At 52.5% G+C, this 57,671-nt stretch carries 48 protein-coding genes, 1 rRNA gene, 1 pseudogene and 1 riboswitch (1 of these 51 running past the window's edge); of the genes and pseudogenes, 27 read left to right on the top strand and 23 right to left on the bottom strand.

The window, feature by feature from the left end; all coding sequences use genetic code 11:
• Both OGY37_RS21565 and OGY37_RS21560 read left to right on the top strand, forming a co-directional pair.
• Positions 1 to 96: the 3' portion of an SLC13 family permease gene (locus OGY37_RS21565; protein ID WP_148362600.1), read on the top strand. 1,209 nt of this gene lie to the left of the window's left edge; the window shows 96 of its 1,305 coding nt (coding positions 1,210-1,305); the start codon falls outside the window, past its left edge; its stop codon occupies positions 94 to 96.
• A 113-nt stretch (positions 97 to 209) separates the two neighbouring features.
• Positions 210 to 1,681 (top strand): annotated as a pseudogene (locus tag OGY37_RS21560) (DASS family sodium-coupled anion symporter).
• A 35-nt stretch (positions 1,682 to 1,716) separates the two neighbouring features.
• Here OGY37_RS21560 and tpiA read toward each other — a convergent pair.
• Both tpiA and OGY37_RS21550 read right to left on the bottom strand, forming a co-directional pair.
• Complete coding sequence (tpiA, locus tag OGY37_RS21555; RefSeq protein WP_003028783.1) at positions 1,717 to 2,484, bottom strand: triose-phosphate isomerase; 768 nt, start codon at positions 2,482 to 2,484, stop codon at positions 1,717 to 1,719.
• Positions 2,485 to 2,712: 228 nt separating this feature from the next.
• On the bottom strand, positions 2,713 to 3,315 hold the full coding sequence (locus OGY37_RS21550) for a YiiQ family protein (protein ID WP_003825203.1): 603 nt from the start codon (positions 3,313 to 3,315) through the stop codon (positions 2,713 to 2,715).
• Positions 3,316 to 3,415: 100 nt separating this feature from the next.
• On the opposite strand from OGY37_RS21550, the gene OGY37_RS21545 reads away from it, so the two are divergent.
• Entirely contained in the window at positions 3,416 to 3,844 is a 429-nt protein-coding gene (locus OGY37_RS21545; protein ID WP_003825201.1) for a DUF805 domain-containing protein, read from the top strand.
• A 63-nt stretch (positions 3,845 to 3,907) separates the two neighbouring features.
• Here OGY37_RS21545 and fpr read toward each other — a convergent pair whose 3' ends face one another.
• The 4 genes from fpr to OGY37_RS21525 form a co-directional block, all read right to left on the bottom strand.
• Complete coding sequence (gene fpr / locus OGY37_RS21540; RefSeq protein WP_126319619.1) at positions 3,908 to 4,654, bottom strand: ferredoxin--NADP(+) reductase; 747 nt, start codon at positions 4,652 to 4,654, stop codon at positions 3,908 to 3,910.
• Between the two features lie 95 nt (positions 4,655 to 4,749).
• Positions 4,750 to 5,760, bottom strand: coding sequence for a class II fructose-bisphosphatase (glpX, locus tag OGY37_RS21535; protein WP_003840506.1), 1,011 nt, complete (start codon positions 5,758 to 5,760; stop codon positions 4,750 to 4,752).
• A gap of 135 nt (positions 5,761 to 5,895) precedes the next feature.
• Positions 5,896 to 7,404, bottom strand: a complete 1,509-nt coding sequence (glpK, locus tag OGY37_RS21530; RefSeq protein ID WP_003028792.1) for a glycerol kinase GlpK — start codon at positions 7,402 to 7,404, stop codon at positions 5,896 to 5,898.
• Between the two features lie 22 nt (positions 7,405 to 7,426).
• Positions 7,427 to 8,272, bottom strand: coding sequence for an MIP/aquaporin family protein (locus OGY37_RS21525; RefSeq protein ID WP_008787032.1), 846 nt, complete (start codon positions 8,270 to 8,272; stop codon positions 7,427 to 7,429).
• A 428-nt stretch (positions 8,273 to 8,700) separates the two neighbouring features.
• Here OGY37_RS21525 and zapB point away from each other — a divergent pair, with 428 nt between their 5' ends.
• The 3 genes from zapB to OGY37_RS21510 all read left to right on the top strand — a co-directional run bounded on the left by zapB (position 8,701) and on the right by OGY37_RS21510 (position 10,093).
• Positions 8,701 to 8,946 carry a septal ring assembly protein ZapB gene (gene zapB / locus OGY37_RS21520; RefSeq protein WP_095533156.1) on the top strand — a complete coding sequence of 82 codons (246 nt, stop codon included), beginning with the start codon at positions 8,701 to 8,703 and terminating at the stop codon, positions 8,944 to 8,946.
• 92 nt (positions 8,947 to 9,038) lie between these two features.
• A complete protein-coding gene (locus OGY37_RS21515; RefSeq protein WP_032934070.1) occupies positions 9,039 to 9,707 on the top strand; it encodes a hypothetical protein in 669 nt (222 codons plus the stop codon).
• Entirely contained in the window at positions 9,704 to 10,093 is a 390-nt protein-coding gene (locus OGY37_RS21510; RefSeq protein WP_003825190.1) for a hypothetical protein, read from the top strand. Before OGY37_RS21515 ends, OGY37_RS21510 begins: the two co-directional genes overlap by 4 nt.
• A gap of 37 nt (positions 10,094 to 10,130) precedes the next feature.
• On the opposite strand, the gene rraA is transcribed toward OGY37_RS21510, so the two are convergent.
• The 7 genes from rraA to priA all read right to left on the bottom strand — a co-directional run bounded on the left by rraA (position 10,131) and on the right by priA (position 18,117).
• Positions 10,131 to 10,616, bottom strand: coding sequence for a ribonuclease E activity regulator RraA (gene rraA / locus OGY37_RS21505; protein ID WP_079939327.1), 486 nt, complete (start codon positions 10,614 to 10,616; stop codon positions 10,131 to 10,133).
• Positions 10,617 to 10,708: 92 nt separating this feature from the next.
• Positions 10,709 to 11,638, bottom strand: a complete 930-nt coding sequence (menA, locus tag OGY37_RS21500) for a 1,4-dihydroxy-2-naphthoate polyprenyltransferase (protein ID WP_149384907.1) — start codon at positions 11,636 to 11,638, stop codon at positions 10,709 to 10,711.
• Positions 11,639 to 11,705: 67 nt separating this feature from the next.
• Complete coding sequence (hslU, locus tag OGY37_RS21495) at positions 11,706 to 13,037, bottom strand: ATP-dependent protease ATPase subunit HslU (protein WP_003028803.1); 1,332 nt, start codon at positions 13,035 to 13,037, stop codon at positions 11,706 to 11,708.
• A gap of 9 nt (positions 13,038 to 13,046) precedes the next feature.
• Positions 13,047 to 13,577, bottom strand: a complete 531-nt coding sequence (gene hslV, locus OGY37_RS21490; RefSeq protein ID WP_003028805.1) for an ATP-dependent protease subunit HslV — start codon at positions 13,575 to 13,577, stop codon at positions 13,047 to 13,049.
• A 91-nt stretch (positions 13,578 to 13,668) separates the two neighbouring features.
• Positions 13,669 to 14,643 (bottom strand): cell division protein FtsN, encoded by a 975-nt coding sequence (gene ftsN / locus OGY37_RS21485; RefSeq protein WP_072025521.1) that lies wholly within the window; start codon positions 14,641 to 14,643, stop codon positions 13,669 to 13,671.
• Positions 14,644 to 14,736: 93 nt separating this feature from the next.
• Positions 14,737 to 15,762, bottom strand: coding sequence for a DNA-binding transcriptional regulator CytR (gene cytR / locus OGY37_RS21480; protein ID WP_003825179.1), 1,026 nt, complete (start codon positions 15,760 to 15,762; stop codon positions 14,737 to 14,739).
• Positions 15,763 to 15,918: 156 nt separating this feature from the next.
• Entirely contained in the window at positions 15,919 to 18,117 is a 2,199-nt protein-coding gene (gene priA / locus OGY37_RS21475; protein ID WP_048215183.1) for a primosomal protein N', read from the bottom strand.
• A gap of 332 nt (positions 18,118 to 18,449) precedes the next feature.
• Here priA and rpmE point away from each other — a divergent pair, with 332 nt between their 5' ends.
• The 3 genes from rpmE (at position 18,450) to OGY37_RS21460 (ending at position 21,184) form a co-directional block, all read left to right on the top strand.
• Entirely contained in the window at positions 18,450 to 18,662 is a 213-nt protein-coding gene (rpmE, locus tag OGY37_RS21470) for a 50S ribosomal protein L31 (RefSeq protein WP_008787040.1), read from the top strand.
• 338 nt (positions 18,663 to 19,000) lie between these two features.
• Positions 19,001 to 19,681, top strand: coding sequence for an oligogalacturonate-specific porin KdgM family protein (locus OGY37_RS21465; protein WP_003825173.1), 681 nt, complete (start codon positions 19,001 to 19,003; stop codon positions 19,679 to 19,681).
• Between the two features lie 78 nt (positions 19,682 to 19,759).
• A complete protein-coding gene (locus OGY37_RS21460; protein WP_003825170.1) occupies positions 19,760 to 21,184 on the top strand; it encodes an MFS transporter in 1,425 nt (474 codons plus the stop codon).
• Positions 21,185 to 21,242: 58 nt separating this feature from the next.
• Here the strand turns inward: OGY37_RS21460 and metJ are convergent, their stop codons facing one another.
• The gene (gene metJ / locus OGY37_RS21455; protein WP_003825168.1) at positions 21,243 to 21,560 is read right to left on the bottom strand and encodes a met regulon transcriptional regulator MetJ; all 318 of its coding nucleotides are present in this window, start codon (positions 21,558 to 21,560) and stop codon (positions 21,243 to 21,245) included.
• A gap of 265 nt (positions 21,561 to 21,825) precedes the next feature.
• On the opposite strand from metJ, the gene metB reads away from it, so the two are divergent.
• The 4 genes from metB to katG all read left to right on the top strand — a co-directional run bounded on the left by metB (position 21,826) and on the right by katG (position 29,030).
• Positions 21,826 to 22,986: a cystathionine gamma-synthase gene (gene metB / locus OGY37_RS21450; RefSeq protein WP_003028818.1), complete on the top strand. Its 1,161-nt coding sequence runs from the start codon at positions 21,826 to 21,828 to the stop codon at positions 22,984 to 22,986.
• Between the two features lie 2 nt (positions 22,987 to 22,988).
• Positions 22,989 to 25,421 carry a bifunctional aspartate kinase/homoserine dehydrogenase II gene (locus OGY37_RS21445; protein WP_003825164.1) on the top strand — a complete coding sequence of 811 codons (2,433 nt, stop codon included), beginning with the start codon at positions 22,989 to 22,991 and terminating at the stop codon, positions 25,419 to 25,421.
• Positions 25,422 to 25,793: 372 nt separating this feature from the next.
• Entirely contained in the window at positions 25,794 to 26,681 is an 888-nt protein-coding gene (gene metF, locus OGY37_RS21440; protein WP_003825161.1) for a methylenetetrahydrofolate reductase, read from the top strand.
• A gap of 168 nt (positions 26,682 to 26,849) precedes the next feature.
• The gene (gene katG / locus OGY37_RS21435; RefSeq protein WP_003825159.1) at positions 26,850 to 29,030 is read left to right on the top strand and encodes a catalase/peroxidase HPI; all 2,181 of its coding nucleotides are present in this window, start codon (positions 26,850 to 26,852) and stop codon (positions 29,028 to 29,030) included.
• A gap of 86 nt (positions 29,031 to 29,116) precedes the next feature.
• Here katG and gldA read toward each other — a convergent pair whose 3' ends face one another.
• The 3 genes from gldA to ptsP are packed head-to-tail and all read right to left on the bottom strand — an operon-like array spanning position 29,117 to position 33,412.
• Positions 29,117 to 30,220 carry a bifunctional L-1,2-propanediol dehydrogenase/glycerol dehydrogenase gene (gene gldA / locus OGY37_RS21430; protein ID WP_003825158.1) on the bottom strand — a complete coding sequence of 368 codons (1,104 nt, stop codon included), beginning with the start codon at positions 30,218 to 30,220 and terminating at the stop codon, positions 29,117 to 29,119.
• A gap of 12 nt (positions 30,221 to 30,232) precedes the next feature.
• On the bottom strand, positions 30,233 to 30,895 hold the full coding sequence (gene fsa / locus OGY37_RS21425) for a fructose-6-phosphate aldolase (protein WP_126319610.1): 663 nt from the start codon (positions 30,893 to 30,895) through the stop codon (positions 30,233 to 30,235).
• 15 nt (positions 30,896 to 30,910) lie between these two features.
• Positions 30,911 to 33,412 carry a phosphoenolpyruvate--protein phosphotransferase gene (gene ptsP, locus OGY37_RS21420; RefSeq protein WP_149384915.1) on the bottom strand — a complete coding sequence of 834 codons (2,502 nt, stop codon included), beginning with the start codon at positions 33,410 to 33,412 and terminating at the stop codon, positions 30,911 to 30,913.
• Between the two features lie 308 nt (positions 33,413 to 33,720).
• On the opposite strand from ptsP, the gene OGY37_RS21415 reads away from it, so the two are divergent.
• The 5 genes from OGY37_RS21415 (at position 33,721) to OGY37_RS21395 (ending at position 38,736) form a co-directional block, all read left to right on the top strand.
• On the top strand, positions 33,721 to 34,800 hold the full coding sequence (locus OGY37_RS21415) for a PTS fructose transporter subunit EIIC (protein WP_003825153.1): 1,080 nt from the start codon (positions 33,721 to 33,723) through the stop codon (positions 34,798 to 34,800).
• Between the two features lie 14 nt (positions 34,801 to 34,814).
• Complete coding sequence (locus OGY37_RS21410) at positions 34,815 to 35,135, top strand: PTS fructose-like transporter subunit IIB (RefSeq protein ID WP_003825151.1); 321 nt, start codon at positions 34,815 to 34,817, stop codon at positions 35,133 to 35,135.
• Between the two features lie 101 nt (positions 35,136 to 35,236).
• Complete coding sequence (locus tag OGY37_RS21405) at positions 35,237 to 37,534, top strand: formate C-acetyltransferase (RefSeq protein WP_191235877.1); 2,298 nt, start codon at positions 35,237 to 35,239, stop codon at positions 37,532 to 37,534.
• A complete protein-coding gene (locus OGY37_RS21400; protein ID WP_198579043.1) occupies positions 37,500 to 38,378 on the top strand; it encodes a [formate-C-acetyltransferase]-activating enzyme in 879 nt (292 codons plus the stop codon). Before OGY37_RS21405 ends, OGY37_RS21400 begins: the two co-directional genes overlap by 35 nt.
• A 1-nt stretch (position 38,379) precedes the next feature.
• Complete coding sequence (locus OGY37_RS21395; RefSeq protein WP_126319602.1) at positions 38,380 to 38,736, top strand: PTS fructose-like transporter subunit IIB; 357 nt, start codon at positions 38,380 to 38,382, stop codon at positions 38,734 to 38,736.
• On the opposite strand, the gene OGY37_RS21390 is transcribed toward OGY37_RS21395, so the two are convergent.
• The 4 genes from OGY37_RS21390 to argE form a co-directional block, all read right to left on the bottom strand.
• Positions 38,723 to 39,583, bottom strand: a complete 861-nt coding sequence (locus OGY37_RS21390) for a helix-turn-helix transcriptional regulator (protein WP_198579042.1) — start codon at positions 39,581 to 39,583, stop codon at positions 38,723 to 38,725. The genes OGY37_RS21395 and OGY37_RS21390 overlap by 14 nt on opposite strands.
• A gap of 151 nt (positions 39,584 to 39,734) precedes the next feature.
• Positions 39,735 to 41,468, bottom strand: a complete 1,734-nt coding sequence (locus tag OGY37_RS21385) for a phosphoethanolamine transferase CptA (RefSeq protein WP_286621847.1) — start codon at positions 41,466 to 41,468, stop codon at positions 39,735 to 39,737.
• Positions 41,469 to 41,678: 210 nt separating this feature from the next.
• Positions 41,679 to 44,330 carry a phosphoenolpyruvate carboxylase gene (gene ppc / locus OGY37_RS21380; RefSeq protein ID WP_003825139.1) on the bottom strand — a complete coding sequence of 884 codons (2,652 nt, stop codon included), beginning with the start codon at positions 44,328 to 44,330 and terminating at the stop codon, positions 41,679 to 41,681.
• Positions 44,331 to 44,599: 269 nt separating this feature from the next.
• Entirely contained in the window at positions 44,600 to 45,751 is a 1,152-nt protein-coding gene (gene argE / locus OGY37_RS21375; protein WP_003028848.1) for an acetylornithine deacetylase, read from the bottom strand.
• 155 nt (positions 45,752 to 45,906) lie between these two features.
• Between argE and argC the strand changes: the two genes are divergently transcribed.
• The 4 genes from argC to oxyR all read left to right on the top strand — a co-directional run bounded on the left by argC (position 45,907) and on the right by oxyR (position 50,425).
• Positions 45,907 to 46,911: an N-acetyl-gamma-glutamyl-phosphate reductase gene (gene argC, locus OGY37_RS21370; RefSeq protein ID WP_286621845.1), complete on the top strand. Its 1,005-nt coding sequence runs from the start codon at positions 45,907 to 45,909 to the stop codon at positions 46,909 to 46,911.
• A 10-nt stretch (positions 46,912 to 46,921) separates the two neighbouring features.
• Positions 46,922 to 47,695, top strand: a complete 774-nt coding sequence (gene argB, locus OGY37_RS21365; RefSeq protein WP_286621843.1) for an acetylglutamate kinase — start codon at positions 46,922 to 46,924, stop codon at positions 47,693 to 47,695.
• Positions 47,696 to 47,803: 108 nt separating this feature from the next.
• A complete protein-coding gene (gene argH, locus OGY37_RS21360; RefSeq protein WP_032945646.1) occupies positions 47,804 to 49,174 on the top strand; it encodes an argininosuccinate lyase in 1,371 nt (456 codons plus the stop codon).
• A 333-nt stretch (positions 49,175 to 49,507) separates the two neighbouring features.
• A complete protein-coding gene (oxyR, locus tag OGY37_RS21355; protein ID WP_003028858.1) occupies positions 49,508 to 50,425 on the top strand; it encodes a DNA-binding transcriptional regulator OxyR in 918 nt (305 codons plus the stop codon).
• Here oxyR and sthA read toward each other — a convergent pair.
• Positions 50,408 to 51,808, bottom strand: coding sequence for a Si-specific NAD(P)(+) transhydrogenase (gene sthA / locus OGY37_RS21350; protein ID WP_003028860.1), 1,401 nt, complete (start codon positions 51,806 to 51,808; stop codon positions 50,408 to 50,410). The genes oxyR and sthA overlap by 18 nt on opposite strands.
• A gap of 191 nt (positions 51,809 to 51,999) precedes the next feature.
• On the opposite strand from sthA, the gene fabR reads away from it, so the two are divergent.
• On the top strand, positions 52,000 to 52,635 hold the full coding sequence (gene fabR, locus OGY37_RS21345; protein WP_003028862.1) for an HTH-type transcriptional repressor FabR: 636 nt from the start codon (positions 52,000 to 52,002) through the stop codon (positions 52,633 to 52,635).
• 15 nt (positions 52,636 to 52,650) lie between these two features.
• On the top strand, positions 52,651 to 53,010 hold the full coding sequence (locus OGY37_RS21340; RefSeq protein ID WP_003825114.1) for a YijD family membrane protein: 360 nt from the start codon (positions 52,651 to 52,653) through the stop codon (positions 53,008 to 53,010).
• Between the two features lie 82 nt (positions 53,011 to 53,092).
• Here OGY37_RS21340 and trmA read toward each other — a convergent pair whose 3' ends face one another.
• Complete coding sequence (gene trmA, locus OGY37_RS21335; RefSeq protein ID WP_286621841.1) at positions 53,093 to 54,193, bottom strand: tRNA (uridine(54)-C5)-methyltransferase TrmA; 1,101 nt, start codon at positions 54,191 to 54,193, stop codon at positions 53,093 to 53,095.
• Positions 54,194 to 54,308: 115 nt separating this feature from the next.
• A riboswitch (cobalamin riboswitch) is annotated at positions 54,309 to 54,495 on the top strand.
• 65 nt (positions 54,496 to 54,560) lie between these two features.
• Here trmA and btuB point away from each other — a divergent pair.
• The 3 genes from btuB to OGY37_RS21320 all read left to right on the top strand — a co-directional run.
• Entirely contained in the window at positions 54,561 to 56,417 is a 1,857-nt protein-coding gene (btuB, locus tag OGY37_RS21330; RefSeq protein WP_286621839.1) for a TonB-dependent vitamin B12 receptor BtuB, read from the top strand.
• Positions 56,362 to 57,213, top strand: coding sequence for a glutamate racemase (gene murI, locus OGY37_RS21325; RefSeq protein WP_003847829.1), 852 nt, complete (start codon positions 56,362 to 56,364; stop codon positions 57,211 to 57,213). The genes btuB and murI overlap by 56 nt, the downstream gene beginning before the upstream one ends.
• Before the next feature lie 380 nt (positions 57,214 to 57,593).
• Positions 57,594 to 57,671, top strand: a 16S ribosomal RNA gene (locus OGY37_RS21320); the annotation flags it as partial.

The following is a 57,671-nucleotide window of genomic DNA, read 5'->3' as shown; positions in this document are numbered from 1 at the left end:
GCGGGGATGCTGCTGTGTATCGCACTGGCGGCGGCAACATATCTGATTCTTCTGCCGCTGGATTACGCCTGGTTTACGGTGTTGGGAAAACTGTAGCTGTATCAAAATGTTAATTTTTTGTTTTGTGAGTGAGTGAATTGTATTATGCGCGGCAATATTGGTTAATGCCTGAGCGCAGATTTGCGCACTGGAAATTCAAGGATTGATTCATGGACAGTTTAACCCCCATCCGCTGTTGGCCTGCCATCATCTCGCTCGTGATTACGCTGACCATCTGGTTTGTTATCCCGTGTCCACCGACGTAACCCCGCAAGCGTGGCACCTGCTGGCACTGTTTATTGGTACGATCGCTGCGATTATCGGTAAAGCCATGCCGATTGGCGCAATTGCGATTGTGGCGATTATGCTGGTGGCGATGACTGGCGTTACTAACCCCGGCAAACCCTCCGCGGCGTTGAACGATGCGTTGAGTGGTTTTTCTAACCAGCTAATCTGGCTGATCGGTTTATCCATTATGCTGTCGCAAAGTCTGTTAAAGACTGGCCTGGGAGCGCGTATTGGCTACGGGTTTATTGCGCTATTTGGTAAAAGAACGCTGGGCATTGCGTGGGCATTAACCCTTGCGGAAACGCTAATTGCACCCGTAACGCCAAGCAATACCGCGCGTGGCGGCGGCATTATCCACCCGGTAATGCGGGCGATTGCGGAGAGCCTCGGCTCGCAGCCAGGCCATGCCGAGAATGGCTCAACGGGCCGTTATCTCGCGCTGGTGAACTACAACATTAACCCGATCAGCTCGGCAATGTTCATCACCGCGACCGCACCTAACCCGTTAATCGTCAGCTTTTTGACGAAGGGGACGGATGGCGTGCTGAACATGACCTGGGGAATGTGGGCTATGGCGGCGCTTCTTCCTGCTCTGGTATCACTGGTTGTCATGCCGATTGTAATCTGGTGGCTCTATCCGCCAGCTATCACGCGCACGCCAAATGCGCCGCAGTTCGCGCGGCAAAAACTGGATGCGCTGGGTCCACTATCACTGGCAGAAAAAATCACCCTGGCAGTATTCATTTTGCTGCTCTGCCTGTGGGCGGGTGTTCCAGCGATGCTGATGGGCAGTGCCTGGAGCGTAAACCCTACCAGCGCCGCGTTAATTGGATTGTCGATTCTATTGATGGCGGGCGTATTGAGCTGGGATGACATTCTTAAATGCCGCGGGGCATGGGATACGATAGTCTGGTTTGCCGCGCTGGTGATGATGGCAGATTTTCTCAGCAAACTGGGGTTGGTGGGATGGCTGGCAACCAGCGTTGGTAGTGCAATCGACCATCTTGGCGTGCACTGGAGTGTTGCAACGCTGCTGTTGATTCTGCTTTACGTCTACTCGCACTACTTTTTCGCCAGCACAACTGCGCATATTACGGCTATGTTCGCTGCGTTCTTCGCCGCAGGATTAGGCCTCGGCGCGCCACCAGCATTGCTTGGTTTAATGCTCGGTTTCTCCTCCTCCTTGATGATGTCGCTCACGCACTATGGCACGGGTACTGCGCCGATCATCTTTGGTTCGGGCTATGTCACGCTGGCGGAGTGGTGGAAAACGGGCCTGGTGATGAGTGTGGTCAACCTGACCATTTGGGGGGTGACCGGCGCCTTCTGGTGGCACTGGTTGGGATACTGGTAATACAGCGGGAGGAGTGTTCCTCCCGCCTTAACAACTTAAGCCTGTTTAGCGGCTTCTGCTGCTTTAACGATGACTGCGAAGGCGTCTGCTTTCAGAGAAGCACCACCAACCAGCGCACCGTCGATGTCCGGCTGAGCAAACAGTTCTGCCGCGTTAGCTGCGTTTACAGAACCGCCGTACTGGATGATAACTTGTTCAGCGATTTTCGCGTCAGCTTTAGCAATGTGGTCACGAATAAATTTGTGAACAGCCTGAGCCTGAGCAGGAGTTGCAGACTTACCGGTACCGATAGCCCATACTGGTTCGTAAGCGATAACGACGCCTTCGAATGCTGCTGCGCCCTGAGTTTTCAGAACCGCGTCGATCTGACGTGCGCAAACTTCTTCAGTTTTGCCTGCTTCGTTTTCTGCTTCGGTTTCACCGATGCACAGAACCGGAGTCAGACCTTGCTCTTTCAGCACAGCGAATTTTTTAGCGATCAGCTCGTCAGATTCTTTGTGGTAAGTACGACGCTCAGAGTGACCGATAATGATGTACTGCGCGCCGATATCTTTCAGCATTTCAGCACTTGTTTCACCGGTGAATGCGCCAGACAGGTTCAGATCAACGTTCTGCGCGCCCAGAATGATGTGGCTACCGGCAGCGGCGTGTTTCGCCAGGTCGATATACATTTCCGGCGGAGCAATTGCTACTGCACAGCCAGCAACGCCAGCCAGTTCTTTACGCAGATTAGCAACCAGTTCGTTTACCATGTGGCGGCTGCCGTTCAGTTTCCAGTTACCCATCACTAAAGGATGTCGCATTTCATTTCTCCACGCTTGTCAGCGAATTAAGGAATATGGCCGCCCCTCAGGGCAGCATGGTCTGTGAAACAGTATAGAGATTGATCATCCCGAAGGCTTTGCTTTTTGTCATTTCCCCGTCATTCTCCACGTTGCAGGTGCGTTGGCTGTACTCTCTCACCCCAGTCACTTACTGATGTAAGCTCCTGGGGATTCGTTGCGTCGCCGCCTTCCTGAAACGTGAATAATTTAGGGGGAATTCGACCCTTCGAGGTTTTCAGATAGTGCCAGCTTAATCGGTTCAACAGCGAAGGTCAGCCCCTTTTCACCGTTATCTGCTACGACATAGCGAATTGCGCCTTCTGTTTCGGCGTAATAGTGCTTACCTTTGCCTGCGGCGAGCAGTTTTTGCAGCTTTTTCTGGCTCTGTTCCTTCGTCAGTAGTGGTGCGACAGTGCGGATGACGGCGGTCATGTATTCCAGCGCTTTCGCTTTAGCTGCCTTTTGCTCAGGCCCCTGAATCGGTAACCAGGTAATCTGCATGCTTTTGATTTTTAGGGTGCCGCGCTCAAGAGCGGAAGATGCATACAGGTTTTCATTGATTTTACTGGCCGCGCGGGTGAGATTTGCCCGATCGCGACTGCTGTCGATGGCGCGGAACTCATTCAGGATCAGCTTCGGATTCTGTGTATTAAAGTTTTCGCGAAACTGGCTAATCGACAGGTCAAAGGTCGGCGCGCCCGCCAGTAAATAGGGGGCTGTGGTTGCCGTCGATGGCTCTTTCGCCAGTGCCGCAGTGCTCGCGGTTAAGGCTGAAAACAATAATAAAAACAGTGTAAATCCGTGCTTCATCAATCGTACCTTTCATTCTCACTGCTCACGATTAAAACGGTAACCGTCGAGCTTGTCAAAAGGGTAAACTGTTCTGGAAGGTAATAATAAAGGAACTTACATGACCATACAGCAGTGGTTATTCTCATTTAAAGGGCGCATCGGGCGCCGTGATTTCTGGATTTGGATTGGCCTATGGATCGTCGGCATGCTGGTTCTGTTTTCGCTGGCGAGCAAACAATTACTCGATATTCAGACCGCGGCTTTTTGTCTGGTGTGTCTGCTATGGCCAACGGCGGCAGTGACGGTAAAACGTCTGCATGACCGGGGGCGTTCCGGAGCGTGGGCGCTGTTGATGATTCTGGCGTGGATGCTGCTGGCCGGAAATTGGGCGATGTTACCCGGCGTCTGGCAATGGGCGGTAGGCCGCTTTGTTCCAACGTTGATTCTGGTCGGTATGCTTATCGATCTGGGTGCGTTCATTGGCACCCAGGACGCAAATAAATATGGTAAGGATACGCAGGACGTAAAGTACAGAGCTGGCTCGTAGGCCGGATAAGCGCAAGCGCCATCCGGCAAAATGCCCGGGTGTTTACCGGGCAGTAAAACGTTCTTACCAGTAGTGCTCTGCAGTCATATGGCCCGGTCGGCGGCGCAGGTGTTTGGTCATCTGCCGGGTCTCTTTCAGCAACTGCTGCGTGTCGCGTACCATCTGCGGGTTTCCACACAGCATCACATGGCAGGTTTCTTTATCCAATGGCAGCCCGACTGCTTTTTCCAGCTCACCGCTTTCAATCAGCGCCGGTACACGCCCGGTCAGCGAATCTGCCACGGTTTCACGGCTGACAACCGTCTGGATACGTAATTTACCTTCGTAGCGCTTTTCCAGCGCCTGCATCAACGGTAGATAGCTCAAATCGGCGGCATAACGCGCGGCGTGGACCAGCACCAGGTTTTTGAAGCGATCCAGGTCCTTGCCTAACTGCAGAATCGACAAATATGGGCCGATAGCCGTGCCGGTTGCCAGCATCCACAGCGTGTCGCAATCGGGGACTTCATCCAGCACGAAGAAACCAGCCGCTTCACTCACCACCTGGACTTCATCGCCAGGCTTCAGTGCTGCCAGACGAGGGCTGAGTTTGCCGTCGGGAACCGTCACCAGATAAAACTCTAAATCGGGGTTATCAGGGGCATTGACGTAAGAATAGGCACGCTGGACGCGTTCGCCGTCGATCTCAAGGCCAAGCTTGGTGAATTGACCTGCAGTGAAAGGAAGAACCGGAGCTCGCACGGTCAAACTAAACAGGGCATCGGTCCAGTTCTGTACCTTCGTGACTTTGCCTGTTACCCAATCTGCCATGGTTTTCTCCTGTCTGCTTTGATTGCCTTATCTTCGTTCGTTGGACGAAAGATTTCCAGCCCATATGGGCTGGAAGGCTCTATTGATCAAATCAATTACAGGATGTGCGCCTGCACATCGGGATCTTTACGATCGAGGTAGTGAATCGACTGAATGCGGCGGATCGTACGTGATTTGCCGCGGATCAGCAGCGTTTCGGTGGTCGCGATATTACCTTTACGGCTAATCCCTTCCAGCAAATCGCCTTTGGTGATGCCGGTGGCGGAGAAAATGACGTTGTCGCTACGCGCCATTTCATCGAGGCGCAGCGCTTTGCCCGCTTCAATGCCCATGGCGGCGCAACGAGCCAGTTCTTGTTCGCCAATGCGACGGTTCTCTTCGCTGTCGCCTTTGACGTCATGACGTGCCAGCAAACGGCCCTGCATGTCGCCGTCCAGCGCGCGGATGACGGCGGCAGAAACCACGCCTTCCGGTGCGCCGCCAATGCCGTACAGCACGTCAACTTCACTGTCTGGCATGCAGGTCAGAATGGAGGCTGCAACGTCACCGTCTGGAATAGCAAAGACGCGCACGCCCAGTTTTTGCATTTCGGCGATCGTTTCATCATGGCGTGGCTTGGCCAGAATGGTGACGGTCAGTTCACTCAGCGGCTTATTGAGTGCAGCGGCAACGTTATGCAGGTTGGCTTCCAGCGACAGGTTCAGGTCGATAGACCCTTTTGCGCCTGGGCCGACAATCAGCTTCTCCATGTACATGTCTGGCGCGTTCAGGAAGCAACCTTTATCGCCAACAGCCAGTACGGCCAGCGCGTTTGCCTGACCCATTGCCGTCATGCGTGTGCCTTCGATAGGATCGACGGCGATGTCGACCGCATCACCAAGACCGGTCCCGACTTTCTCACCGATAAACAGCATCGGCGCTTCATCGATCTCGCCCTCGCCAATCACGATGGTGCCGTCAATGTTGACCTGGTTGAGCATAATACGCATGGCGTTTACCGCCGCGCCGTCAGCGGTATTTTTATCGCCGCGGCCCAGCCATTTATAGCCAGCCAGCGCGGCCGCTTCGGTCACGCGTGAAAATTCAATGGCAAGTTCTCGTCTCATTGCAAACTCGTAGCTGAAAGGAATGGCGCGAAGTGTAGCACAGGGGAGGGGGCGAGATTATTGATGTGTGTGCGGGGTTGCCCCCGCACGAAGATATTGCCGGATAAGGCACAGTTGCCATCCGGCTATGACGTATTACTCGTCGTGATCTTCCCACGCCATGGCGCGTTTGACCGCTTTTTTCCAGCCGCTGTAACGGAAGTTACGTTCGGTGGTTTCGATGCCTGGGCGGAATTCACGCTCGATGACTGCTTTTTCCTGCAGCTCATCCAGATTCTGCCAGAAGCCTACTGCCAGACCAGCCAGGTATGCCGCACCCAATGCGGTGACTTCGCGGACTTCCGGGCGCTCAACGCGCGTGCCGAGAATGTCGGACTGGAACTGCATCAGGAAGTTGTTGGCGACCGCACCGCCATCAACACGCAGGGCGTGCAGGCGAATACCGGAGTCAGCCTGCATCGCTTCCAGAACATCACGAGTCTGGTAAGCGATAGACTCAAGCGTGGCGCGGATGATGTGGTTGGAGTTTACCCCACGGGTCAGACCAAAGATGGCGCCGCGAGCATACGGGTCCCAGTACGGTGCGCCCAGGCCAGTAAATGCCGGAACGACGTACACACCGTTGGTATCTTTCACTTTGGTGGCGAAATATTCGGAGTCGAATGCATCGCTGATGAGTTTCATTTCATCGCGCAGCCACTGGATGGAGGCGCCAGCCATAAATACCGCACCTTCCAGCGCGTAGTTCACTTCCCCGGTCGGTCCGCAGGCGATGGTGGTGAGCAGTCCGTTTTCGGACTTAACGGCTTTCTCGCCGGTGTTCATCAGCATGAAGCAGCCGGTACCGTAAGTATTTTTCGCCATCCCTTCCTTCACGCACAGCTGGCCAAACAGCGCCGCCTGCTGATCACCGGCGATACCGGAGATAGGAATACGAATACCGCCTTTACCACCGATGTTGGTCTGGCCGTACACTTCAGAAGAGCGACGCACTTCAGGCAGCATTGCACGCGGAATATCCAGCGCATCCAGCATCGTGTCATCCCAGTCCAGGGAGTGGATGTTGAACAGCATGGTACGCGAGGCGTTGGTGTAATCTGTGACGTGTACGCGCCCCTGCGTCATTTTCCAGATAAGCCAGGTGTCTACGGTACCAAACAGCAGTTCGCCGCGACGAGCGCGCTCACGCGAGCCTTCTACGTGGTCGAGGATCCACTTCACCTTGGTACCGGAGAAGTACGGGTCAATAACCAGACCGGTGTTGTTACGGATGTACTCTTCCATGCCGTCACGTTTGAGCTTTTCGCAGATATCCGCGGTACGACGGCACTGCCACACAATGGCGTTATAGATTGGTTTACCGGTTTCGCGTTCCCAGACGATGGTGGTTTCACGCTGGTTGGTAATACCGATCGCTGCAATTTCATCGGAACTGATATCGGCTTTCGCCAGAACTTCTACCAGCGTGGAGCTTTGGGTCGCCCAAATTTCCATTGGGTCATGTTCTACCCAACCGGCTTTCGGGTAGATTTGTTCGAATTCGCGCTGTGAAACGGCAACGATATTCGCATCGTGGTCCATTACGACCGCGCGGGAGCTGGTGGTGCCCTGGTCGAGCGCAACGATATATTTTTTTTCAGTCATAATTTTTTGTCCCGTAGTCACATTACTGCGAAGCTTTTTGTTGAGTGTTGGCCGCAACGTCTTTTTCTTCAATCGCGCAGACATCGCACGGTAAATGACGACCAATCAGTTTGCGATATGCCCATGCGCCCAAAATCGCGCCGGTAATCGGGCCAAACACCGGAACCAGGAAGTAAGGGATATCGCGACCACCCGTGAAGGCAATCTCACCCCATCCGGCCATCCAGGCGAAGAGTTTCGGTCCGAAGTCACGTGCCGGGTTCATTGCAAAACCTGTCAGCGGACCCATGGAAGCACCAATAACGGCAATCAACAAGCCGATCAGCAGTGGTGCCAGCGGACCACGAGGTACACCGTTACCATCGTCGGTCAGAGCCAGAATCAGCCCCATTAGAATAGCGGTAATGACCATTTCAACCGCGAAGGCCTGCACAAAATTGATATGCGGGTTCGGATAGGTGGAGAAAGTACCTGCCAGACCCAGGCTCTCGGTACTGCCGCGTACGATATGGTTAGTTTGTTCGAAATCGAGGAAAAGATTGTAATAAAGCCCGTAAACCAGTGCCGCTGCGCAAAAGGCGCCGGCAATTTGCGAAATAATAAAAGGAACAACTTTGCGTTTATCAAAACAGGCGAACAGCCAGAGTGCGATGGTTACCGCGGGATTCAGGTGTGCACCAGAAACGCCTGCGGTCAGATAGATAGCCATCGCTACCCCCAGACCCCAGATGACACTGATTTCCCACTGACCGAAAGTAGCCCCAGCCACTTTAAGTGCAGCGACACAGCCCACACCGAAGAAAATCAACAACCCGGTACCGAGGAATTCAGCAATGCACTGGCCTTTTAAGGTTGATGTTTGACTCATAATCGGATCCTGAAGAGAGTTTAATGTTTATTGTGTGCGAGAAGGTCACTGACATCCCCGGAGCCGGTAGGCACACTGTTAATTTATCGTTAACGCGCAAAAACGAGAAATATCGAAATTAAAATGTGTGTACTGCATCAACAAAATGAGCGTTTTCGCGCCATTGTGAGGTATTTGTTATACAAAAATAGTGTGAGCTGAATCATTTCACTGATCAACCTGTTAACACTTAAGAGTTATGACAGTAATGTCACCAGGAGAAAGACTAAAAGTGTTGCAAACCGCAATCTGCGCGGGATGCCGCTGGACAGGGATGACGCGGCTTCATACAATCGGTGTTAAGTAGAGTGCGCTCGTTTTTATTAAGGCGTCGCCGGTTATCGGGACGAGGATTTTTATCCATCAACGCCTTGCAATTCAGGAGAGGTATGACGATGTCATTAGAAGTGTTTGAGAAACTGGAAGCAAAAGTACAGCAGGCGATTGATACCATCACGCTGTTGCAGATGGAAATCGAAGAGCTGAAAGAAAAGAACAACTCACTGTCGCAGGAAGTTCAGACTGCACAGCAGCAGCGTGAAGAACTGGAGCGTGAGAACAACAGCCTGAAAGAACAGCAGAGCGGCTGGCAGGATCGTCTGCATGCCCTGCTGGGTCGTATGGAAGAAGTCTAATTCTGATTTCTTGAAAAAGGCATCCATAATGGATGCCTTTTTGCTATGTAGAGATTAGGATATCGTATTTTTTAAATATCAAAGAATACGATATGACAAAAAGAAACGATATTATTGATGATTCGGATCGACTTATCACCAGAGATATTAGATATGGTCTTATCTATACAGATAATTTAGGATGGATTGATTTAGGCCATGCTAATCCGGCAGGGGCTGAAAAATTATGGTTTGAAATGACAAGGCCTCGTGGTGGTGATAGTGAGTTTTATGAAGTGAATTATCATCAAAGTATGTCCAAAAACATTCATGGCATAAATATCAATACTGGTATATATCGTAGATTTATGGTGCGCCGAGGATTGCAGGAGCGAACCTTACAAGGTATTGCTTTATCAATATTCTTAGGTACGTCACATCGCTTTGAGTCCTTACAGGACTTTTGGCCTTATGTTTATTTAACGGATAGTGGTTATAGTGCTGAAGATTTGGTCTCAAATCTATTTGGTTTTTACCAAGCGGTAAATTATGCAGATTACACCTCTTACCTTCAGATATGCTCGAAAGAAAAGGCTTATCGAATCTGGGACTTCTATGGCCCAGTTGGTGAGTTTAAGAATAAAAGTGTTATTCCGTTACTGTTTCCTGACCCTATCAATAAAGATAAGAGACATGAACCCTATTCGGGTGAATTACCTTTATTTATGGATGTAATAAGACCTATTGCTAATCCTGATTATGTTCGGGAACTTCACATATGAAATCCAGGAGATCAGGATTTATTATTGTGTTTATGCTTTTTATTGCGCTATTTTATTGTCATTTTATGGTGAGCATCTATACAGAAAAAATCTACACTCAGCAGAATTTATTGTTTTATCATCTGCTAACACCGAAACCTCTTAAACAGGCTCCAAGGATATCTAACGACTGGTTTTTTGTAAGCTATGCAGATGATGGTAGTCATCTTCAACGCAGTGAGATAATTTTTACCGGGATACAAAAGAGTGGCATTCAGATAGCTGAGGATAAATTAAATGCTTATATCGAAACTTATCCTGTCAGTCGTGAGACGATGAGTATCGTTGTCGAAGAAAAATATAAAAAGTATGATATTAAAGTCATTCATTACGAATCAAATGAATGAAAAAAAGGCCATCAAATTTGCTGATGGCCTTTTTCGCTTACTCGATATCGAGCGGGTCTTCGGAGAGGATTATCCCGGTGTTATCGGCGTACAGGTGGTCGCCGGAGAAGAACGTCACGCCACCGAAGTTGACGCGTACATCGCTTTCCCCAATGCCTTCACCTGAGGCGCCTACCGGAATCGCGGCAATCGCCTGAATGCCGATGTCCAGCTCTCCCAGATCGTCTACCTGGCGGACTGAGCCGTAGATGACCAGACCTTCCCATTCATTCTGTACTGCCAGGCGCGCCAGTTCGGCATCGACCAGCGCACGACGAACAGAACCGCCGCCATCGACCAGCAGAACACGACCACGGCCATTTTGTTCGAGCAGATCGTACAGCAACCCGTTGTCCTCGAAACATTTTACCGTGATGATTTGTCCGCCAAACGACGCCCGTCCTCCAAAGTTAGAGAACAGCGGTTCCACGACGTTGACATCTTCCTGATAGATGTCACAAAGCTCGGATGTATCGTATTTCATAGGCTTAACGTTCAGTTGCTGCGAGAATTTTTAGTATATCGCGCTATGTGTACTGTTGGCAAAATCATCAATTGTTAATTGATATTTGTCAGTTAAAGAGACCACTGACTTAAGAAAATTCCAACGACAAACAGCAGGTTAGTTAACAATGCCGCTTTTACAGTACGTTCCAGCATTGGGCGCATTGCCGCCGGATCCATCTCATGCATCACGTAACGCGCCTGTTTGATTAGCAACGGAGCGGCGAGAATAAACAGCCATCCCCACAGGCTTTGCAGTGAGAACAGGTTAAACAGCGCCAGGCAGACCAGCGTCCCCATCAGCAGGCAGGCGTGGTAGCGGCGGGCATTAACAGCGCCTAAACGTACGACCAGCGTGTTCTTGCCGTTCTCTCTGTCGCTGTTGATATCGCGCAGGTTGTTGACGTTGAGCACGGCGGTTGCCAGCAGGCCGCAGGCGGTGGCAGGCAGAATCAGCGCTGGAATCAACGTATGCGCCTGCAGATACCAACTTCCCATTACGCTGAGCCAGCCGAAGAATACCAGCACAGAAATATCGCCCAGGCCGATATATCCGTAAGGGCGATTACCCACGGTGTAAGTGATCGCGGCGATAATCGACAGGCCGCCGAGCACCAGGAAACCGACAAAATCCGCCAGCGTGTGACAGGCTACAGCAACCAGGGCCAGCCCGGACAGACAGATCAGCACCACGGTGACGATCAGCGCGCGCTTCATCTGCTGTTGGGTGATGACCCCTTTTTGCATACCGCGCAGCGGTCCAATACGGTCGGGCTTGTCGCTGCCTTTGACGGCATCGCCATAGTCGTTAGCGAGATTGGACAGAATTTGCAGCAGTCCTGCCGTAATCAATGCCAGCAGAGCAACCAGCGGATCGAAGTATCCTTGCCACCATGCTAATGCCGTACCGACGATGATCGCCGCGAAGGCGAGCGGTAAGGTCTTAGGTCGTAAACTTTCCAGCCAGGCTTGTGAGCGGCTAATTTGTTGTTGTTCAGTCATATTTAGCGCCAATAAAAATGGGGCTTTATCAGCCCCATCAACAGTGATGAAAATGCATTGAACGCGATTATAGGATAAAACGGCTCAGATCTTCATCTGCGACCAGCGCATCCAGATGTTTGCTCACATATTCGGCATCAATTGTGATGCTTTGGCCGTTCAAATCGCTCGCATCATAGGAAATATCTTCCATCAGACGTTCCAGAACGGTATGCAGACGACGTGCACCGATGTTTTCGGTGGTTTCGTTGACCTGCCAGGCCGCTTCGGCAATGCGTTTAATACCGGATTCAGTGAAGTTGATGTCCACACCTTCAGTCGCCATCAGCGCTTTGTACTGGACGGTGATGGAGGCATTCGGTTCGGTAAGGATACGCTCAAAATCGCTGGTGGTCAGCGCCTGCAGCTCGACACGAATCGGCAGACGACCCTGCAGTTCCGGGATCAGGTCGGACGGTTTGGCTACCTGGAATGCGCCAGAAGCGATAAACAGAATGTGATCTGTTTTCACCATGCCGTGCTTGGTGGAGACCGTACAGCCTTCAACCAGCGGCAGCAGGTCGCGCTGTACGCCTTCACGGGACACGTCCGGGCCGGAGGATTCACCGCGCTTACAGATTTTGTCGATTTCGTCGATAAACACGATCCCGTGCTGTTCAACGGCATCGATAGCTTCCTGTTTGAGCTCTTCCGGGTTCACCAGTTTGGCCGCTTCTTCTTCAATCAGCAGCTTCATCGCGTCTTTGATTTTCAGCTTACGCGGTTTTTGTTTCTGACCGCCCAGGTTCTGGAACATGGACTGCAGCTGGCTGGTCATTTCTTCCATTCCCGGAGGCGCCATAATTTCAACGCCCATCGGTGCGGCTGCGAGATCGATTTCAATCTCTTTATCATCCAGCTGGCCTTCACGCAGTTTTTTACGGAATGCCTGACGTGCTGCAGAAGGTTCCTGCGGCTGCTCTGACTGTCCCCAGTTATTTTTAGCCGGTGGGATCAGCACGTCGAGAATGCGCTCTTCCGCCATCTCTTCGGCACGGAAGCGGTTTTTCTCGATTGCCTGCACGCGGACCATTTTAATGGCAGCATCGGTCAGGTCGCGGATGATGGAGTCAACTTCTTTACCAACATAGCCGACTTCGGTGAATTTTGTTGCTTCAACTTTGATGAACGGCGCGTTGGCCAGTTTTGCCAGACGACGGGCAATTTCGGTTTTACCGACGCCGGTCGGGCCAATCATCAGAATGTTTTTCGGCGTGACTTCATGGCGCAACTCTTCGTTGAGCTGCATACGACGCCAGCGGTTACGCAGGGCGATCGCCACGGAACGCTTCGCGTTATCCTGGCCGATGATGTGTTTGTTCAGTTCGCTGACAATTTCGCGTGGGGTCATTTCAGACATGGGGGATCCTTACGCTTTGGAGTTCAATTCTTCGATGGTATGGAAGTGGTTGGTATAAATGCAGATATCCCCTGCAATATCCAACGCTTTTTCAGCAATCTCGCGTGCGCCAAGCTCGGTGTTTTCAAGCAGAGCGCGTGCAGCAGCCTGGGCGTAGGGACCGCCGGAGCCGATAGCAATCAGATCGTTTTCTGGCTGGATGACATCGCCGTTACCGGTGATGATGAGCGATGCAGTTTCATCTGCGACGGCCAGCAGCGCTTCGAGTTTGCGCAGCATACGGTCGGTACGCCAGTCTTTTGCCAGTTCAACGGCAGCTTTCACCAGGTGACCCTGGTGCATTTCCAGCTTGCGTTCAAACAGTTCAAACAGCGTGAATGCATCCGCAGTACCGCCCGCAAAGCCCGCGATGACTTTATCGTTGTACAGACGGCGGACTTTCTTCACGTTGCCTTTCATTACGGTGTTACCCAGTGTGGCCTGACCATCACCGGCGATTACCACATGGCCGTTACGGCGTACGCTTACTATTGTTGTCACGAGCAGACCCCTTGGTTACAAATGCAATGTACAGGCCCCGCACAGTGTACGGGGCGTAATGCAAGTATAGATGGGGGAGATTTTGGGGGTTTCAACCCCCAGTGGAGAGTCGAATGCAGTTTGTGTGACCAGCAACCTTCAGGCGGCTGATGGTGTTGTCGGCATTCTCTTTGCCTTTGACCGGACCAATGACCACACGATTCCAGCCGTTATTGGTGGTTATACGGGAGTTAAAGCCTTCAAAGGCCAGCTGTGCACGCACAGTTTCTGCCTGCTCAGCGCCTTTAAATGATCCGCACTGAACCATCCAGCGGCGTTCATCTTTTTTCTCAGCCGTCTGTTTTGGCGGCTGCGTTTCATTGGTTATTGGCGCGGCCGGCTGCGGTTTTGGCTGAGCAGCGGTGGTATGCGCTGGCGTTTGCAGCAGATCCTGATACGGCTGTTGCGCCGCCGGTTTTGGCTGCGCTTTCGGCTGCTGTACCGGCGCGGCTTGTGCTGTACGCGTTTGCTGCTGCTGATACGGCTGTTCTGTTGCCCGTGGACGCGGCTGCTGAGCCTGCTGCTGGGCATTGTTCCACTGCTGCTGTTGCACCTGACGCTGACGCTGCAGCGTTTGCTGGCGCTGTTCAGCCGTTTGCTCGTTCCACGGTACTTCGTTGAGCTGTGTCGGCTGTTGACGCATATCAGCCTGCATTTGCGCCAATAGCTGACGCTGCTCATTGGTTAGCTGATCGGCATTCAGCACCTCGCCGCCCGCAGACGGTTCGGTAGGCGCACGTACGCCTGGCTGACGGCTTTCCAGCTCTTTGATGTATCGCCAGCGCTCTTCCGGTTTTGGCGGGATGCCATTACCGGTGACTTTCTGGTTTTGCAGCGTTTCGGACTCTTCTTTCTTGTGATGCGTAATGAAGTACAGACCACCGATAAAGGTCACGAGTACGGCTGCAGCAATAGCAACCATTGCGGGCGATACCGCAGGCGTATTGCGTTGTTTTTTCCGTGATGTGCTCTTCTTGCGCCGCGAAGGTGCCGGTTGGCCGCGACGTACATAATCTCGTTGTGCCACTATCGTTTCGCTGTATTTATTCGTTCGTCAGCCCGCCATGTTACTTAAGCGGCGGGCCTTTGACCAGACAGGGGAGTCCGAAAGCACTTTACTTTACGTCAGTGCCCGGGTAGTACCCCGAATAATAAGCTCGCAGTCCAGTAAACGTGAGCCACTGCTGACGCTCTGCCCTTGTAATTGATCGAGCAGTAACAGCATAGCTTCACGTCCGATATCGAAACGCGGCTGTGCGACGGTTGTCAGGGGTGGATCACAAAATTCCGTGAGCGAAATGTTATCAAAGCCAATAATGGATAAATCATCAGGGACTTTCAGACCCTGGCGTTTGGCGTAAGAGAGTGCGCCCAGCGCCATGACGTCGCTGTGACAAAAGACCGCGGTAGGCGGCTGCGGTAGTTCAAGGAGCTGCTTCAGCGCATTGGCTCCCGCTTCATAGGTAAAGTCACCGCGCGCGATAAAATGCGGATCGACCGTAATTCCGCTGCGGCGTAATGCCTGAACGTAGCCTTGCAGACGGTAATGGCACAGCGGCATATCTTCGGGGCCGGCGATACAGCCAATGCGTTTATGCCCCAGTTCCAGCAGATAATTCATCGCGTTAAAGGCGGCGGTGAGGTTATCAATGTGCACGGTGGGGAGTTCCAGCTCTGGCGCGAACTCGTTGGACATGACCATTGGCGGTAAATTGCGCTGCTCTTCCACGCTTGCATCAAACGGCAGGCGCGAGCTGAGCAGTACCATGCCATCGATCTGCTTGGTGATAATGAGGTTAAGAAACGTCTTTTCCTGCTGGTTCTGATGCGCGCAGTCGCCAATAAGCACCAGGTATCCCTGTTCTGCGGCAGTTACTTCAATGCCACGAATCACTTCGCTAAAAAACGGATCGCAGATATCCGGCACAATCACCAGAATGGTACGCGACTCATTACGCTTAACGTTACGTCCCATTGATTGGGGTAGATATCCCACTTCCAGCGCTGCCTGCTCAACCTTGTTACGGGTTGACTGCGAGACTTTGTCCGGGTTCATTAATGCGCGGGATACGGTTGCCGTTGAGACTTTCGCCTTCAGAGCAACATCTTTCATCGTAGCGGCGGCAACCTGCTTATTCGGTTTCACTCTTTCTCCTCGCCAGAGAGCTGCTGGCACAGACTCGTCCCTGGATAACCTTCATCTGAAACATTTTTATCAGATAGTGAATGGAAGCGGTTACAGAATTTTCATAAAAAGTGTGATGGATCTTTAATTTTACGATCCGCCTCGCATCGTGAGGGGTTATCCCTCGATGGGATCGACATCCAGCACCCATTTAACCTTGCGTGCATCGGGTAGCGTATTGATCAGTGCCAGCGTGCCGCTGACGATATGTTGCAGGCGAATTCGTGATGGATGTTGCAACAATATTTGCCAACGATAACGACCACCGCGTTTGGGCGCCAGTGCGGGAACCGGGCCGAGCACCCAGAGTTTGTCATCGGCCAACGGGCTGGCTTGAATGAGATTCCGTAGTTGCTGCAAGAACATTGGTGCATGCTGGTTGTTATGATCTTCTGCCCGCACGATCACATGGCTGGTCCACGGTGGAAGCTGGAGCGTTTGTCGCTCGGCCAGCGCCTGTTCGGCAAACGCGTCATAGCCTTTATACAGCAAGGTTTGCAGCAGAGGATGTTCAGGATGGTGCGTTTGCAGCACCACTTCGCCTTGCTTCCCGGCGCGTCCGGCACGGCCAGAGACCTGCGTATAGAGCTGGGCGAAGCGTTCTGCTGACCGGAAATCTGCGGAGAATAGCGCGCCGTCAACGTCCAGCAGCGCCACCAGAGTGACGTCCGGGAAGTGGTGGCCTTTGGCCAGCATTTGCGTGCCTATAAGTATTCGTGCGCCGCCGCGATGCACTTCCGCCAGATGCTGCTCCAGCGACCCTTTACGGCTGGTGGTGTCGCGATCTATACGTGAAATTGGCACACCGGGGAAAAAAGGTGCCAGAGCCTGCTCAAGCTGTTCGGTGCCGAGTCCTACCGGAACCATATGCGTCGAACCGCAGGAAGGGCACTGACGCGGTATTGGGCGCTGGCTGTCGCAGTGGTGGCAACGCAGGTGGTGCTGCGCCTGATGTAGCGTGTAGTAATGATCGCAACGCGGACATTCGGCAATCCAACCACAGTCGTGGCACAGCAGCGCAGGCGCAAAACCACGACGGTTCAAAAACAGGATCACCTGGTTATCCGCCTGCAGGTGCTGACGCATACGGGCGATCAGCGCAGGGGCTAGACCGGCCTGCACCTGCTGACCTTTGAGATCCAGCACGTGCTGAGTGGCTGGGCGCGCATTTCCGGCGCGGCGCGTCAGGCGCAGCATGCGGTATTTGTTCTGCCGCACGTTACACAGCGTTTCCAGTGCCGGAGTGGCTGAGCCGAGAATAATCGGGATTTGCTCGCTATGGGCGCGGTAAACCGCGAGGTCGCGCGCATGATAGCGCCAGCCTTCCTGCTGTTTATAAGAGCTGTCGTGCTCTTCGTCGATGACAATCACGCCGAGATTTTTAAACGGCGTAAACAGCGAAGAACGCGTGCCGATAACAATCGCCGCCTCGCCATTTTTTGCTTTCAGCCAGGCTGAAAGACGTTCACTGTCGTTTAAACCGGAGTGCAGGACTTCGACCGGCGCATTAAAACGTTCGCGAAAACGGGCAATAGTTTGCGGCGTCAGGCCAATCTCCGGCACCATCACCAGCGCCTGCTTGCCCTGGGCAAGGACGTTTTCCAGAACGCTGAGATAGACTTCTGTTTTGCCTGATCCCGTTACGCCCGCTAATAGCCAGGCGCTAAAACTGTCTGAGGCGCTGTGAATCGCCCCGACGGCGGTGGCCTGCTCGGTGTTCAGCCGCAGACGCTCACCGGAAACCGCGTAGTGCGTACGCCAGTCGCTAAAGCCTGGTGTTTCGCTCGCCAGATCGCACAGCCCTTTTTTCCGCAGTGCCTGTAATGCGGCATCATTAAATTCCAGTTCAGCCACCTGGTCGCGCCAGATTTTCCCCTGGCGTAGCGCAGCCAGCGCCTGTTGCTGCTTGGGAGAACGCTTTAGGCTGTTGAGGTCAATAACCTGGCCTTCTTCAGTGGCAAACCAGTACCACATGGGCGCGTTTGTCGCCGGGCGTCCCTGGCGCAGTAAAATTGGCAGAGCGTGAAACAGTACGTCACCGATGGGATGATGATAATAATCAGCCGCCCACAACAGCAGACGCCAGACAGAGGTCGAGTAGACCGGTTCGCTGTCCAGCACTTCTAGAACGGCTTTCAATTCGCTCCGCGGCAGTTCACTGTGCTCGCTGACGGAAAGGACGATACCCACGCGCTCCTGCTGCTTGCCAAAGGGCACGCGTACACGACACCCGGCTTTGGCACTCAAGCCTTCCGGCAGGAGGTAGTCAAAGGTGCGAGGTAGCGGAACAGGTAAGGCAACGTGCGCAACGGGCATTGAATCATCCTGACTTGAAATCTGGCGGGTTAGTATACACATTAGTGGAGGGTAGAATGCGGATCAGTTTGCATGAGCAGGTTAATTTCTGTATGATTCGCCGCCTTTGATGCAAATTGATTGCGTCAAATACTGACCATTACCCGAGAGTTTCGCGCTGCTGGAAGGCGGCAAGCGAGCGAATCTCTGGGAGCATAGTGAACTATGTGACCAGAGTGAGTGAACGCAGGCAACGCATCAGCAGTGTGAAAGGTGACGGGGAATAATTAACATCGCGTGGTGTCTGGCGTTAGGGCTGGAAGAGCGACGCGGCCTTAAACCGAGGTTTTCCCATGAAAAAAGATATTCACCCGAAATACGAAGAAATTACTGCAAACTGCTCTTGCGGTAACGTCATGAAAATCCGCTCTACCGTCGGTCACGATCTGAACCTGGACGTGTGCGGTCAGTGCCACCCGTTCTATACTGGCAAGCAGCGTGATGTTGCTACCGGTGGCCGTGTTGATCGCTTCAACAAGCGTTTCAGCATCCCAGGCAGCAAGTAAGTTTCAGCTGTCAGAAAAAAGCGCCTTATGGCGCTTTTTTTGTTTCTGCGCTTCAGAACTGAAATATATATTGATGTATTGAATAATCTATTTTATTCAATAAATAAAACGGTGTTTTATTTTTTCGATAAAATATTGCAACTGGTGATCTGCGTCCTTTTTATCTTCTGTCTTTTGCCACTTTTACCAGCTCCTGGCAAAATACCAAAGGTTTCTGCTTTCTTTCTAAAATACACTTTCGTGGAAATATAAAATTAATCTAAAAGCCTTTTTGTTTTCCCATTTTATGGACAAACGAGATGGGTTATTTCCGTTGTTGAGTGTGAAGAGGGATTGTCATGAAATTTAAATCTGCGTTATTACTGATTCCATTATTCTCTGCGGCCGCACAGGCGGGTTATGTTGATTACCGACATGAATATTATGACGATGGACGTAATTACGATCGTGTTTATATGTCTCACCGTTTTGCCACGGGTTTTGGTGTCGCAGTCGAAGCCATTTCTCGTTCCGAAAACACGCAGTCAAATGATGCGTGGAATAATATGGAAAGTAACGGTAACGAGTATACCGCAAGCTACCAGTTCACATGGCAGGGTCTTGTCTGGCAGCCCGGCATTGCGATCGAAACGGGCGATAATATCGCGATTTATAAGCCTTATATCCGCGTGCAGTACAACATCAACGACAACTGGTGGACCGCGTTCCGCTATCGTCAGGAGTACATGCGCAGAAACACTGACGGCAAAGATGACCGCATGGTCTATCGTCCGGAAGCCTGGCTTGGTTATAACGTCAATGACTGGATGTTTGAGCTAAATGGTATTTATAAAATTGCCGATAGCGAAGATTTATATAACAACCGGAAAGATGATTATGAATATAACTTCCGCGTGGCGTATAAACTAGGCTCATGGGTTCCATTTGTTGAAGTTGGCAACGTTTCCTCGGGTTATAACACTACCACTACAGACGATCGTCAGACCCGTTATCGTGTCGGTCTTGGTTATAACTTCTAATCGGTAATAGTTTTCGTATTGGCTGATTACGTCGATAAGCATAGTTTGTGTGAATAATATGTCTAAGGAGTTGACATCATGTCTAATGATGGAACTATTATCGGAAATAATGAAACCACTGCCGTCAGGCCTTTCGGAATTAGAGATAAAATCGGTTATTTATGTGGTGACCTCGGAACCTGTTTTATTCTTGGCTTAGTTAATAGTTTTTTAATGATTTATTACACTAACGTCCTCGGTATTTCCGGCGTTATTGTTGGCTCACTCTATTTTGTGACCAAACTCTTTGATGCGTTCGTTGATGTTGGTGTAGGGCGCTTATGCGATACCTCTAAACTGACGGTACATGGACGTTTCAACCCGTGGGTGCGTCGCATGAAGTATCCATTTTGCATCATTGCGGTTGTCCTGTTCCTGCCGTTTGTGAATGATTTTTCTTATACGGCGAAAATCATCTACATCTGTTGCTCCTATTTCATTTACGGTTCGCTGTTATCGACCGTGAGTATTCCGTACGGTGCTATGTCTGCGGCGATTAGCTCGAATCCGGATGATCGTGTATCGCTTTCAACCTGGCGTAGCGTTGGGTCAGCAATTGGCGGTGGGGCAACTGGCTTTTTCATTCCGATCCTGATGTACACCACCCTGGTGGACGGAAGCCAGGTGATTTCCGGGCAACACTTCTTCTGGATTTCCATTGGTTGCGCAGTGCTGGGCTTGATCTTTTTATCCTTGACCTGTCATTTAACAACGGAGCGCGTGCGCGTGGAGAGAAAAGAGAGCATGCCCGTTTCGGTGTTGCTGAAGGGACTGGCACGCAATAAGGCGCTGATTGTTTTAGTGGTTGTGGATTTGCTGATTGTAATTAATCAGGGGTTGTCCGGTACCAACATGACTTACCTGTTTAATGACTATTTCCACAATAAAGAGGCGATGTCAGTCGCGTTGCTGTTTACCTTTGGTTCCCTGGTTTTGCTGGCGCCATCGGCATCCTGGCTCACGAAGCGGTTTGGTAAAAAAGAAGCCAGCGTAGGCGCGTTGCTTTTTGCCGTGGTCATGTATGTGATTATGTACTTTGTCCACATTACGGATGCAAAGGTCTATCTGGTTTTCTTGTTCCTGGCGACGCTGGGTGCAGGGTTATTCAACCTGATGATTTGGGCGTTTATGACTGATGTTTGTGACTACCATCAGTATGTCACTGGCGATCGCGAGGATGGCACGGTTTATGGTGTGAACTTCTTTGCGCGCAAGGTTGGTCAGGCATGCGCAGGGGCGATTGGTGGCTTTATGTTGGCTATCATTGGCTATCAATCATCGTCAACAGGTGGTGCAGTGCAAACCAGCATTGTGCAGGAAAATATTTATACGATGGCGAATCTCTTGCCGGCGCTATGCCTGTTTTTGGCGGCGGTCATTCTGATTTATTTCTATCCATTGAACCGTACGGAAACGCTCAAAATGGAAGAAACATTGAATAAACTCAATGGTATTAGTAAGTAACACAGTGAGAAAAGGCGGGAGCATTCCCGCCTCTACACGCCCATTGCTGTTCTAACTATCAGTATTCCCACGTTTCCGGGTTGATACCCAGTTCACGCATGATTACCTTTGCTTCTTCCGGGATTTCATCACTGCGTTCTTTACGCAGGTCGTCATCGTTGGGTAAGGGTTGCCCAGTAAAAGCATGCAGAAACGCTTCACACAGCAGTTCACTGTTGGTGGCGTGGCGCAGGTTGTTCACCTGACGACGCGTGCGTTCATCGGTAAGGATTTTTAACACCTTCAGAGGAATGGAAACCGTAATTTTTTTGACTTGCTCACTCTTCTTACCGTGCTCAGCGTATGGGCTGATATATTCGCCGCTCCATTCAGCCATGAGATACCTAATCCTCTTCGTCATTAATATTGAGGCCAGAACCTGAGCCCGGACCATAATTGCGCGTAGTTTATCGTAGTGGCGTGGCCCTGACACGAAGTAAGCCGACGCAGATGTACGCTAATGCATATAATTTTAACGGCTATTTCCAGTTTGCTCAATCTATACGCAAAGAAGTTTAGATGTCCAGATGTATTGACGGCTATCGTAACTATGATTACTCTGGTGTCTGACTTTTCACCGACTCAGCCAGGATCTCCTCAATATGACGCGTAAACAGGCCACCATCGCAGTGCGTAGCGGGTTAAATGACGACGAACAGTACGGTTGCGTTGTCCCGCCGATTCACCTCTCCAGCACCTATAACTTTACCGGATTTAATGAACCTCGCGCCCATGACTATTCGCGTCGCGGCAACCCAACGCGCGATGTTGTTCAGCGTGCGCTGGCGGAACTGGAAGGCGGTGCTGGTGCTGTGCTGACCAATACTGGCATGTCGGCGATTCATCTGGTGACCACGGTCTTCCTCAAGCCAGGCGATCTGCTGGTCGCACCGCATGACTGCTACGGCGGGAGCTATCGACTGTTTGACAGTCTGGCAAAACGTGGCTGTTACCGCGTCCTGTTTGTCGATCAAGGAGATGAGCAGGCATTGCAGGCCGCATTGGCGGAAAAACCGAAGCTGGTGCTGGTAGAAAGCCCAAGCAACCCGCTGCTGCGCGTGGTGGATATTGCGAAAATCTGCCAGCTGGCGCGTGAAGCAGGCGCGGTCAGCGTGGTCGACAACACTTTTTTAAGCCCGGCACTGCAAAATCCACTGGCATTGGGCGCCGATCTGGTGTTGCATTCATGCACGAAATATTTAAACGGTCACTCAGACGTGGTGGCTGGTGTTGTGATAGCGAAAGATCCGGAAACGGTCACTGAACTGGCATGGTGGGCGAATAATATTGGTGTGACCGGCGGCGCGTTTGATAGTTATCTGCTGTTGCGCGGCCTGCGTACTCTGTCTCCTCGAATGGAGGTGGCGCAACGTAATGCTCAGGCGATAGTCGATTATCTGCAAACTCAGCCGCTGGTGAAAAAATTGTATCACCCGTCATTGCCGGATAATCAGGGCCATGAGATTGCTGCGCGTCAGCAAAAAGGCTTTGGCGCGATGTTAAGTTTTGAACTGGATGGCGATGAGCAAACGCTGCGCCGTTTCCTCGGCGGGTTGTCATTGTTTACGCTGGCGGAATCGTTAGGGGGCGTTGAAAGTTTGATCTCCCACGCCGCAACCATGACACACGCGGGCATGGCACCAGAAGCGCGTGCTGCTGCCGGGATTTCCGAAACGCTGCTGCGTATCTCCACCGGTATTGAAGATGGCGAAGATTTAATTGCCGACCTGGAAAATGGCTTCCGGGCTGCAAACAAGGGGTAAACATGAGTGTGATTGCGCAGGCAGGGGCGAAGGGTCGTCAACTGCACAAATTTGGTGGTAGTAGTCTGGCAGACGTGAAATGTTATCTGCGTGTCGCAGGCATTATGGCGGATTACTCGCAGCCTGATGACATGATGGTTGTTTCAGCCGCAGGCAGTACCACTAACCAGTTGATTAGCTGGCTGAAATTAAGCCAGACCGATCGCCTTTCTGCGCATCAGGTTCAACAGGCGTTACGTCGCTATCAAAGTGAGCTTATCAGCGGTTTGTTACCTCCTGAGGTAGCGGATGGACTGATTGGCGCGTTTATTCACGATCTGGAGCGTCTGGCCGGATTACTCGACAGCGGTGTGAACGATGCCGTCTATGCTGAGGTTGTTGGGCATGGTGAGGTATGGTCCGCGCGTTTGATGTCTGCGGTCCTTAACCAACAGGGGCTGGAGTCAGCCTGGCTGGATGCGCGCGATTTTTTACGTGCTGAACGCGGTGCCCAGCCGCAGGTAGATGAAGGTCTTTCTTACCCGCTGCTACAGCAACTGCTGGCGCAGCATCCGGGTAAACGGCTGGTGGTTACCGGCTTTATTAGCCGCAGCAATTCCGGTGAAACGGTCCTGCTGGGGCGTAACGGCTCCGACTACTCGGCGACGCAGGTTGGCGCGCTGGCGGGCGTTTCTCGCGTAACTATCTGGAGCGATGTCGCCGGGGTTTACAGCGCGGATCCGCGTAAAGTAAAAGACGCCTGTTTGCTGCCGCTGCTGCGTCTGGATGAAGCCAGCGAACTGGCGCGTCTGGCGGCACCGGTTCTCCATGCCCGTACCTTACAGCCGGTTTCCGGTAGCGATATCGATCTCCAGCTGCGTTGTAGCTATACGCCGGAGCAGGGTTCAACGCGCATTGAACGCGTACTAGCCTCCGGTACCGGGGCGCGTATTGTGACCAGTCATGATGACGTCTGCCTGATTGAGTTTTTGGTTCCGACTGGCCAAGACTTTAAGCTGGCTTATAAAGAGATTGATCAGGTTTTAAAACGTACCCAGGTGCGTCCGCTGGCAGTGGGTGTGCATCCTGACCGCCAACTGCTGCAATTTTGCTATACCTCCGAAGTCGCTGACGGCGCACTGAAAATTCTTGATGAAGCTGGTCTGCCAGGCGAGCTGCGTCTGCGCCAGGGGCTGGCTCTGGTGGCGATGGTCGGGGCGGGCGTCACCCGTAATCCGCTGCATTGCCACCGTTTCTGGCAACAGTTGAAAGGTCAGCCGGTTGAATTCACCTGGCAATCGGAAGAGGGTATCAGCCTGGTCGCGGTACTGCGTACTGGGCCAACAGAGAGCCTGATTCAGGGTCTGCATCAGTCAATTTTCCGTGCGGAAAAACGCATTGGTCTGGTGTTGTTCGGCAAAGGCAACATTGGTTCGCGCTGGCTGGAGCTGTTCGCTCGCGAGCAGAGCACGCTCTCGGCGCGCACCGGATTAGAGTTTGTGCTGGCGGGTGTGGTTGATAGCCGTCGTAGTCTGCTGAATTACGAAGGGCTGGATGCCAGCCGCGCGTTAGCTTTCTTTGATGACGAGGCAGTAGAGCAGGATGAAGAGTCTCTATTCCTGTGGATGCGTGCTCACCCGTATGATGATTTAGTGGTGCTGGACGTTACTGCCAGCGAGCAACTGGCGGATCAGTATCTGGATTTTGCCAGCCATGGTTTCCACGTTATCAGCGCCAACAAACTGGCGGGGGCGAGCAGCAGTCATAATTATCGCCAAATTCATGACGCTTTTGAAAAAACCGGTCGCCACTGGTTGTATAACGCCACCGTGGGTGCAGGCTTGCCGATCAACCATACCGTGCGCGATCTGATTGATAGCGGAGATACCATTCTGTCGATCAGCGGGATCTTCTCAGGCACGTTGTCGTGGTTGTTCCTGCAATTTGATGGCACGGTCCCGTTCACCGATCTGGTGGATCAGGCGTGGCAACAGGGTCTGACTGAACCCGATCCGCGCGTAGATCTTTCCGGCAAAGATGTGATGCGCAAGCTAGTGATTCTGGCGCGTGAAGCAGGTTACGACATCGAACCGGACCAGGTTCGCGTGGAATCGCTGGTGCCTGCGCACTGTGAAGAAGGCTCTATTGACCATTTCTTTGAGAATGGTGATGAGCTGAACGAACAGATGGTGCAGCGTCTGGAAGCGGCGCGTGAAATGGGGCTGGTGCTACGCTATGTGGCGCGTTTTGATGCTAACGGTAAAGCGCGCGTTGGTGTTGAAGCGGTTCGTCCTGAACACCCGCTGGCGGCGCTGTTGCCGTGCGATAACGTATTTGCCATTGAAAGCCGCTGGTATCGCGATAACCCGCTGGTGATCCGTGGACCGGGCGCAGGTCGTGACGTCACCGCCGGCGCTATTCAGTCAGACATCAACCGTCTGGCGCAGCTGCTGTAGTTTTTGTTGCCGGATGATCCGGCCGACGGTTCGTTTGTGACCCTGGCCGGATAAAATACGTCAACAGCCTTCTGCATAATCACTTCAACTCTCATCCTGGGTTAAACCTACCCGTATTGCGTCTTACCCGCGCTCTGGCCAGAGGCGAGGCTGTCACCGCTCTCGTTAACGGCTTGCAGACGGTCGTGCCGCAATCCCCCATCATTTCAGGCTGATGTGAATTTTTTTCACGTTGGCTGAGTATTCCTCACCTTTAACGATGATTTTTGTGTTGACGCCAGCGTGCTTTTCCGTCATTTTTACATCTAGACGTCTAAACGTATAGCAGTTCACAACACAACATATAACGACAAAAGATTGATGAGGTAAGGTATGAGCTTTTTTCACGCCAACCAGCGGGAAGCGCTGAATCAGAGTCTGGCCGAAGTGCAGGGGCAGATTAACGTTTCTTTCGAATTTTTCCCGCCGCGCACCAGTGAAATGGAGCAAACCCTGTGGAACTCTATCGATCGCCTGAGCAGCCTGAAGCCGAAATTTGTTTCAGTCACTTACGGTGCAAACTCTGGTGAGCGCGACCGCACGCACAGCATTATTAAAGGCATTAAGGATCGCACGGGTCTTGAAGCGGCTCCGCACCTGACCTGTATTGATGCGACCCGCGATGAGCTGCGCACCATTGCTCAGGACTACTGGAATAACGGTATTCGTCATATTGTTGCTCTGCGCGGTGACCTGCCGCCGGGAAGCGGTAAACCGGATATGTATGCCTCTGACCTGGTGACTCTGCTGAAAGACGTTGCTGACTTTGATATCTCCGTTGCGGCTTATCCGGAAGTACACCCGGAAGCGAAGAGCGCTCAGGCCGATTTGCTGAACCTGAAACGCAAGGTAGATGCCGGTGCAAACCGCGCGATTACCCAGTTTTTCTTCGATGTAGAAAGCTATCTGCGTTTTCGCGATCGCTGCGTGTCTGCGGGTATCGATGTGGAAATTATTCCGGGCATCTTGCCGGTATCTAACTTTAAGCAGGCGAAAAAATTTGCCGATATGACCAATGTTCGTATCCCTTCCTGGATGTCGACCATGTTTGATGGTCTGGATGATGACGCCGAAACCCGCAAGCTGGTGGGAGCGAATATCGCCATGGACATGGTGAAGATCCTCAGTCGCGAAGGGGTGAAAGATTTTCACTTCTATACGCTCAACCGCGCCGAGATGAGCTACGCAATTTGTCACACACTGGGTGTAAGACCGAATTAAACAGATGCCCCAGCCCTCTACGGAGGGCTTTTTTTTGATCATTTTGATCTACATCTCTGTAACTTAAAATATAAAAGGAATTAGCTATCGAATCTGTGGGTTATTTCGACTATATCTTATCTCTGGTGGTGTATATCGTAGTCAGAACACTGTAAAGGGAGCATATAGATGAGCATGTCCGACGATAGCCAGAACGCATCAACTGCCGGTAAGTGTCCTTTTCATCAGGGCGGTCACGATCAGAGCGCGGGAGCAGGAACGAATAACCGCGACTGGTGGCCTAATCAACTCCGCGTTGATCTTTTAAACCAACATTCCAATCGTTCGAACCCGCTGGGTGAGGACTTCGACTACCGCAAAGAATTTAGCAAACTCGACTATTCTGCCCTGAAAGGGGATCTCAGAGCCCTTCTGTCCGAATCTCAACCGTGGTGGCCCGCTGACTGGGGAACCTATGCCGGTTTGTTTATCCGCATGGCATGGCACGGTGCAGGGACCTATCGCTCCATCGATGGACGCGGTGGCGCGGGTCGCGGACAGCAGCGTTTTGCACCACTGAACTCCTGGCCGGACAACGTCAGCCTGGATAAAGCGCGTCGTCTGCTGTGGCCAATCAAGCAGAAATATGGTCAGAAAATTTCCTGGGCTGACCTGTTTATCCTCGCGGGCAACGTGGCGCTGGAAAACTCCGGCTTCCGTACCTTCGGCTTTGGTGCCGGTCGTGAAGATGTCTGGGAACCGGATCTCGACGTAAACTGGGGTGATGAAAAAGCCTGGCTGACCCACCGTCATCCGGAAGAACTGGCAAAAGCGCCTTTGGGCGCGACCGAAATGGGTCTTATCTATGTAAACCCAGAAGGGCCGGACCATAGCGGCGAACCGCTCTCAGCGGCAGCGGCGATTCGTGCGACCTTCGGCAACATGGGCATGAACGACGAAGAAACCGTGGCGCTGATTGGCGGCGGTCATACGTTGGGCAAAACCCACGGCGCAGCACCGGCTTCGCATGTTGGGGCCGATCCAGAATCCGCGCCGATTGAAGCGCAGGGCCTGGGCTGGGCCAGCAGCTACGGCAGCGGCGCGGGTGCAGACGCAATTACTTCCGGTCTGGAAGTTGTGTGGACGCAGACGCCGACCCAATGGAGCAACTATTTCTTCGAGAACCTGTTCAAATACGAGTGGGTACAAACTCGCAGTCCGGCAGGCGCGATTCAGTTTGAAGCCGTTGACGCACCAGAAATTATTCCCGATCCGTTTGATCCATCGAAAAAACGTAAGCCGACGATGCTGGTTACCGACCTGACGCTGCGTTTTGATCCTGAGTTCGAAAAGATCTCCCGCCGTTTCCTGAACGATCCGCAGGCGTTTAACGAAGCGTTTGCCCGTGCATGGTTTAAGCTGACGCACCGTGATATGGGGCCAAAATCGCGCTACATCGGACCGGAAGTACCAAAAGAAGATCTGATTTGGCAAGACCCGCTGCCGCATGCGTTCTTCAACCCAAGCGAAGAAGATATTCTGAAGCTGAAGGCGACCATCGCCGCTTCCGGGTTGTCCGTGGGCGAACTGGTATCGGTAGCGTGGGCTTCGGCATCAACTTTCCGCGGTGGGGATAAACGTGGCGGCGCTAACGGTGCGCGTCTGGCGCTGGACCCACAGCGTGGCTGGGATGTGAATGCTACCGCGGCACGCGTACTGCCTGTGCTGGAAGGCATTTATAAGTCAGCCCATACCGCTTCGTTAGCCGATATTATCGTGCTGGCCGGGGTTGTTGGTATAGAGCAGGCGGCTAGCGCTGCGGGTGTCAGCATCAAAGTACCTTTTGCACCGGGCCGCGTGGATGCGCGCCAGGATCAAACGGATATTGAGATGTTTGAACTGCTCGAGCCGATTGCCGATGGTTTCCGTAACTACCGCTCTCGTCCTGACGTGTCGACCACCGAGTCGCTGCTGATCGATAAAGCACAGCAGCTGACGCTGACCGCACCGGAAATGACTGTGCTGGTGGGCGGTATGCGCGTACTGGGTGCCAACTTCGACGGCAGCCAGCATGGCGTCTTTACCGATCGTCCAGGCGTACTCAGCACTGACTTCTTCGTCAATCTGCTGGATATGCGTCATGAGTGGAAGGCGGTTGATGAGTCAAAAGAGCTGTTCGAAGGTCGTGACCGTCTGAGCGGCGAAGTAAAATACACGGCAACCCGCGCCGATCTGGTGTTCGGTTCTAACTCCGTACTGCGCGCAGTGGCTGAAGTTTATGCCTGCAGCGATGCTCACGAGAAGTTTGTGAGAGATTTCGTTTCCGCATGGGTGAAAGTAATGAACCTGGATCGTTTCGATCTGCTGTAACAGCTAATGCCGGATGTCGCTTGCGCGGATCCGGCATGGTATGAATAAAAAAATCCCCGCTTTTGCGGGGATTTTCTATTTGCAGGTTATTCCCACTCTTGCAGGTAACGTTGACCGTACTGATCAGCCACCAGCAGAGCGGCATACACCTGGTCCGGCGTCGCGCCGCCAGGCATGTTGTGGATGGTTTCGCCTTCGGCACAGGCTGCCTCAGCCACAATGCGCATTTTCGCTGGGATATCCTGTTTGATATCCAGTTGCGCCAGGGTAATCGGTAGGCCAACGGAATGGCACAGTGCTGCAACGGTTTCAATTTCATCGACCGGCGCGTTTTCCAGCACCAGCTGCGTCAGCGTACCGAAAGCCACTTTCTCGCCGTGATAGTAGTGATGCGCATCCGGGATTGCGGTCAGACCGTTATGAATGGCGTGAGCCGCTGCCAGACCACCGCTTTCAAAACCGACGCCACTCAGATAGGTGTTGGCTTCAATAACACGTTCCAGTGCTGGTGTAACCACGTGCTGCTCGGCTGCCAGCATCGCTTTTTCACCTTCTTCGATTAGCGTATTAAAGCACAGCTCTGCCAGCGCCAGCGCCGCCTGAGTACACTGACCGCCCGCCATGGTGGTTGCGCCGCTACGTGAACAGGCACGGGCTTCGAACCAGGTCGCCAGCGCATCGCCAATACCCGCAGCTAACAGACGTGCCGGTGCGCCCGCGACAATTTTGGTATCCACAATTACCCTGTCCGGGTTGTTGGGCAGCAGCAGATAGCGATCGAATTCACCGGCATCGGTGTAAATGACGGACAGCGCGCTGCACGGCGCATCGGTAGAGGCGATGGTTGGGGCAATGGCGACAGGCACGCCCATAAAGTGCGCCAGCGCTTTGGCGGTATCCAGCGTTTTACCGCCGCCAATACCAAGTACTGCGCCACACTGCGCTTTTTCTGCCACGCCGCGCAGACGGTCGATTTCGTTTTGTGAACATTCGCCGCCAAACGGTGCAATTTCCAGCGCCAGTCCGGCATCCTGGAAGCTTTTTTCCAGTGCGCCCTGGGCAAAACCTAAGACAAACTTGTCCCCAACGACCAGCCAGCGTTCTGCCAGTGGTTTGAGGTAGCTGCCAAGACGGGTAATAACATCGGCACCCTGGATGTACTTACCAGGTGATTGAATAATGCGATCCATACTTTATTTCCCTCACAGGTTGATGTGACCAAATGCGTTGTTCCAGTCCTGCTCAAACTTCTCTATTGCTGACTCTACCGCAGGGGTATTGAGCATTTGTTGCGCTACGTCTAATGGCAGGGTGATAGCTTCACATCCTGCCAGTAAGCAATCCAGCGCCTGACGTGGGGTTTTAAAGCTGGCTGCCAGTACCATGCTGTTTGGCGCATGCAGTTCCAGTAACGTTTGCAGTTCCTGTACAGTGCGAATTCCGTCGCCGCCCTGCGCGTCGATACGGTTAACGTAAGGTGCGATATATTTAGCTCCCGCCAGCGCAGCCAGTAGCCCCTGAGAAGCACTGTAAACCGCGGTTCCTAGCGTGGTGATGCCCTCTTTTTTCAGCATCTTAATCGCGGCCAGACCTTCGGATGTCACCGGGATTTTCACTACCAGACCGGGCACCGCGTTGCTCAGGCGTTTGGCCTCTTCCACCATGCCCTGTGCGTCTCGGCTCATGGTTTGGGCAAACAAAATACCCTCTTCGCCGATGGTGTTTTGCAGGCGTGGCAGTACATCCCAGATGGATTCTTTGCTTGCCGCTACAATGCTTGGGTTGGTGGTGACTCCCGCGATAGGAAAAATGCGTGCCAGACGTTCGACTTCCGCGACGTTGGCGGTATCAAGATAAAGTTCCATACAAAAACATCCTCTTTAAAGTTCAAGTTCATGTTGCAACAGGCTGGCGATAGCGTCGGCTGAGGCGGCGCTAACCAGCGCGTTACGGAATTCTTCATGCATAATGCGGCGCGCCAGACGCGAGAAAATACGCATATGCTGATCGCCAGCGGCATGTTTGTTGAGCGTCAGCATAATAATGAACTGCGCATCATCATCACCCCAACGTACCGGCGCTTGCAGGCGCGCTACGCTGATGGTGGACTGCTCAATATGTTCGGATTTGCTGTGTGGAATGGCGAAGCTAAAACCTAATCCGGTAGAGAAGACGGCTTCGCGTGCCCACAGATCTGCTTCCAGTTTACGTGGATAGCGGCAACGGCCTGCCAGCAGGAGGTTGTCGGTCATCCCTTTGATGACCTCTTCTTTACTGCGCCAGTCGCTATCCAGCGTGATGCACTCGGCGGTAACCAGAGGCGTATCCTGTTGGGTCATGCGGAACTGGGCCAGCAGATGTTCGACCTCCAGCGAAGTTCGACAAGCCATCGCTTGATTCAGCAACTGACGGCAGGCACGGCTGTCGAGTTGCGCCATCCGCGCTTTGGCGGCGGGAATGGAGGGAGCGCTCATGCTAAGTTCGTCCAGACCCAGCCCCACCAGCAGTGGCAGCACAGAACCTTTGGCACCCAGTTCACCGCACAGGCCAATCCATTTCCCCTGTCGATGTACTGCCTGCACGGCGTAATCCAGTGCGCGCAGGAAGGCCGGATTCAGGCTGTTGTAGTGGCGGGTAACTTTGGCGTTGTCGCGGTCGACCGCCAGTAAGTATTGCGTTAGGTCATTGCTGCCAATACTAAAGAAATCAATCTCTTCGCAGCATTGGTCAATGATGAACATCACAGACGGAACCTCCAGCATAATACCGAGCTGGATCTTCTCATCAAACGGAATGTGTTCACTTCGCAGTTGCTGCTTGGCTTCAGCCAGTTTCTCTTTGACCCACAGGATCTCTTCCATGGAGGAGATCATTGGGATCATGATTTTCAGGCTACCGTGCGCTGAGGCGCGCAGGATCGATCGCAGTTGCGTGGTAAACAATGCGGCATATTCTTCATAGATACGCACCGCACGATAACCGAGGAACGGGTTGGCCTCAGCAGGAATATTCAGGTAATCAACGGGTTTATCACCGCCGATATCCATAGTGCGCACAATAATGCTGCGTCCCTGTGCGGGTTCCAGCGCCTGGCAGAAAATGTTGTATAGCTCGTTCTCATCCGGGGCGCAGGTACGGTCCATATACAGCATTTCCGTACGGAACAGGCCAACCGCTTCCGCACCGTTACTAAAGGCTGCCTGCGCTTCCACGGAGTGGGCGATGTTGGCGGCGACTTCCATGCGGATATCATCAGCCGTGCGTGCCTCCTGGGTCAGCCAGATACGTTGTTGTTCCCGAATGGCATCCTGGATACGGGCTTCCTGCTGATAGTAACGTACGACAGATTCATCAGGGGCAACGACGACTGCTCCTGCGTTACCATCGATATAAACTGTTTGCTGCAGCCATGGCCTCAAAGATTCAATATCTACGCCAACCAGCGTAGGGATGTTGAATGACCGGGCGAGAATCACCGTGTGTGACGTAGTACCACCGCTTTTTAACAGCAAGCCTTTCAGCAATGTTTTATCCAGTTCGAGGAACTGGCTCGGTGTTAGCTCATCCGCCATGCAAACCGTAGGCTGGGTCAGTTTTCCCGGCGCTGGGAAGCGCTGTTCCCCATAAATTTGCTGCAGAAGCTGGAAGCAAACATCGCGTACATCCAGCGCACGCTCCTGTAAATAACTGCTGCTTGAACGGGAGAATTCATCACAAAAATGTCCGGCACTTTCAACAACCGCCTGGGCGCAGCTTAACCCGCGTGATACGCCGGCGAGCAGGTGCTGGCGCAGTGAGAGGTCGCTTGCCAGCGAGCGGTGTGCTTCCAGAATCGCACTGGTAGCGCCGTCGCTGTCGAGTAATCGAAACTCAATATTTTTCATCAACAGCGTTAAACCGTTATCCAGTGCCGCTTGCTCGGTTTCAATATCTTGAGCGGATGGAAGGTTACTGAGCGCGTTAAGATCCAGCGAAGAAAGCAGACTCAGAACGCCTCCTGCGCTGCCGCTGCAGACGGTGCGAGCGCGGAAAAGCTGTGGATTTAAATGGGTGAGCGATGCCGGAAGAGGCTCCAGCTCGTTGTTTTTGGCTTCCGCTAGCGGTGCATCGCAGTGTGGAAATTCATTACGTAACCATTGGCTCAGATGCTGGTGAGCTGCTTGTTCATCTGTACCGGAAATCAGCAACTGACAGCTATCACCCGCCAGAGTATCGGTGCCAATCAGCGATAACGCGCTCTTAGCGTTGCCCTTACGTTCGGTACGCAGGTTGTGCCACTCAATGTGCGAAGTAAAGGTGTTGCACTGCGTTTCTATGTGGCTTGCCGGGCGTGCATGTACGCCATTGGGTAGCTCACAGGTAAATTCCACAATCAGGGCCATAGCCTCATCTCCCATAACGATTTCTCGCTACAGGATAAAAGGGCAACGCCTGAGCCTGCCATGTGACAAAACTGCCAAAAACTGGATAAATGTAATGTAACCATCAAAGTGAGACATCCCTCACAAGTCAGCGTATCCCCTATAAATTCCGAGAAACTGCAAGTTATGAGGCGGATCGCATTTTTGTACTGATATTACAAAAGTCCAGCAAATGGCCTTTTTATCCACTGTTTGCGTCGCGTCGGATTGCCTATTGTTTTCCGCAACAAGTTTATGGATATGGGCTTTAGGCAGCCCGGGAGCGACGTATGAAAGAGTTGGTACAAATCCTGAAAAATACTCGTCAGCACCTGATGACCGGTGTTTCGCATATGATTCCCTTCGTCGTAGCGGGCGGTATTTTGCTGGCTGTCTCCGTCATGCTGTATGGCAAGGGCGCGGTACCGGATGCTGCGACCGATCCTAATCTCAAAAAGCTTTTTGATATTGGGGTCGCTGGGTTGACGCTGATGGTGCCATTTCTTGCCGCTTATATCGGCTATTCCATTGCTGAACGTTCTGCTCTGGCCCCTTGTGCGATTGGCGCATGGGTGGGAAACAGCTTCGGTGCAGGTTTCTTTGGCGCATTAATTGCCGGGATTATTGGCGGTATCGTCGTCCATTATCTGAAGAAGATCCCGGTTCATAAGGTGTTGCGCTCGGTAATGCCTATCTTTGTTATTCCTATCGTCGGCACTTTTATCACCGCAGGCATCATGATGTGGGGCTTGGGAGAACCCGTTGGCGCGTTAACCACGAGCCTGACCGAGTGGCTGCAGGGTATGCAGCAGGGCAGCATCGTATTGCTGGCGGTAATTATGGGACTGATGTTGGCCTTCGATATGGGAGGGCCAATTAACAAAGTTGCCTACGCTTTCATGCTGATTTGCGTGGCGCAGGGGGTTTATACCGTGGTGGCAATCGCTGCGGTGGGGATCTGCGTGCCGCCGCTGGGTTTAGGTTTGGCGACGCTGATTGGTCGTAAGAACTTCTCTTCTGAAGAACGCGAAGCCGGTAAAGCTGCGCTGGTAATGGGTTGTGTTGGCGTAACAGAAGGCGCGATTCCGTTTGCTGCAGCCGATCCGCTGCGCGTCATCCCATCGATTATGGTGGGTTCCGCCTGCGGCACGGTAACCGCCGCCCTGTTTGGTGCGCAGTGTTATGCCGGCTGGGGCGGACTGATTGTTCTGCCTGTAGTGGAAGGAAAACTGGGTTATATCGCGGCGGTTGCCGTTGGTGCTGTAGTGACCGCCGTGTGCGTTAACGTACTGAAAAGTCTGGCGCGGAAAAAAGTGTCTCAGGTCGATCAGAAAGAAGATGACCTGGATTTAGATTTTGAAATGAATTAAGTGAGGAATGAGTCATGACCAAGATTATCGCAGTAACCGCATGTCCTTCTGGCGTTGCCCACACCTATATGGCAGCCGAAGCGCTGGAAAGCGCCGCTAAAGCCAAAGGTTGGCAAGTAAAGGTTGAGACTCAGGGGTCGATCGGTCTGGAAAACGAACTGACCGCGGCGGATGTGGCGGAAGCCGACATGGTTATTCTGACCAAGGACATTGGTATTAAATTTGAAGAACGTTTTGCGGGCAAAACTATCGTTCGCGTCAACATCAGCGATGCAGTGAAACGTGCCGACGCCATCATGAACAAGATTGGCGCGCATCTGGCGCAAACCGCTTAACCGTTTGTTTGCCGGATGGCGGCTTCGCCTTATCCGGCCTACAGATGCGTAGGCCTGATAAGCGTAGCGCCATCAGGCAACTATTCCCGCAGGAGTTGCTCATGACTAACCGCATCCAACGTTTAAAAACCGCTCTGTTTCAGAACAACCGTGAAATTTCGCTTGAACGTGCGCTGTTATATACCGCCAGCCACCAGCAGACGGAGGGAGAGCCGGTTATTCTGCGTCGGGCGAAAGCCACCGCATATATTCTTGAGCACGTTGAGATTTCGATTCGTGATGAGGAACTGATTGCCGGAAACCGTACCGTTAAACCGCGTGCGGGCATTATGTCGCCGGAAATGGATCCTTACTGGCTGCTTAAAGAGCTGGAGCAGTTTCCAACCCGTCCGCAGGACCGTTTTGACATCAGCGAAGAGGATAAACATCGCTATCGTGATGTGCTGTATCCGTACTGGGAAAAGCGGTCGATGAAAGATTTCATCAACGGTCAGATGACCGATGAGGTAAAAGCCGCCGTCAGTACCCAGATTTTTAGCATTAACCAGACTGACAAAGGTCAGGGACATATCATTATTGATTATCCACGCCTGTTGAATCACGGGCTTGGCGAGCTGGTAGCGCAGATGCGGGCGCATTGTCTGCAGCAGCCGGATAATCACTTTTATCAGGCTGCGCTGTTGCTGCTTGAGGCTTCGCAAAACCATATTCTGCGTTACGCTATGTTGGCAGAGAAGATGGCGGAAAGCTGCCCGGATGCGCAGCGACGCCAGGAATTACTGACGATTGCTGAAAACTCCCGGCATAACGCCCAGAGCAAGCCGCAAACCTTCTGGCAGGCATGTCAGCTGTTCTGGTACATGAACATTATTTTGCAATATGAATCCAACGCCAGTTCGCTTTCACTCGGACGCTTCGACCAGTATATGCTGCCGTTTTATCAGGCTTCGCTGACGCAGGGGGAAGACCCGGCATTCTTACAAGAGATCCTCGAATCCCTGTGGGTGAAATGTAATGACATCGTACTGCTGCGATCCACCAGTAGTGCGCGCTATTTCGCTGGCTTCCCAACAGGCTACACCGCGCTACTGGGGGGATTAACGGAGAATGGTCGTAGTGCGGTAAATGTACTGTCTTTCCTCTGTCTTGATGCGTATCAGAACGTACAGCTGCCACAACCAAATCTCGGTGTGCGCACGAACGCGTTGATCGGTACACCGTTCCTGATGAAAACAGCACAGACCATTCGTCTTGGTACCGGCATCCCACAAATCTTTAACGATGAAGTGGTGGTGCCCGCGTTTCTGAATCGCGGTGTTTCGCTGGAAGATGCGCGGGATTACGCGGTAGTAGGCTGTGTCGAGCTGTCTATTCCAGGCAGAACATACGGTTTGCACGATATCGCCATGTTTAATCTGCTGAAAGTGATGGAAATCTGTCTGCATGAGAACGAAGGCAACCGCACTCTGACGTACGACGATCTCCTGGCGCATATTCGTGCCAAAATCAGCCACTACATCACGTTGATGGTGGAGGGCAGTAATATCTGCGATATCGGTCACCGCGACTGGGCGCCGGTGCCGCTGCTCTCCTCGTTTATTAGCGACTGTCTGGATAAAGGGTGCGATATTACCGACGGCGGCGCGCGTTATAACTTCTCCGGCGTACAGGGGATCGGTATTGCAAACCTGAGCGATTCGCTGCATGCGCTCAATGGGCTGGTATTCGAACAACAGCGCTTATCTTTTGATGAGCTTTTGTTGGTGCTAAAAGATAACTTTGCTACCCCGGAAGGCGAGAAAGTTCGCGCCAGACTGATCAATCGCTTCGAAAAATACGGCAACGATATCGATGATGTAGATAACATCAGCGCCGAACTGCTGCGTCATTACTGCAAAGAGGTAGAGAAATACCAGAATCCACGCGGCGGGCAATTTACGCCGGGTTCGTATACCGTCTCTGCACACGTGCCGCTGGGTTCGGTCGTTGGGGCAACACCGGATGGCCGCTTCGCCGGAGAGCAACTGGCAGATGGGGGGCTGTCGCCGATGCTGGGACAGGATATGCAAGGACCGACGGCGGTATTGAAGTCGGTCAGCAAGCTGGATAACACACTGCTTTCCAATGGGACGTTGCTGAACGTGAAGTTTACGCCAGCCACACTGGAAGGTGAGGCCGGTTTACGCAAGCTGGCGGATTTTCTGCGGGCATTTACCCAGCTCAAACTCCAGCATATCCAGTTTAACGTGGTGAATGCCGACACATTGCGCGAAGCGCAGCAGCGCCCGCACGATTTCACCGGGCTGGTGGTGCGTGTGGCGGGTTACAGCGCCTTCTTTGTCGAGTTGTCGAAGGAGATCCAGGATGACATCATTCGCCGCACCGCGCATCAACTGTGAGGTAATTGACCCTCGTGGCGAGGACGTCGCGCGTATATTCAACATTCAGCGTTACTCACTGAATGATGGGCAGGGTATTCGTACGGTCGTCTTTTTTAAAGGCTGTCCGCATACCTGCCCTTGGTGTGCTAACCCTGAATCTCTCTCCCCACGTATTGAAACGGTACGGCGGGAGAGTAAATGCCTGCACTGCACACCCTGTCTGCGTGATGCTGACGAGTGCCCCTCCGGTGCGTTTGAGCGTATTGGTCGTGATATCACGCTGGACGAGCTGGAACGTGAAGTGATGAAAGATGATATTTTCTTTCGCACCTCTGGCGGGGGGGTGACGCTTTCCGGCGGTGAAGTGCTGATGCAAGCGCCCTTTGCCGCACGATTCCTGCAACGTCTGCGGCGCTGGGATGTGCGCTGTGCAATTGAAACGGCTGGCGATGCGCCGGCCGGTCGCTTGTTATCGCTGGCAAAAGAGTGTGATGAGGTGCTGTTCGATCTCAAAATAATGGATCGAGATCTGGCTCGTGAGGTCATCAACATGAACCTACCGCGTGTACTGGCGAATTTACGGCTATTGGTGGAGGAAGGGGTTAATGTCATACCTCGCCTGCCGCTGATTCCGGGCTTTACGATGAATTCAGATAACACGCAGCATGTGTTGACGATGTTGTCATCACTAGGCATAAAGCAGGTACACCTGCTACCGTTTCATCAATATGGCGAGCCAAAATACAGCCTGCTCGGTTTGCCCTGGTTGATGAAAGAAGTGCCCGTACCGACGGCGCAAGAGGTGGATAGTATACGTAAGATGGCAGAATGCGCCGGATTTCAGGTAACAGTAGGAGGATAGTATGACCATCGCACCTGTACGATATCTGGTTGCTGTCACCGCGTGCGTAAGCGGCGTGGCCCATACCTATATGGCAGCTGAGCGGCTGGAGAAACTCTGCCAGCAAGAAAAATGGAGTATCAAGATCGAAACTCAGGGTGCATTGGGTACCGAAAATCGCCTGACGGAAGAGGATATTAACCGCGCTGATGTGGTGTTGCTGATTACTGATATTGAACCGGCAGGAGCAGAGCGTTTTACGCAGAGCCGATACGTTCAGTCGGGCATTAGCGCATTTCTGCGTGAGCCGCAGCGGGTGATGAGCGCCGTGCGAAAGCTGCTTTCAGCGCCACAGCACACGCATCTTACTCTGGATTAGTTTTTATCTCCGTCAACTGGCTGTGGTACTGCCGACGGTATTCTGATGGCGAACGTTCGGTATTTTTGCGAAACAGGCGGCAGAAGTAGTTGCTGTCAACAAACCCACAGGTGTGCGCCACTTCTTTAATCTTCAGCTCGTAACCCTTCAATAGCGTTTTTGCGTGTTCCAGCCGCGTGTGGTTCAGGTATTCGTTAAACCCGATAGCGCCCGTTTTTTGAAAAAGGTGGGAAAGATAATTGGGTGAGATGTAAAACGCCTGCGCGACGGATTCTCGGGTGAGCGGTGAAGCGTAGCGTTCGTCAATATAGTTGCGAATGGCTTCGAAAAGCGCCTGACTGCGTGATGCGGTTTGGATCTGGCTGCCGAGCAAATCGCGGCAGTGGCTCAGCAAGCTCGCAACGATTAGCCTGGCGGTTTGCTGCTCCTGTGGCTGCATCTGCATTTCATTGAGCGTTTGCAGCAGGAATGAGCCAATACGCGGTCCACGCCGCGCGACGTGCTGACGGGTAAGGTTTTGATATTGCTTACCGTCCCACTGCACGATGCTAAAACCCAGTTGCTGTTTGCCAAATAAGATACTGAGCGTGGTCACCGGTGTGAGCCACTGTGGAAAGTTCCAGCCACCAGCCGGAACGAACAAGGCATCGTAAGGCTGTAACGTCGCGGATGCTCCAGCAACACCGTTATCGGTGAATTCACCTTCCAGCACAATCTCCAGTCGGGGAAAATCGACCTGATACGCCAGTTCCGGCGTTGAGCTACTGGTGCTGGCAAAGTAAATCTGGCGCAGCGGCGTGGGGCCGTTGATCAGGCGAGAGAGCAGGTGGCTGATGTCGTGATACATGTTAATCCCTTGCAGGCAGCAGACAGGGAAACAGTAACGTTGAAAACAATCGCCCTCAAGTGATTATTGCCGGATGGCGGCTAATGCCTTATCCGGCCTACAAGTCTTTGCGAGCTGTAGGCCGGATAAGCGTAGCGCATCCGGCAGACTGTTACTGATTACCGATTTGATCGTCGTAAGGCAGGGTATCGTAATCAATCAGGGCATTCTTTTTGTACGGGTTGCCAATCCAGCGGGTCGTCTCTTTGAACTGCGGGCTGGTAATGGCACGAGTTGGATCGAAACCATCATAGGTGAAGCCCGCTAAATCAGACCAGGTGTGGATAAGCTCTGAGCTGCTGTATTTACGATTCACATCCTGTGAGAAGTCACGCGGGTGTGCAGCCTGCCATTTTTCCGAGGTCCACAGCAGGAACGGCACCGTATACATATGACGTGTTGGGTTGTCTTCATTACGACCCTGCGTTTTATGCGGCGGCGTATCGTATACCTCTTCTCCATGATCGGAGAAGTACAGCAGGAAGCCGTTCGGATCGGTCGCTTTATAGTCTTTGATCAGACTGGCAATGATATGGTCATTGTAAACATTCGCGCTGTCGTAATCGTTGTAAGCTTCCAGCTCATCGTCACTCAGGCCAGCGGGCACATTGTCGATATTATTGTCGAACTTACCCTGACCATCCGGATAGCGGAATTTGTACTTAATATGCGTTCCCAGCAGGTGCACGATGATGAACTTTTTCGGTGCAGGGTCAGCCAGTACTTCTTTAAACGGTGCCAGCACGTTGCTGTCATATTCGCGTGCACTTTGTGTACGCTGCTGGTTCATATAGAACTGTTTATCCGTCTGCTTAGAGAACACTGTCAGCATGGTGTTGCGGGCAGTCATCGTCTGCTGATTGGTGATCCAGAAGGTTTTATAACCTGCCTGTTTCATCATGTTCATCAGGGACGGCTGAGTCAGATACAGATCCGGGTTCTTCTCGTTAGCGAAGGTCAGCGCCTGCTGCAGGATTTCAATGGTGTACGGACGGGAGGTCACGACATTATTGAACACGGTGAAGTTAGGATCGGATTTATGCAGCGCATCCAGTTCCGGCGTTGTTTCGCGTGGGTAACCGTACAGGCTCATGCGGCCACGTTGCGTTGATTCGCCAATCACCAGTACCAGCGTACGCGGTGCATCACCTGAGCTGTCTTTAAAGTTGGCCAACGGCGGTAGGGCATTGTTCTCATTCAGCAGGCTGTTCAGCGCGGTCAACTGCTGACGATACTGATAATAACCGGAGATGAATTGCCATGGCGCAGCTGGTTCCATGCGTGAGGCGAGACCATTCAACGTTTTTTCAAATGGTTTATGTTTGATAAACGTGTTCACCGTCATCGGATGCAGAATCAAACCGTATAACAGTGCAAACGACACCAGATAGCGCCAGGGTGATGGAATATGCACAGGACGCAGACGTGTCCATAGCAGAATTGCCACAGCTGTATAGGCCAGCGCAATTAAGACAATCTTCAGACTGAAATATTGGCTCAGATATTCGCTGGCTTCGTTCGCATTGGTTTCAAACATTACGTACAGAACGCTTTGCGAGAACTCTTGTCCGTAAATGACGTAATAGCTTAGAGCAGCCAGCGAGGCCGCCCATAGCATTACGCCAATGACGGCAGCAATAACGCGGATACGGTTTGGAAATAAGAATACCGGAATCAACCACAGCGAACTGAACAGTAAGGAGTCGCGTAAACCATTAGTTCCGCTATAGCCGGATAAGAGAATAACGACCTGGAGTAAACTGGAAAAAAAACAAAAATAGAGGAGCGCCCAACCCAGGGCTTTCCAGCTAAATTTAGGTTTAGACTGGGGGTGTAAGGATTGCATAATGTAAGCCTGTCTTTAATTGTAGCGCCAAGAGTAGCACTTAAACATTAAGAGGAACTGAAGCATCACGATCTTAGGATCGTGTTTTGCCATCTATATATTCATTTAGTGAATATATTCGAGGGGGAATATATTGAAAATGAAGTGGTTGTAACAGCGGTTTTTGCCGTCGCCTCCGAATAATAGCACGAAGGCGACGGGGGAGGGATGTTAGCCTGTATTACGCATACCAGCGGCGACACCAGCGATTGTGACCATCAATGCTTGTTCCACGCGAGGGTCCGGTGCATTGCCTTGCTCTTCCGCCAGGCGTGAGCGGTGTAACAGCTCTGCCTGTAATACGTTTAGCGGGTCAGTATAAATATTTCTTAACTGAATGGACTCGGCAATCCACGGCAGGTCGGCCATCAAATGTGAGTCGTTGGCAATCGCCAGTACGACATCGATATCTGCTGCCAGGCGTTGGCGTAGCTCTGCACCCAACGGCCACAGATCTTTTTTGACCAGGCGCTGATCGTAATACTCTGCCAGCCACAGGTCTGCTTTCGCGAAAACCATTTCCAGCATGCCAAGGCGTGTGGAGAAGAATGGCCAGTCGCGGCACATGGCTTCAAGTTCGCTTTGCTTGCCGTCTTCAACCACTTTTTGCAGCGCGGTACCTGCACCCAGCCAGGCCGGGAGCATCAGGCGGTTCTGCGTCCAGGCGAAGATCCACGGAATGGCGCGCAGAGACTCTACCCCGCCGGTCGGACGGCGTTTTGCTGGACGTGAACCGAGCGGGAGTTTACCCAGTTCCTGCTCCGGTGTAGCTGAGCGGAAATAAGGGACGAAGTCTTTGTTTTCACGCACATATCCACGATAGAGCTCGCAGGAAATATCGGAAAGTTCATCCATGATATGACGCCAGCTATCTTTCGGTTCTGGCGGTGGCAACAGGTTGGCCTCCAGAATTGCTCCGGTATACAGCGACAGGCTGCTGATGGTCACTTCCGGCAGGCCGTACTTAAAGCGGATCATCTCCCCTTGTTCTGTCACGCGCAGACCACCTTTCAGGCTGCCCGGCGGTTGAGAGAGTAGCGCTGCATGGGCAGGCGCGCCGCCGCGACCAATGGAACCACCGCGACCGTGGAACAGCGTCAGTTCGATACCGGCTTTTTCGCAGGTTTTGATTAGCGCGTCCTGAGCCTGGTATTGCGCCCAGGAGGCCGCCATCACGCCCGCGTCTTTTGCGGAATCAGAGTAGCCAATCATGACCATCTGTTTGCCCTGAATAAATCCGCGGTACCAGTCGATATTCAACAGTTGCGACATGACGTCATCGGCATTGTTGAGGTCGTCCAGCGTTTCAAATAGCGGAGCGACCGGCATAGCAAAACCAATTCCGGCTTCTTTCAGCAGCAGATGCACGGCCAGCACATCCGACGGAGTTTTCGCCATCGAGATAACATAGGCGGCAATGGAGCCATATGGGGCTTCGGCAATGACCCGACAGGTGTCGAGCACTTCGCGGGTGTCATTGCTCGGCTCCCAGTTACGTGGCAGCAACGGACGCTTGGAATTCAGTTCGCGGATCAGGAAAGCTTGTTTATCCGCTTCCGACCAGTTTTCGTAGTCGCCAATGCCCAGATAACGGGTCAGTTCGCCCAGGGCTTCAGTGTGACGGGTGCTTTCCTGACGAATATCAATACGCACCAGCGGCACGCCGAAACACTTCACGCGCCTAAGGGTGTCGAGCAATTCGCCATTGGCGATAATACCCATGCCACAGGCCTGCAGTGACTGGTAGCACGCATACAGCGGGTCCCAGAGCTGCTCGTTTTGGGTGAGAAGTCCCGCAGGTTTCGGCAATTTCTCGCCTTTCAGACGGGCTTCCAGCCAGGCCTGGGTTGCCATCAGACGAGAACGCAGGGTTTTCATCAGATAGCGATAAGGTTCAGCTGCACCTTCTTCGCCTACCAGCGCCATCAGCTCCGGCGTGGCATCCACCATCGACAGCTCAGAAATCAGAAACTGGATGTCTTTCAGGAACAGGTCTGTCGCTTTCCAGCGGCTGAGCAGCAGCACGTGACGGGTGATATCTGCCGTTACGTTCGGGTTACCATCACGGTCACCGCCCATCCAGGAAGTAAATCGAACCGGGACAAAATCAACCGGCAGCTTATATCCAAGATGCTCTTCCAGTTGTTCATTCAGCTCGCGCAGGTAGTTCGGCACACCTTCCCACAGGCTGTTTTCAACTACCGCGAAACCCCATTTGGCTTCATCAACCGGGCTTGGGCGCAGCTTGCGGATCTCATCCGTATGCCAGGACTGAGCAATGAGTTGACGCAGACGGCGCATCAGTTGGTTGCGTTCATAATCGACGAGGTCTTTGTTATCAAGCTGCTTGAGGCAGGCGTTCACTTCACCCATTTTATGGATCAGCGTACGACGAGTGATCTCGGTCGGGTGGGCGGTGAGTACCAGCTCCAGAGAGAGTGATTCTACGGCTTTCTTGATGGTGGCGTCATTGAGGTTGGGCTGCTCTTTCAGTTTACGCAGAGTGCGAGCAATCACTTCCGGGTTGCTGGCTGCTTCGCCTTTTGGCGAAATGCTGTGGTATTGCTCGGCGGTGTTGGCCAGGTTCAGGAACTGGCTAAATGCGCGGGCAACCGGCAGTAGCTCGTCGTTAGACAGATTTTGCAGTGTGGTGAGCAATTCCTGGCGATTAACTTCATTGCCAGCGCGAGATGATTTGGACAGCTTACGAATTGTTTCTACGCGATCAAGAATGTTCTCTCCCAGCGCATCCTTGATGGTCTCTCCCAGCACTTTGCCGAGCATACTGACATTACTACGCAACGCGGAATATTGTTCGTTCATATTAACCCAGACACCCCATCTATTTTGAATATGTCCTGTATCTTTCGCGCCTGACTATCACGCGAAATCTTGCGGACTTAACTTTTTAGCCGTCTTTTATAAAGCCACGTAAAACACGTGACGTCAATTGCTGCGAAATCGGTTCAGCAAACGAATAAATGCCGTGAATTTACGTTATTTAATTCACATCCAATCAAATAAGCGTTGCTTATGGAAATGTTAAAAAATCACCCCGCTTACCACTTAAGGATTAGCGGGGTGACAAGTAGTTAATGCCAGCAAAAATGATGCACAACCTGGGTGATTAATTCGCGAGTTGGCTTAATAAAGCGTGTTTCCAGATATTCATCCGGCTGATGCGCCTGATTAATAGAACCTGGACCCAATACCAGCGTCGGGCAAAGCGTCTGGATAAATGGCGCTTCGGTGCAGTAGTTCACCACTTCAGTCTGTGCGCCCAGCAGTTTCTCAACCACCTCTACCAGTTGATGGTCAGGCGGACACTCATAGCCTGGAATCGGCGGATGCAGTTCCGATACGGTCAGGCGACCCGGCCAGCGTTCGCTGACAGGGGCCAGCGCTTCGTTAAGTAACCCATTGAGATCGTTTAGCGTCATACCCGGTAGCGGTCGAATATCCATATGCAGTTCGCAGCAGGCGCAGATTCTGTTGGCGGCGTCGCCGCCGTGGATGTGGCCCAAATTTAACGTTGGATACGGAACGGTAAAGGCATCATGGTGATAGCGCGCTTTCAGGTCATCGCGCAGATGCATGATATGGCCGATGGCATCATGCATCAGTTCAATCGCATTAACGCCACGCGCCGGATCGCTTGAATGACCCGACTGCCCCAGAATGCGTATCGCATTAGAGATATGACCTTTGTGCGCGCGAACCGGTTGGAGTGAAGTGGGTTCGCCAATAATCGCGCAGTCCGGGCGCAGAGCGGTGGTTTCAGAGAAATAGCGTGCTCCCGCCATGCTGGTCTCTTCGTCGGCAGTGGCCAGAATGTAGAGGGGCTTTTTCAGCTTCGTGACGTCGACATCACGCAACGCGTCGAGGATAAAGGCGAAGAAGCCTTTCATGTCCGCCGTACCCAAACCATACAGCTTATTGTCATGCTCGGTCAGAGTGAACGGGTCGCGCGTCCAGCGTCCGTCGTCAAAGGGTACGGTATCGGTATGGCCCGCCAACAACAGACCACCAGCGCCCTGTCCAATGCTCGCCAGCATATTGAATTTATTTCGCGTATCGGGAACCGGCTGGACCTCCACATTGAAGCCTAAATCTTTAAACCAGCCCGCCAACAGAGTGATTAAACCTGCATTGCTTTGATCGAGCGCTTCTTCGGTAGCGCTAATCGATGGCGTGGCAATCAGAGCGCGGTAAATCTCGATAAATGGCGGTAAATTGTTTTTCATTGTTGACACACCTCGGGTCATGATAGTATCAATATTCATGCAGTATTTGTGAATAAAAATACATTAACGTTGAGCGTAATAAAACCCACCAAGTGTAAGGTGAGGTGATAAAGGCTTATACCTGGCAACAGAATCTAAGAAGGTGAGCAGCCCCGATGTTGAATACGCTGATTGTGGGCGCCAGTGGCTATGCCGGCGCAGAGCTTGTGACCTATGTAAATCGCCATCCTGATATGACCATAACCGCTTTGACCGTCTCAGCGCAAAGCAATGATGCAGGAAAATTAATCTCCGATTTGCATCCGCAGTTGAAAGGCATTGTCGATTTACCGTTGCAGCCAATGTCAGATATCAGCGAGTTTAGCGCAGGGTTGGATGTTGTGTTCCTCGCAACGGCTCATGAGGTGAGTCATGACCTGGCTCCGCAGTTTTTGCAGGCCGGTTGCGTGGTGTTTGACCTCTCTGGCGCGTTTCGCGTCAACGACGGCGCGTTCTATGAAAAATATTATGGCTTTACCCATCAGCATCCCGACCTGCTGGAGCAGGCGGTTTACGGGCTGGCGGAGTGGAATGCGGACAAACTGAAAGAGGCGAATCTGATTGCTGTGCCGGGTTGTTACCCGACGGCGGCACAGCTTTCGCTGAAGCCGTTGATTGATGCCGGGCTGCTGGATCTCAGCCAGTGGCCGGTAATTAATGCGACCAGCGGCGTGAGCGGCGCGGGCCGTAAAGCGGCTATCTCTAATAGTTTTTGCGAAGTAAGCCTGCAACCGTATGGCGTGTTTACCCATCGTCATCAGCCGGAAATCGCCACTCATCTGGGGGCTGAAGTGATTTTCACCCCACATCTGGGCAACTTCCCGCGCGGAATTCTGGAAACTATCACTTGCCGCCTTAAGGCGGGTGTAACCCATGCTCAGGTGGCTCAGACGCTGCAACAGGCGTATGGCGATAAACCGCTGGTGCGTCTGTATGACAAAGGGGTTCCGGCACTGAAGAATGTGGTTGGATTACCATTCTGTGATATCGGGTTTGCCGTACAGGGTGAACACCTGATCGTCGTGGCGACGGAAGACAACTTATTGAAAGGCGCGGCGGCACAGGCGATGCAGTGCGCAAATATTCGTTTTGGCTTTGCCCAAACGCAGTCTCTTATTTAAGGGTGCAACAATGAATCCATTAATTATCAAGCTGGGCGGCGTTTTACTGGATAGCGAAGAGGCGCTGGAGCGCTTGTTTACCGCACTGGTGAATTATCGTGAGTCGCACCAGCGTCCGCTGGTCATTGTGCACGGTGGCGGCTGCGTGGTCGACGAGCTGATGAAGCAGCTTAACCTGCCGGTGAAAAAGAAAAATGGCCTGCGCATCACGCCAGCCGATCAAATTGACATTATTACCGGTGCCCTGGCGGGAACGGCGAATAAAACTTTGCTGGCCTGGGCGAAAAAGCATCACATCGCGTCTGTGGGTCTGTATCTTGGCGATGGCGACAGCGTAAAAGTGACGCCGCTCGATAAAGAACTGGGTCATGTTGGACTGGCGCAGCCGGGTTCGCCTAAGCTGATTAACACGCTGCTGGAAAGCAGTTTTCTGCCGGTAGTAAGCTCTATTGGCGTCACTGATGATGGGCTGCTGATGAACGTGAATGCCGATCAGGCGGCAACGGCGCTGGCGGCAACGCTGGGTGCGGATCTGATCCTGCTCTCTGATGTGAGCGGTATTCTGGATGGCAAAGGCCAGCGCATTGCCGAAATGACCGCGGCGAAAGCGGAACAGCTGATTGAACAGGGCATCATTACTGATGGCATGATTGTGAAGGTGAATGCGGCGCTGGATGCCGCGCGTACGCTGGGCCGTCCGGTGGATATCGCCTCCTGGCGTCATGCAGAGCAACTCCCGGCGCTGTTTAACGGCACGCCAATTGGTACGCGTATTCTGGCTTAACTATTAATGTGCCGGATGGCGGCTTCGCCTTATCCGGCCTACGTGGGTTTTGTTGGCCCGGTAAGCGCAGCGCCACCGGGCAAAAATATCATATTAAGGAAATTTGTTATGGCACTTTGGGGTGGGCGTTTTACACAGGCAGCAGATCAGCGGTTCAAACAGTTCAACGACTCGTTGCGTTTTGACTACCGCCTGGCAGAACAGGATATTGTTGGCTCTGTGGCCTGGTCCAAAGCGTTGGTAACAGTCGGTGTACTGACCGCCGATGAACAGCTGCAGTTGGAAGAGGCGCTGAATAACCTGCTGGAAGAGGTTCGTGCGAATCCTCAGCAGATTTTGCAAAGCGATGCCGAAGATATTCACAGTTGGGTGGAAGGTAAGCTGATTGATAAAGTCGGCCAGCTTGGTAAAAAACTGCATACCGGACGTAGCCGTAATGACCAGGTCGCAACCGATCTCAAGCTGTGGTGTAAAGACACGGTTATCGAATTACTGTCGGCCAATCGTCAGTTGCAAACTGCGCTGGTGGTGACGGCGGAGAATAACCAGGACGCCGTCATGCCGGGTTACACCCACCTGCAACGTGCGCAGCCGGTGACGTTTGCTCACTGGTGTCTGGCCTATGTTGAAATGTTGGCGCGTGACGAGAGCCGCCTGCAGGATGCGCTCAAACGCCTGGACGTCAGTCCGTTAGGCTGCGGCGCGCTGGCGGGTACGGCGTATGAAATCGATCGCGAGCAGTTGGCGGGTTGGTTGGGCTTTGCCTCGGCAACGCGCAACAGCCTGGACAGCGTTTCTGACCGTGACCACGTGCTGGAGTTACTCTCCGACGCCTCTATCGGCATGGTACACCTGTCGCGTTTTGCTGAAGATCTGATTTTCTTTAACACCGGCGAAGCGGGCTTTGTTGAACTGTCCGATCGTGTGACTTCGGGTTCATCTTTGATGCCGCAGAAGAAAAATCCGGATGCGCTGGAGCTGATCCGTGGCAAATGCGGTCGCGTGCAGGGTGCGCTGACCGGCATGATGATGACTTTAAAAGGCCTCCCGCTGGCATACAACAAAGATATGCAGGAAGACAAAGAAGGGCTGTTCGACGCGCTCGACACCTGGCTGGACTGTCTGCATATGGCCGCGCTGGTGCTGGATGGCATCCAGGTGAAACGTCCGCGTTGTCAGGAAGCGGCGCAGCAGGGTTATGCTAACGCCACTGAGCTGGCGGATTATCTGGTGGCGAAAGGCGTCCCGTTCCGCGAAGCGCACCATATTGTAGGGGAAACGGTGGTCGAGGCGATTCGTCAGGGCAAACCGCTGGAAGCGCTGTCGCTTGCCGACTTACAAAAGTTTAGCCAGGTGATCGGCGATGACGTTTACCCGATCCTCTCGTTGCAATCGTGTCTGGATAAACGCGCGGCGAAAGGTGGCGTTTCGCCACAGCAGGTTGCGCAGGCGATCGACTACGCTAAGGCGCGCCTGTAGGTCGGATAAGGCGAAGCCGCCATCCGGCACTATGCGCCGTTCTGCCTGGTAGCGCTACGCTTATCAGGCCTACCAAACCATAACCCGGCCGAGCTTTGCGACGCCGGGCTTTTTTATGCAAAAAAAATGCGGACGCAAGGTCCGCAAAAGTTCACGTTGGCTTTAGTTATTTCGAGTATGAGAGAAACTCTCAAAACGGACAGTAGCTTCAAGGGTTAAAGGGGTACCGTTCCGTTTCTGTGGTGCATTATTAAACAGAAAGCTTGATAGGGATAATCGTTCGTTGCTATGCTACCTATCGCTACGAACTATCGTGGCGATGGAGGATGAATAATGAATATTCGTGATCTTGAATACCTGGTAGCGCTAGCCGAACATCGTCACTTCCGACGAGCGGCAGACTCCTGTCACGTTAGCCAACCCACGCTGAGCGGGCAGATCCGCAAGCTGGAAGATGAGCTTGGCGTCATGTTGCTGGAGCGTACGAGTCGCAAGGTGCTGTTCACCCAGGCTGGTTTGCTGCTGGTGGATCAGGCGCGCACCGTGCTGCGCGAGGTCAAAGTGCTCAAGGAGATGGCAAGCCAACAAGGCGAGACAATGTCTGGCCCGCTGCATATTGGTTTGATCCCAACGGTGGGGCCATACCTGCTGCCGCATATTATTCCGATGTTGCACCAGACCTTCCCAAAACTGGAAATGTATCTCCATGAGGCGCAGACGCATCAGCTGTTGGCGCAACTGGATAGCGGTAAGCTCGACTGCGTCATCCTGGCGCTGGTGAAAGAGAGTGAGGCGTTCATCGAAGTACCATTATTTGATGAGCCTATGCTGCTGGCGATCTATGAAGATCACCCATGGGCAAACCGTGACTGTGTACCGATGTCCGATCTGGCGGGTGAAAAACTGCTGATGCTGGAAGATGGCCACTGTCTGCGCGATCAGGCGATGGGTTTCTGCTTTGAAGCGGGTGCTGATGAAGATACCCATTTTCGGGCAACCAGTCTGGAAACGCTGCGTAACATGGTGGCGGCAGGCAGTGGTATTACCTTGCTGCCTGCGCTGGCCGTTCCGCCGGAGCGTAAGCGTGATGGTGTCGTTTATCTGCCATGCATTAAACCCGAACCGCGTCGCACGATTGGTCTGGTGTACCGTCCTGGTTCGCCGCTGCGCAGCCGTTATGAACAGCTGGCAGAGGCCATCCGTGGATCAATGGATGGCCATTTCGACAGTGCGTTAAAACAGGCGGTTTAAGCCATTTAGCGCCGCTACCCGATAGGCTTCTGCCATGGTTGGGTAGTTAAAGGTGGTGTTAACGAAGTACTCGATAGTGTTACCACCACCTTTTTGCTCCATTATCGCTTGTCCGATGTGAATAATTTCGGCCGCGCGCTCCCCAAAGCAGTGGATCCCCAGAATCTCTTTGGTTTCGCGATGGAACAGGATCTTCAGCGTTCCGACACTCATGCCCACGATTTGTGCACGTGCCAGATGTTTAAACTGGGCGCGGCCAACTTCGTAGGGAACTTTCATTGCCGTGAGCTGCTGTTCGGTTTTACCAACGGAGCTGATTTCCGGAATGGTATAAATCCCGGTTGGGATATCTTCGATCAGATGCGCGGTGGCTTCGCCTTTTACCAGTGCCTGGGCGGCAATGCGTCCCTGGTCGTAGGCTGCCGATGCCAGGCTCGGATAACCGATCACATCCCCTACGGCGTACACATGCGGCAGCGCCGTCTGGTACATGCTGTTGACCTTCAATTGCCCACGGCTGTCGGTTTTCAGACCAATATTTTCCAGCGCCAGCGAATCGGTATTACCGGTACGTCCATTGGCGTACAGCAGGCAGTCGGCCTTCAGTTTCTTACCGGACTTCAGGTGCATGATGACGCCGTCATCGCAACCTTCAATCTTCTCGTACTCTTCGTTGTGGCGAATGACCACACCGCTGTTCCAGAAGTGGTAAGACAGCGAGTCGGACATCTCCTGATCGAGGAATGCCAGCAGACGATCGCGGGTGTTGATTAAATCAACTTTGACGTCCATTCCACGGAAGATCGACGCATATTCACAGCCAATGACCCCCGCGCCATAAATCAGCACATGACGGGGTTCGTGGTGCAGGCTCAGGATAGAGTCACTGTCGTAAACCCGGGGATGCGAAAAGTCGACATCAACAGGGCGATAAGGACGCGAACCGCAGGCAATAACAAACTTATCCGCAGTCAGCGTTTCCACCGTACCGTCGTGACATTCCAGGGCAATCGTGTGTTCATCAACAAAACGGGCATTTCCCTGCAAAATTTCGCAGTGGTTGCGTTCGTAAAATCCTTGCCGCATACGTGTTTGCTGATTAATAACGTTATCAGCGTGGTTGAGAATATCGGCGAAAGAAGAACGAAGGAGTCGGGAGTGGTCGCTGTACAGTGGGTTCTGATTGAATTCAATAATGCGGCTGACGGCGTGGCGGAGAGCTTTCGACGGGATGGTGCCCCAGTGGGTACAACCTCCGCCGACGTTATGATAGCGCTCAATCACCGCGACGCGCGCTCCTTGCTTAACCAGACCCATTGCCGCGCCTTCGCCGCCGGGACCGGAACCTATTACTATTGCATCGTAATCGTAAGAATGTGACATGGTCAGGCTTACCTGTTCTTATACATAAAAGCAACAGAATAGTAACATCGTTGTTGAGATAACCCAATTATCGTTGTGCTTTTTTGCGAAGTCGAAGCACAAACTGCGCGTAAACAAACATTCACAAAGCCATGCCAACCGCCTAATCTCTGGTATAGTGCCAGCAAGGTATGTGGAAGGATTCAGACATCGTGATGGGCGTTAGAGCGCAACAAAAAGAAAAAACCCGGCGTTCGCTGGTAGAAGCCGCATTTAGTCAACTGAGCGCTGAGCGTAGTTTTGCCAGCCTCAGTTTACGCGAAGTTGCTCGTGAAGCGGGCATTGCGCCAACCTCGTTTTATCGCCATTTCCGCGATGTGGATGAACTCGGCCTGACGATGGTGGACGAGAGCGGTCTGATGCTGCGTCAGTTGATGCGCCAGGCGCGCCAGCGTATCGCGAAGGGCGGGAGTGTGATCCGCACCTCGGTCTCAACATTTATGGAGTTCATCGGCAACAATCCCAACGCCTTCCGTTTATTATTGCGCGAGCGTTCGGGGACATCCGCAGCGTTTCGTGCAGCGGTCGCTCGTGAAATTCAGCACTTCATTGCGGAACTTGCGGACTATCTGGAACTCGAAAACCATATGCCTCGTGCGTTTACTGAAGCGCAAGCCGAAGCCATGGTAACCATTGTGTTCAGCGCCGGGGCAGAAGCACTGGATGTTGGCGCCGAGCAGCGTCGACAGCTGGAAGAGCGGCTGGTATTGCAACTACGCATGATCGCGAAAGGCGCATTTTATTGGTACCGCCGTGAACAAGAGAAGATGACGCACCACTCCGAGTAACGAGAAGGACAAGCAATGAAACAGTCAGGTCAAGATAAAGGTACGCTGCTGCTGGCGCTGGTTGCTGGCTTATCGATCAATGGTACATTTGCGGCGCTGTTTAGCTCCATTGTGCCATTCTCAGTATTCCCGATCATTTCGCTGGTGCTGACGGTGTATTGTCTGCATCAACGCTATCAGAATCGCACTATGCCTGTGGGATTGCCGGGCCTGGCTGCCGCCTGCTTTATCCTCGGCGTTCTGTTGTACAGCACTGTGGTACGCGCTGAATATCCGGATATTGGCTCTAACTTCTTCCCGGCGGTACTGTCTGTGATTCTGGTGTTCTGGATCGGCTTTAAAGTCCGTAACCGTAAACAGGAAATTGCGGAGTAACAGTTGTAGCGGTAGGCCGGATAAGGCAACGCCGCTATCCGGCAATCTGAACAGGTAGCGCTTATCCAGCCTACGTTCTGTCTTACTTCTTGGTTAACAGTACGCCGCACTCCATATGGTGCGTATACGGGAACTGATCGAACAGAGCCAGACGTGAAACAGTGTGCGTCTGGCTTAACGTTTCCAGGTTCTTACACAATGTCTCCGGGTTGCAGGAGATGTACAGAATACGCGGATACGCCTGCACCATTTTCTCCGTTTCGCTGTCCAGACCGCTGCGCGGTGGGTCAACGAAGATAGTTTCACACTGGTAACTCTTCAGATCGATCCCCTGCAAACGGTTAAATTCGCGAACGCCGTTCATCGCCTGAGTAAACTCTTCAGCCGCCATGCGGATAATTTGTACGTTATCAATATGGTTAGCCGCAATGTTGTACTGTGCAGCAGCCACGGATGGCTTGGCGATTTCAGTGGCCAGCACGCGGTTGAAGTTTTGTGCGAGGGCTAACGAGAAATTGCCATTGCCGCAGTACAGTTCAAGCAGGTCGCCTTTTGAGCCCCTGGTGACATCAATCGCCCATTCCAACATCTGAATATTCATGGCGGCATTCGGCTGGGTGAAGCTGTTCTCAACCTGCCGATAGATAATCTCTTTACCCGCCACCGGCAAGCGTTCGTCAATATAGTCCTGATCCAGCTCGATTTTGGTTTTGGTTGCCCGGCCAATCAAATGCACATTCAGGTTTTGCGCCCGCAGCGCATCCCGCAGTGCTTCGGCTTCCTGACGCCATTCATCATCCAGCTTTTTATGGTACAGCATCGATACCACCGCCTGATCGCTCAGGGTCGTGAGGTAATCAATCTGGAACAGTTTGTGGCGCAGGATGTGGTTATTACGAACGCCGTCGATCATTGCCGTCATCAGCGTATTGATAAGCTCGCTGGCCGCCGGGAAGCTGTCGACACGGATACGGTTTTTGGTCTGGCTGTCGAACATGATGTGGTACAGATCATCACCGTCATGCCACAGGCGGAATTCCGCGCGCATACGGTAGTGGCTGACCGGTGAGCGAAACACTTCCGGAGCCTGTGCATAAAATGGCGTCATTAAGCTCTGCAGACGCACCACTTTTTCAGCTAACTGTGCGTCGTACTGTTCTGTCGGAAGGTGTTCGGGGGTCATGATGCGTCCTGAAAAATAAAAGTACGCGGGGATTGTAGGGATTGCTCAACAGATGTCCAGTCATTGATGATTTCCGATATTGTGATGCGTGGTCTGGACAGTGGGTTGTAACAAACTGTAGCATCCGTTTTCCGGTCCTGTGAGTTAAAAGGGAATCCAGTGTGAATCTGGAGCTGACGCGCAGCGGTAAGGAAGGTAGGGGATGAGCGCACCTGGTGCAGACACTGCGGCATGCCGTGGGAAGTTATCGTCTCTTTAAGTTGCCTCCAAGCCCGAAGACCTGCCGGCTAACGTCGCATCTGGCTTTCATCATCGCGTACTATCGGTGGGACCTACGGCATCCTTCTTATATTGTGGATGCTTTACAATGATTAAAAAATCGTTGCTGTGCACGGCACTGTCCGTCACGGCATTTTCTGGTTGGGCACAGGATACTAGCCCAGATACTCTCGTCGTTACTGCCAACCGTTTTCAGCAGCCTGTTAACACCGTCCTTGCCCCCACTGATGTGGTGACGCGTGAAGATATTCAGCGCTGGCAGTCAAAAGATCTCAATGATGTCATGCGCCGATTGCCGGGCGTAGATATTTCGCAAAGCGGCGGTATGGGGAAAAGCTCCTCGCTGTATGTTCGCGGTACTGAGTCCCGGCATGTCCTGGTATTGATTGATGGCGTGCCGATGGCGCGTGCGGGCATCGGTAATGCGATTGATATTGGTCAGATTCCGGTATCGTTGGTGCAACGTGTTGAATACATTCGCGGGCCGCGTTCAGCAGTGTACGGGTCTGGCGCGATCGGTGGTGTGGTTAACATCATTACGATGAGTGATGAAGAGAAATCACAGATCAACGCAGGTATGGGGACTGATGGTTATCAGACCTACGACGGCACGATAAAAAAACGATTTGGTAACACGATGGTGACGGCGGCTGGCGCTTACCAGACGACCAAAGGTTTTAACATTCAACCTGATTCCCCTTACAGCGGCGACAGCGATCGCGATGGTTATCGCAACAAACTGTTCTGGGGCGGCTTGCAGCACAAGTTTAACGATAACTTCTCCGGTTTCTTCCGTGGTTACGGCTACACGGCGAATAGCGATTACGATCAGGGCTCTTATGGCTATGCTGGCGGTAATGACGAAGCTCAGAATTACACTCAGTCCTGGGATTCCGGCCTTCGTTACAGCTCAGGTATCTATTCCGCCCAACTGATTGCTAACTACCAGCATCTCAAAGATTACAACTATAGCAATCAACTCGGTCGTTATGCGGGGGATGCTACGCTGGATAATATGGAACAGCGCTATATTCAGTGGGGAAATAACGTTGAGGTTGGGCATGGAGCGATTAGCGGTGGTGTCGACTGGAAACAAGAAAAGCTGACTTCCAGTAGTACCACGAAATCGGACGCTTATAAACGTGATACGACCGGACTTTATCTAACTGGGCAACAACAAATTGAAAGCGTCACGCTGGAAGCCTCAGGCCGTGAAGATCATGATGAACAATTCGGCTGGCATGGCACCTGGCAGACTGCTGCAGGCTGGGAGTTTGTTGATGGCTACCGTGCAACGCTCTCTTATGGCACAGGTTTCCTGGCTCCTTCACTTGGTCAGCAATACGGGGCTACGCGTTTTGCTTCTTCCTATGGGCCGGGTATTGCAGCCAACCCGAATTTGAAACCGGAAGAATCTAAACAGTGGGAAGCAGGGATTGATGGATTGACAGGGCCGCTTGATTGGCGTCTTTCTGCATATCATTATGAAATTCAAAACCTGATCGATTACAAGAATAACCAGTACGTCAACGTTAAGTCAGCCACGATTAAAGGGCTGGAATGGACTGGGAATGTTACGACAGGCCCGGTAGATCATCACCTGACGCTACAGTATGTTGACCCGCGGGATGATGATACGAATAAGGTACTCTATCGCCGAGCAAAACAGCAGGTTAAGTATGAGTTAACTGGGCAGGTTCAGGACTTGGGGTGGAACGTTGCTTATCAATATATAGGTGAACGTTACGATAATGATTACGACAATAATCGTGATGTTAAATTGGGCGGTGTCAGCTTGTGGGATATCGGAGTGTCATATCCAATCACCTCACAGCTGACAGTTCGTGGTAAAATCGCCAACCTGTTCGATAAAGATTACGAGACAGTTTATGGCTACGCAACTGCAGGACGGGAATACACCTTGTCTGGCAGCTACACCTTCTGATCCCCGTCCCACCGTGCTGGTATTTGATTCCGGCGTCGGTGGGTTGTCGGTCTATGACGAGATCCGGCGTCTTCTGCCGGATCTCCACTATATCTACGCTTTCGACAACGTCGCCTTTCCTTATGGAGAGAAGAGCGAGGAGTTTATCGTCGAGCGTGTTGTTGAGATTGTGACTGCGGTCCAGCAGCGCTATCCCCTCTCTCTTGCGGTCATCGCGTGTAATACAGCAAGCACGGTGTCGCTCCCTGCGTTACGTGAGAAATTTGCTTTCCCGGTTGTGGGCGTGGTGCCTGCGATTAAACCGGCAGCGCGACTCACGGCGAACGGTGTTGTGGGGCTACTGGCTACACGTGCAACGGTGAAGCGCTCGTATACCCATGAGCTGATTGCGCGATTCGCTAACGAATGCCAAATTGCAATGTTGGGTTCTGCTGAGCTGGTGGAACTTGCGGAAGCGAAGCTACACGGTGAAACAGTTTCTCTGGAAGAGCTGCGGCGTATTCTGCGTCCGTGGCTGCGGATGTCTGAACCACCTGACACTGTAGTGCTCGGCTGCACTCATTTCCCTCTATTACAGGAAGAGCTTTTACAGGTCCTGCCCGAGGGGACGAGACTGGTGGATTCTGGTGCCGCGATAGCGCGCCGCACGGCCTGGTTGTTAGAGCATGAAGCACCAGATGCGAAATCAACCGATGAGAACGTCGCATTTTGTATGGCAATGACGACAGAAGCTGAACAATTATTGCCTGTGCTACAGCGCTATGGCTTTAAAACGCTCGAAAAACTGTCAGTTTAAGTGGTTTTGATGAAAAAATGCGCACTCGGAAGATTATTTTAAATTTCCCCTTGTCAGCCTGAAATAACTCCCTATAATGCGCCTCCACTGACACGGAACAACGGATTACAAGCCGCCGGGTCAGCGGGGTTCCACTGAGAATCTCGTAGAGAAAAGCAAAAATAAATGCTTGACTCTGAATGAGGAAAACGTAATATACGGGACCTCGCGACAGAGCGCTAAAGCGCGTCGCAACTGCTCTTTAACAATTTATCAGACAATCTGTGTGGGCACTCGAAGATACGGATTCTTAACGTCGCAAGACGAAAAATGAATACCAAGTCTCAACGAGTGAACACGTAATTCATTACGAAGTTTAATTCATTGAGCATCAAACTTTTAAATTGAAGAGTTTGATCATGGCTCAGATTGAACGCTGGCGGCAGGCCTAACACATGCAAGTCGAACGGTAGCACAGA

The organism is Citrobacter sp. Cpo030, assembly GCF_030333005.1.
GTDB classification, from domain to species: Bacteria; Pseudomonadota; Gammaproteobacteria; order Enterobacterales; family Enterobacteriaceae; genus Citrobacter; species Citrobacter portucalensis.
This window is presented reverse-complemented; position numbering and strand designations above follow the sequence as displayed.

Excerpts from the sequence above, each read along its gene's own strand:
- argH (WP_032945646.1), top strand. The coding sequence starts at position 47,804 with ATGGCACTTTGGGGTGGGCGTTTTACACAGGCAGCAGATCAGCGGTTC.
- menA (WP_149384907.1), bottom strand. The coding sequence starts at position 11,638 with ATGACTGAACAACAACAAATTAGCCGCTCACAAGCCTGGCTGGAAAGT.
- rraA (WP_079939327.1), bottom strand. The coding sequence starts at position 10,616 with ATGAAATACGATACATCCGAGCTTTGTGACATCTATCAGGAAGATGTC.
- OGY37_RS21395 (WP_126319602.1), top strand. The coding sequence starts at position 38,380 with ATGACCATCGCACCTGTACGATATCTGGTTGCTGTCACCGCGTGCGTA.
- oxyR (WP_003028858.1), top strand. The coding sequence starts at position 49,508 with ATGAATATTCGTGATCTTGAATACCTGGTAGCGCTAGCCGAACATCGT.
- zapB (WP_095533156.1), top strand. The coding sequence starts at position 8,701 with ATGACGATGTCATTAGAAGTGTTTGAGAAACTGGAAGCAAAAGTACAG.
- gldA (WP_003825158.1), bottom strand. The coding sequence starts at position 30,220 with ATGGATCGCATTATTCAATCACCTGGTAAGTACATCCAGGGTGCCGAT.
- btuB (WP_286621839.1), top strand. The coding sequence starts at position 54,561 with ATGATTAAAAAATCGTTGCTGTGCACGGCACTGTCCGTCACGGCATTT.
- OGY37_RS21410 (WP_003825151.1), top strand. The coding sequence starts at position 34,815 with ATGACCAAGATTATCGCAGTAACCGCATGTCCTTCTGGCGTTGCCCAC.
- fpr (WP_126319619.1), bottom strand. The coding sequence starts at position 4,654 with ATGGCAGATTGGGTAACAGGCAAAGTCACGAAGGTACAGAACTGGACC.
- OGY37_RS21550 (WP_003825203.1), bottom strand. The coding sequence starts at position 3,315 with ATGAAGCACGGATTTACACTGTTTTTATTATTGTTTTCAGCCTTAACC.
- metB (WP_003028818.1), top strand. The coding sequence starts at position 21,826 with ATGACGCGTAAACAGGCCACCATCGCAGTGCGTAGCGGGTTAAATGAC.
- OGY37_RS21460 (WP_003825170.1), top strand. The coding sequence starts at position 19,760 with ATGTCTAATGATGGAACTATTATCGGAAATAATGAAACCACTGCCGTC.
- ptsP (WP_149384915.1), bottom strand. The coding sequence starts at position 33,412 with ATGGCCCTGATTGTGGAATTTACCTGTGAGCTACCCAATGGCGTACAT.
- OGY37_RS21545 (WP_003825201.1), top strand. The coding sequence starts at position 3,416 with ATGACCATACAGCAGTGGTTATTCTCATTTAAAGGGCGCATCGGGCGC.
- OGY37_RS21390 (WP_198579042.1), bottom strand. The coding sequence starts at position 39,583 with ATGTATCACGACATCAGCCACCTGCTCTCTCGCCTGATCAACGGCCCC.
- OGY37_RS21525 (WP_008787032.1), bottom strand. The coding sequence starts at position 8,272 with ATGAGTCAAACATCAACCTTAAAAGGCCAGTGCATTGCTGAATTCCTC.
- OGY37_RS21445 (WP_003825164.1), top strand. The coding sequence starts at position 22,989 with ATGAGTGTGATTGCGCAGGCAGGGGCGAAGGGTCGTCAACTGCACAAA.
- priA (WP_048215183.1), bottom strand. The coding sequence starts at position 18,117 with ATGCCCGTTGCGCACGTTGCCTTACCTGTTCCGCTACCTCGCACCTTT.
- rpmE (WP_008787040.1), top strand. The coding sequence starts at position 18,450 with ATGAAAAAAGATATTCACCCGAAATACGAAGAAATTACTGCAAACTGC.
- argB (WP_286621843.1), top strand. The coding sequence starts at position 46,922 with ATGAATCCATTAATTATCAAGCTGGGCGGCGTTTTACTGGATAGCGAA.
- metF (WP_003825161.1), top strand. The coding sequence starts at position 25,794 with ATGAGCTTTTTTCACGCCAACCAGCGGGAAGCGCTGAATCAGAGTCTG.
- OGY37_RS21465 (WP_003825173.1), top strand. The coding sequence starts at position 19,001 with ATGAAATTTAAATCTGCGTTATTACTGATTCCATTATTCTCTGCGGCC.
- katG (WP_003825159.1), top strand. The coding sequence starts at position 26,850 with ATGAGCATGTCCGACGATAGCCAGAACGCATCAACTGCCGGTAAGTGT.
- ppc (WP_003825139.1), bottom strand. The coding sequence starts at position 44,330 with ATGAACGAACAATATTCCGCGTTGCGTAGTAATGTCAGTATGCTCGGC.
- argE (WP_003028848.1), bottom strand. The coding sequence starts at position 45,751 with ATGAAAAACAATTTACCGCCATTTATCGAGATTTACCGCGCTCTGATT.
- OGY37_RS21385 (WP_286621847.1), bottom strand. The coding sequence starts at position 41,468 with ATGCAATCCTTACACCCCCAGTCTAAACCTAAATTTAGCTGGAAAGCC.
- glpK (WP_003028792.1), bottom strand. The coding sequence starts at position 7,404 with ATGACTGAAAAAAAATATATCGTTGCGCTCGACCAGGGCACCACCAGC.
- OGY37_RS21515 (WP_032934070.1), top strand. The coding sequence starts at position 9,039 with ATGACAAAAAGAAACGATATTATTGATGATTCGGATCGACTTATCACC.
- OGY37_RS21340 (WP_003825114.1), top strand. The coding sequence starts at position 52,651 with ATGAAACAGTCAGGTCAAGATAAAGGTACGCTGCTGCTGGCGCTGGTT.
- OGY37_RS21510 (WP_003825190.1), top strand. The coding sequence starts at position 9,704 with ATGAAATCCAGGAGATCAGGATTTATTATTGTGTTTATGCTTTTTATT.
- hslU (WP_003028803.1), bottom strand. The coding sequence starts at position 13,037 with ATGTCTGAAATGACCCCACGCGAAATTGTCAGCGAACTGAACAAACAC.
- argC (WP_286621845.1), top strand. The coding sequence starts at position 45,907 with ATGTTGAATACGCTGATTGTGGGCGCCAGTGGCTATGCCGGCGCAGAG.
- OGY37_RS21405 (WP_191235877.1), top strand. The coding sequence starts at position 35,237 with ATGACTAACCGCATCCAACGTTTAAAAACCGCTCTGTTTCAGAACAAC.
- metJ (WP_003825168.1), bottom strand. The coding sequence starts at position 21,560 with ATGGCTGAATGGAGCGGCGAATATATCAGCCCATACGCTGAGCACGGT.
- trmA (WP_286621841.1), bottom strand. The coding sequence starts at position 54,193 with ATGACCCCCGAACACCTTCCGACAGAACAGTACGACGCACAGTTAGCT.
- fsa (WP_126319610.1), bottom strand. The coding sequence starts at position 30,895 with ATGGAACTTTATCTTGATACCGCCAACGTCGCGGAAGTCGAACGTCTG.
- tpiA (WP_003028783.1), bottom strand. The coding sequence starts at position 2,484 with ATGCGACATCCTTTAGTGATGGGTAACTGGAAACTGAACGGCAGCCGC.
- sthA (WP_003028860.1), bottom strand. The coding sequence starts at position 51,808 with ATGTCACATTCTTACGATTACGATGCAATAGTAATAGGTTCCGGTCCC.
- OGY37_RS21415 (WP_003825153.1), top strand. The coding sequence starts at position 33,721 with ATGAAAGAGTTGGTACAAATCCTGAAAAATACTCGTCAGCACCTGATG.
- murI (WP_003847829.1), top strand. The coding sequence starts at position 56,362 with ATGGCTACGCAACTGCAGGACGGGAATACACCTTGTCTGGCAGCTACA.
- glpX (WP_003840506.1), bottom strand. The coding sequence starts at position 5,760 with ATGAGACGAGAACTTGCCATTGAATTTTCACGCGTGACCGAAGCGGCC.
- OGY37_RS21400 (WP_198579043.1), top strand. The coding sequence starts at position 37,500 with ATGACATCATTCGCCGCACCGCGCATCAACTGTGAGGTAATTGACCCT.